The sequence below is a fragment of the Streptomyces spinoverrucosus genome (assembly GCF_006539505.1).
Classification (GTDB): Bacteria; Actinomycetota; Actinomycetes; order Streptomycetales; family Streptomycetaceae; genus Streptomyces; species Streptomyces spinoverrucosus.
The window spans coordinates 54708-110040 of the sequence record NZ_BJND01000005.1 but is presented as its reverse complement, the minus strand read 5'-3'; the positions used below and the strand labels follow the sequence as shown (position 1 = coordinate 110040).

Genomic DNA, 55333 nt, shown 5'->3' with positions numbered 1-55333 from the left:
CTGCTGCGTCACGGGGGCTCCCTCCCATCGGCCCCGTCGGCGCGGCTCGTCGACGGGCACGCCCCCGACCATACGACACGGATTCCTGCGGCAATGAGTTGTCCACAGGCCGTCACAGGGAGTTGGAGGAGTTGTCCACAGGCATTGCCCCGTAGGCTCCCCGCCCTTGATGATGTTGGTGCTTGAGCGGACCTGTCGGAATCTGTGAGGACTGAATGGTCGAGATCGCCGAAAACGGGCGTACGTGGTTGCTGTCCGGGCCCACGAGCAGTTACGCCGTGCACCTCACCGAGAACGACGAGCTGCTGCATCTGCACTGGGGCCCCAGGATCGCGCTGGCCGACGCCGAGGCCCTCGCGATGCGCCCGCTGCCGGACTACTGGCCCTTCGAGTCCCCGCTCGACGGACGGGAGGAGTACCCGATCGAAGGAGGCCCCCGCTTCGTCCGCCCCGCCCTGTCCGTACGCACCGACGAGCGACGCGGCAGCGAGTGGAGCTTCGAGGCGTACGAGACCGGTGACGACGAGCTGCGCCTGCGCTTCCGGGACGCCGGGCTGGCGATCACGCTGCACTACCGGATGCGTGACGACGTCGTCGAGCGCTGGGTGACGCTGCACAACGACGGGCCCGTGGTCGAGCTGCTGCGCGCCGACTCCGCCACCTGGACCCTGCCGGACCGCGACCAGTGGCGGCTGTCCCAGCTGCACGGCCGGTGGGCGGCCGAGTCCCGGCTGACCCGGTCGTATCTCACCTACGGCGAGCAGGTCATCGGCAGCCGTCGAGGTCACACCGGGCACCAGCACCTGCCGTGGGTGGCGCTGGACGCCGACGCGACCGAGGAGCGCGGCGAGGTGTACGGCTGCGCCCTCGGATGGTCGGGCTCGTGGCGGATCGCGGTGGCGCAACTGCCGGACGCGCGTGTGCAGATCACCGGCGGCGCCGGGTACGACGACTCGGGGCTGCTGCGGCTGGCCTCGGGGGAGTCCTTCACCACGCCCGTCTTCGCCGGCCTGTGGAGCGACGGCGGCTTCGGCGGGGCCAGCCGCACGTGGCACGCCTACCAGCGCGCGTACGTCGTCCCCGACGCCGAGCGGGACCGGCCGGTGCTGTTCAACTCGTGGGAGGCCACCGAGTTCGACATCTCCGAGGAGCAGCAGCGGGCGCTCGCGCGGCGGGCCGCGGCGATCGGCGTGGAGCTGTTCGTCGTCGACGACGGCTGGTTCGGGGCGCGCACCAGCGACCGCGCGGGACTCGGTGACTGGACGCCCAACCCCGACCGCTCCCCGGCCGGTCTCAAGCCGCTCGCCGACGACGTGCACGCCCTGGGGATGCAGTTCGGGATCTGGGTGGAGCCCGAGATGGTCAACCCGGACAGCGATCTCTACCGCGCCCACCCCGACTGGGTGCAGTTCCAGCCGGGGCGAAAGCGGACAGAGCTGCGCAATCAGCTCGTACTCAACCTCGCGCGGGAGGATGTCCAGGAGTACCTCTGGGAGCAGCTCCACGCACTCCTCTCCAGTGCCCCCATCGACTACGTCAAATGGGACTTCAACCGCTGCTTCACGGACGCCGGCTGGCCTGACGACCCCTACCCGCAGCGGCTGTGGGTCGACCATGTACGTGCCCTTTATGCCCTTTTGGACCGCCTACGGGCGGCTCACCCGGGCGTCGCCTTCGAGTCCTGCTCGGGTGGCGGCGGCCGGATCGACCTCGGGGTGCTGAGCCGCACCGACCAGGTGTGGACCTCCGACAACACCGACCCGCTGGACCGGCTCGCCATCCAGCACGGCTTCAGCCAGATCCATCCCGCGCGCGTGATGGCCGCCTGGGTCACCGACAGCCCCAATGCCCAGCTGAACGGCCGGATCAGCACGCTGCGCTTCCGCTTTGTCAGTGCCATGGCCGGGGTGCTCGGCGTCGGCGGTGACCTCACTCAGTGGACCGACGAGGAACTGGCCGAGGCTCGGGACTGGGTGGCCCTCTACAAGGAGATCCGGCCCCTCGTGCAGCAAGGCGACCTCTACCGGCTGCGGCCGCCGGCTGGTGGGCTCAGTGCCGTGCAGTACGTACGCGGTGACGAGTCCGTCGTCCTCGCCTGGCTTCAGGCGCAGAGCTACGGGGAACCTGTCCCGGCGCTGCGGTTGCGCGGGCTGGATCCGGCAGCGTCGTACGAATGCCGTGAAACGGGCGAAGTGCACCGAGGTGCCGTATTGCTGCATCACGGGCTGCGTACGGGATTGCGGGGCGACCTCGATGCGGCTGTTTTCCGACTGTGCCGCATCTGAGCCTTCTGCCCGAATTGGCCTTGAATTGGCCTCTTCATTCCAACTCGCTCTGGAATAAAGGAACCTGGAGCAGGGTCACGTGAGCAGCGTCATATCCGTGACCCAGCGTCGCTCGTCATGTTCACGTAATTCGCATGCTTATCAAGGGCGTTTACGGAAAAAGACGGCGCCGTAATGCACGGAGTGTGACCGGAATTCGGGTGAACGGATCACGAAAACGGCGTTCCTGTGCAACCTCTTGCTTGTCCCGTGCGTCTTGGTTCGCTTACGTTCCACACCGATCCGGGCGGAACGCCGAATCCTGCCGCCGCCCGGTGCCCGCGCAAACTCACCCGTGTTCGGCAGGAGCGGGGGACCCACAGGTAGAACCGCCTGTTCCGGTCTCCGGAACGGCTTTGGGGTAAAGCCGCGTTTCGGCGCGGCCGGACATCTCCAGTCCGCACCCGACAGCTCACCTCGCAGGCGCCGGAGAGGAATTCGCCATGCCCGCGAAGGGTAAGCACCGCCGTCCGAAGACCCAGCGCTTCACCCGCTCCATCGCCGTCGCCGGAACCGGTGGCGCCGCACTCGCCCTCCCGCTCATGGGGGCCGCCGGCGCCCACGCCGCCACTCCCCAGTCCGCCGCGGAAAAGGCCGTTCAGTCGGTCCCGACCCAGAAGACGGCCGTCCAGCAGAAGGCCGCCGAAAAGAAGTCCGCCGCCACGAAGGCGGGTGTGCGGACCTATTCGGTGAAGGTCGGCGACTACCTCTCGAAGATCGCCGACGAGCAGAACGTCAGCGGTGGCTGGCAGCGGCTCTACGAGGACAACCGTGAGGCCGTCGGCGAGAACCCGTCGCTCATCCACCCCGGTCTGAAGCTCACGATCGGCAAGAAGGCAGCGGCGAGCAGCGGCAAGCCGTCGTCCGCTTCCGCCACTTCGCCCAAGTCGGCGGCGTCGACGCAGACGGAGTCCTCCAAGACCTCCGAGTCCGCTGCGCAGTCGTCCGGGTCGTCCGAGTCCTCCTCCGAGGCCTCAACCCAGACCGCCGACACCAGCACCGCCAGCGGCTTCTCCGCCCCCGTGGACGGCGCCGCCGTCGGCACCGCCTACCGCGTGGCGGGCAGCATGTGGTCCAGCGGCTACCACACCGGCGTCGACTTCGCCGCCCCGAGCGGCACCCCGCTCAAGGCCGTCGGCGCGGGCACGGTCGTCTCCGCGGGCTGGGCCGGCGCGTACGGCAACCAGGTCGTCATCAAGCTGGCCGACGGCTACTACGCGCAGTACGCCCACCTGTCCGCGCTCTCCGTCTCCAGCGGCCAGACCGTGAGCGCGGGCCAGCAGATCGGTCTCTCCGGCTCGACCGGCAACTCGACCGGACCGCACCTGCACTTCGAGATCCGCACCACGCCGAACTACGGCTCGGACATCGACCCGGTCGCCTACCTTCGCTCGAAGGGCGTCTCCATCGGCTGACGCGCGCGCCGCTCACACCACCGAAGGCCGGACCCCGATCCCCGGGTCCGGCCTTCGGTGTCTTCCCTCCCCAGGCCTTATTCCGCAGTTGACCAATCCTTTGGCCGTGGCCTTTGTCACCGTCCGTCAACCCCTTCCTACGGTCGCGTAGGTCACATTGGAAGGGGAATGATGTCCCGACGTGGCAGACGATTCGAAGAATGACAGCAGATCAGTGATCGGGTCGTACGTGGCGGTGGGGGACAGCTTCACCGAGGGCGTCGGCGACCCCGGCCCCGACGGGGCGTTCGTCGGCTGGGCGGACCGGTTCGCCGTACTGCTCGCGGACCGCCGACCCGAAGGCGACTTCCAGTACACCAATCTCGCCGTGCGCGGGAAGCTGCTCGACCAGATCGTGGCGGACCAGGTTCCGCAGGCCATCGAACTCGCCCCGGACCTGGTCTCGTTCTGCGCGGGCGGCAACGACATTATCCGCCCGGGCACCGACCCGGACGACGTGGCCGAGCGCTTCGAGCGGGCGGTCGCCGCGCTGACCGACGCCGTCGGCACCGTGCTGGTGACCACCGGCTTCGACACCCGGGGCGTCCCCTTGCTCAGGCATCTGCGCGGCAAGATCGCCACCTACAACGGGCATGTGCGGGCCATCGCCGACCGGTACGGCTGCCCGGTGCTCGACCTGTGGTCGCTCAAGTCCGTTCAGGACCGCCGCGCCTGGGACGGCGACCGGCTGCACCTCTCGCCCGAGGGGCACACGCGCGTGGCGCTGCGCGCCGGTCAGGCCCTCGGCCTCGCCGTCCCCGCCGACCCCGAGCAGCCCTGGCCGCCGCTGCCGCCGCGCGGCACCCTCGATGTGCGGCGGGACGACGTCCACTGGGCGCGTGAGTACCTGGTGCCGTGGATCGGCCGACGGCTGCGCGGTGAGTCGTCGGGCGACCATGTCACCGCCAAGGGCACGTTGTCCCCGGACGACATCAAGATGCGGATCGAGTCGGTGGCCTGAGGCCGTTCCAACGGCGACCCCTTGGTGCCGGCGGCTCACTGCTGTTGAGTCGCCGGCACCTCTGCCAGTCCCAGTTCCCGGGCCAGCGCCTCGTCCACCCACTCCTGCGCACGCGCGCGTGACACCGCTCCCGCGTAGGACGTCATCTGCACGGCGAGCCCGTCGAGCAGGGCGGTCAGGCGCAGGGCCGCGCCCATGGGGTCGGGGCAGCGGAACTCACCGGCCGCCACCCCCTCGGCGATGACCTCGGCGATGGCCGCCTTCCACCGCTTGTCGAGGTCCCGGGTGACCGCCAGCAGCGCGGGCTCGCGCAGCGCCGCCGCCCACCCCTCGATCCACAGCCGCCAGCCCTTGGCCTGGCCCGTCGGCGCGTACCAGCGCACCGCCGACCGCAGCCGCCGCAGCGCCGTCGTGCGCCGGCCGAGCAGCTTGCCCAGATGGGCGAGATCGTCCTCGGCCGCGTACGCGAACGCGGCGGCGACCAGCTTCTCCTTCGTGGAGAAGTGGTACAGCACCAGCGCGTTGCTCACACCGAGCGCGGACGCCACATCGGCGATCCGCACCGCCGCCACGCCCCGCGCCTCGATCTGTTCCACGGCGGCGCGCAACAACTCCTCGCGCCGCTCCGCCACGCTCAACCGCACTCTCGCCACCCCGTCACCCTAACGGGCCACGTCCGGTCGGTGGCCGGGCGATGACGTCCCCCCTCAGCGGTACGACCCGAAGCGCTCCGCGAGCAGCGGGAGCCGGTCCTCGGCGACGGCGTGCGCGGCGGCACGCGGCGTGCTCCCGTCGGCCGCCGCACGCGCCAGCACCAGGTCGGTCAAGGCGCGCATCGAGCGCCGGGTGTACGCGAACGCCTCGTCCGCGTCCGCGCCGATGTCGCCGAACAGCGTCCACCACCACCAGGCGTTCGTCCCGGAGTTGACCACCACGTCGGGCAGGACCGTGACCCCGCGCGCGGTCAGCAGCGCCTCCGCCTCGGGTACGACGGGCATGTTGGCCGCCTCGACGATCCAGCGGGCGGTGATCCGGTCCTGGTTCGCGGTGTCGACCGCGTACGAGACGGCGGCGGGCACCAGCACCTCGGCGTCGACGGACAGCCAGGCCTCGCCGGGCAGTTCGCGATCGCCGGGCCGCAACGCCGCGCGGTCCACGGTGCCGTAGGCGTCCCGTGCGGCGAGCAGCGCGTCGATGTCGAGGCCCGCCGGGTTGGCGATCGTGCCCTTGACGTCGGCGACGGCCACGACCGTGAGACCCGCGCGCGTGAGGAAGCGTGCCGTGGCACCGCCCATGGTGCCCATGCCCTGCACCGCGACCCGCGTACCCGCGCGCGGGACGCCGGCCCGGTCCAGGGCCGCGAGCGCCGACTCCGCGACCCCGCAGCCGCCGACCAGCTCGCCGAGCCCGATGCCGTCGACCTCGACCGCGAAGGCGTCGGCGAGCCGCAGCCGGGCCGCCGCCTCGTCGTCCAGCAGCGGATACACCGCCTGGATCGACGAAACGAGTCCCACCTCCGCGGCGGCCCGGTCCACCAGGTCCTGGGTGAGCCCGAGGTCCTCGCCGGTGGTCCAGAAGGCCTCGATGTACGGCCGCATGGCCCGCAGATAGCGCACCAGCAGTCCGTACGCCGCCGGGTCCCGGGGGTCGCAGTCGATGCCGCCCTTGGCGCCGCCGAGCGGGACGTAACGGGCCTCGGGGTCGTAGTGCAGGGCCTCCTTCACGGTCATCCCGCGGGCGAGCCCGGCCACCTCGTCCGGCGTGCAGCCCCGGCGCATCCGCAGCCCGCCGCTGGCGACGCCGCGCACCAGCCGGTCGATGACCAGGAAGCCCTGGCGGCCCGTGATGTGGTCGGTCCAGGTGAGCGACAGAAGGGGGGCGGTCACGGAAGCTCCTTGCGGCCGAAGGCATGGACGAGCGATGAGCGAGCGGTCTCACGCGGGCGCACTTACTGAATCGTGAGTCAGTATCGGGCATGGGCGGCGGGTGGTGTCAGTGGGGCGGACCATAATGGAGGCCTCACTGACACCACTGGAGGTACCGTGGCCGGTTCCCGTTCCCTGAGCTCCGGGCTCCGCGCGCTGCAGCCCGCGGCCTTCGGCGCGGACCCGAGCGGTGAGCGCATGGCGCGCATCCGCAGATCGCCCCACTTCAGGGACGGTGTCTTCCAGAACCCCGGTGGCCCCTCGCGGATCCGGCCGTCGGGTGCGGCGCTCGACTTCGCGAAGACCTACTTCGACAAGGACGCGCGCAACCGCCGCACCCCGCACGGCGCCGTGCCCCTGCACACCGCAACGGCCGCCGACCTCGCCCGGCCGCCCGCCACCGGCCTCCGCCTCACCTGGCTGGGCCACTCCAGCGTCCTCGCGGAGATCGACGGACAGCGGGTGCTCTTCGACCCCGTCTGGGGCGAGCGCTGCTCCCCGTTCGCCTTCGCCGGGCCCAAGCGGCTGCATCCGGTGCCGCTGCCCCTGACGGCGCTCGGCCCGGTGGACGTCGTCGTCATCTCGCACGACCACTACGACCACCTGGACATGCCCACCATCAAGGCGCTGGCCGACACGGACACGCTGTTCGCCGTGCCGCTCGGCGTCGGCGCCCACCTCGAACACTGGGGCGTGTCCGCCGACCGGCTGCGCGAGCTGGACTGGCACGAGTCGGCCAAGGTCGGCGGGCTCACCCTGACCGCCACCCCGGCCCGCCACTTCTGCGGCCGCGGCCTGCGCAACACCCAGCACACGCTCTGGGCGTCCTGGGTGGTCGCGGGGGAGGAGCACCAAATATTCCACAGCGGTGACACCGGGTACTTCGAGGGCTTCCGGGACATCGGCGCCGACCACGGCCCGTTCGACGCCACGATGATCCAGATCGGCGCGTACAGCGAGTTCTGGCCGGACATCCACATGACCCCCGACGAGGGTGTCCGCGCGCATCTGGACCTCCAGTCCGGGGATGCCGCGTCGGGTGTGCTGCTGCCGATCCACTGGGGGACGTTCAATCTGGCTCCGCATGCGTGGGCGGAGCCGGGGGAGTGGATGAAGGATGCGGCTGGCGAGGTCGGGCAGGCGGTGGCGTTCCCCCGCCCCGGTGAGCCGTTCGAGCCGGCGGGTGATTTGCCCGGGGAGCCGTGGTGGCGTGCGGTGTCTCAGCCGATTGTGACGCCGTGGCGCCGCCCTGGGCGTGCTGAGGGTCCGGGCGAGACGCGCAGTGGCAATCTCGATCTCGCCGACGAGCGGTGATGTCGATTGGGGACGACCTTGCCGAGGTCGTGCGGATGCCGGAGCGTCTCCCGCCCGAAGGACGCGACTGTGTGGTGCGAGCGTCGGATGGGGCCCCATGAAGAGCGTGCGGCTGCGACTCAGCAGTTCAGGCCGTTGCCGACGGCGAAGGAATTGTTGCGAGTTGTGGTCACTAAGGGCTTGCAGATCATCATGATGTTGTTTCCCGTTCTGGAGCTCGTTGGTGTGGTACGCGCATCCCGGATGAGACTCGTCACCAACTCGCTGTGAAGTTCTCGGTGTTGTTCCCGCATCTGGACGATCGGCAGCGACGGCTGTTGATGGCTGCGGGGGTTCGGGGGCTGAGGCACGGCGGTGTCCGAGCCGTGGCACAGGCCGCTGCGGTGAGCGAGACGACGGTCCGCAAGGGCGTGTTCGAACTCGAGGCCGGTGAGGAGCCTCTGGGGCGGGAGCGGCCTCCGGGCGAGGGCCGCTATCGGCAGCGATCACCCTCATGACCCGCCGTCTCACCCGGCGGAGGCGGCTGACCCTCACGCACCCCTCCTTCGTACCGACAGTTTGATCACCCGTCAGGCGATACGACCCCGATACGGAGTGCGAACTGTGGACGGCACGGGCGACATGCCGCGCATGGCGTAATGAGCCGCTCGGTCGGGCTTGACAGGTCACGTTGTGCGCACGCGGTGACCAGGGCGGGCGGGCAGGAGGTGGCGAACCGGGCCATGGACGACGAGATCGCGGAGGACCGGTCGGAGGGTTTCGGTGAGCGGCTGCTCGGCCTGCTGCTGGATCGGGCGCGGCATTTGCCGCCGCAGCTGATCGCCCCGCTGATCGCGGAGGAGGTGGGCAGGGTCGGAGGCCGTGACGTCTCCATCCTGCTCCAGGACTACGCGCAGGAGTTGCTGGTGCCGCTGCCGGGCAGGAAGCTGCACGTCAGCCAGCCCGAGCCGGTGATCGACTCTCCCGCCGGCCGGGCTTTCCTGAGCGGGGATGTCGTCGAGGCGCCGCTGGCCCGCGGCGGCGTGAGGATGTACCTGCCGCTCCTGGACGGCAGCGACACGGTGGGCGTGATGGCCCTCACTCTGGACGCCGTCGGCGAGGACGACCGGCGCCTGCTGAGCAGGCTCGCCAGCCTGGTCGCCGACCTGCTGGTCACCAAGAACGCCTACACGGACCAGTTCTTCCAGGCCCGGCGCCGGGAGCCGATGAGCGTGTCCGCGGAGATCCAGTGGACCCTGCTTCCGCCGCTGTCGATGTCCGTGCCGCAGGTCGAGGTGGCCGGCATGCTGGAGCCCGCCTACCGCGTCGCCGGCGACAGCTTCGACTACGCCCTCAACGACAACATCCTGCATTCCGCCGTGATCGACGCGATGGGCCACGGCCTGGACGCCGCCACGATGGCGACGGTGGCCATCGGCGCCTACCGGCATGCCCGGCGCGTGTTCATCGGCCTGGCCGAGAAGTACGCGTTCATGGACGATGCCATCTCCCGGCAGTTCGGCCCCGACCACTTCGTCACGGCGCAGCTGATGCACATCAACATCGCCAGCGGTGAGATGGCGCTGGTCAACGCCGGGCACCCCGCACCGCTGCTGATCCGCGACGGCCGGGTCGTGCGGCAGCTGGAAAGCGCAACGACGCTGCCCGTCGGCATCGGCGGTGAGGAGCCCCGGATCAGAGAGCACACGCTCCAGCGAGGCGACCGGGTGCTGTGCTATACCGACGGCATCATCGAGGAGCACGTCGCCGGCGGGGAGCTGTTCGGCGAGGAACGCCTCATCGACTGCGTCAACCGCGTGGGGGAGGAACCGCCACAGGGGGTGCGGGCGGATCTGCGTCGGCTCTCCCACATGCTGAAGAGCGAACGGGGCGGGCGTACCAGCGACGACGCCACCCTTTTCATGATCGAGTGGCGCGGCGGGGCCGCCGACCACCTCGCGGTCCTTGACTGAGAGCCTCGATGCCCGGACCGCATTTACGGAAGGGCGGCAGTTACGGCGGCCTCGGCGCGTAGGTCTCCCGGACCGGCCGTACAGTGGTCGTCAGTCGGGCCGTTGGGTGCGGCTTTCGTGGGCGAGGCCGTCCGGGGCGAGCGGCCGTGCGCGGGCCGGTGGGGAGGACCAGGGCCCGCAGCAACACTGGGGACCGACGGCCGGAGGGCCGTGGGATCCGGTGGCCGGCGAATTCGACCCGATGTCCTGCCATCCCCACGACAGGAAGGCGTCGCGGACCGGGGCGTCGGTCTGGGCGACCAGCGTCGCCCCGAGCGAGGCGTGGTGGCCGGCGAGCAGCCGTTCCTGAAGTGTTCGGGCGAGGCCCTGGTCGTCCGTGTGGGGGTGTACCACGATCTCGGTGATCGCGAGGACATGTCCGGACGCGGTGAGCTGTTCGACGCTCTGCGGAAGGGGCTCGTCGAACCCCCTCCACCATGTTCCCTGGCGCGAACGGGGAAGCCGTAGGCCCACCCTGCAAGGGTCATGTCCTCCGCGATCAGCAGAGAGAGTCCGAGCCGCCGGATGTCGCTGGTGAGTCGCCGCAGAAACGCCGTCCGGCCCCGGTACTCCTGGCCTGGTTGTGCCCGAGTGGACTCCACGTACCGGTCGGCCAGGTCATCCCGCACAGTCTTGTTTGCCTCACGCCGTGGCGGCTCCGGGGAGAGCGGGGCCGTCACAGCGCACCGCCCGCGGCGGCGGGAACCCGATGTGATGGTGGTCGAGCGGCGTGGAGCTCGTGGAGCAGGGAGCCGGAGCCGGTGACCTCGATGATGCGGGCCATGGTCGGCGCCGGATAGTGCAGTTGGAGGGTCGTTCCGGCATCGGTGGCGTGCCGGGATGCCGCGAGGAAGGCGTTGAGTCCGACGGCGTCGCAGAAGGTGACGGCCGTGAGATCGACGTCGGCGGTGCGGATGCCGTCGCGCCCGCATGTGGCCAGTGCGGCGCTGACGAGCGGGGCGGTGGCCGTGTCGATCTCTCGGAGTGCGGCGTGGCGGGGCCGGGCCCCGGTCCTCGCGGCGTTCCGCCGATGCGGGGGTGTGGGTGGACGGCCGGTCCGGCAGCCTGAGTTCGCGAACGCGGTGGCGGATCAGTCGTCCGGGGATGCACCACGGGATCGACCGGAAGGTCTGCGCCCGGCGGGCATCGTGCCCTGGAGGGGTGCCGTCCGAGGCCCGGAGGGCACTGGTGAAAGCCTGGTCGGCGGACCGGGCCGGGGTGGGGCGCAGGTCAGCCGACGGTTCGGCGTTCAGCTGCGGGCGGACGGCTCAGCGGCATCCTTGACTCGATGCCGTCCCCGAGCGATTGGGGCACACGGCACGGGAAGATCCCGGCCTGTCCTGTGCGGTGCTGCGGCCGGGTGCCGGGCTGCGGGCTGTGCTGTCGGTTCGGCCCCTTCGATGACGGGTGGGAGAGCCTGTCGGAGCAATGGGGTCCACCCGGCTGCCTTACGGGTGCGGCGCCGGGGCGGAGCCGCCCGCGTCCGCGTCGCGATGGTCGCGGCGGCCGCCGGTGCCGCTCGCCCCCGCCCGGCCGCGGGCCTTCCGCGGAACCGGCGAGGCCGGTCCCGCGACGGGCATCCCGGAGCGGCCGTAGTGGAAGGCGGCGATGCGGTCGCTGTGCTGCGAGTTGAGCAGGTGGATGAGGAGCACCCCAAGAGCAATCATCGCCAGGATCACGACCACGGTCATGAACGTGTCCACGGTCCTCACCTTCCCCATCGGCTGCTGCGGCACAGTGGCGGTCACGGTTGAGATCCGTGGACGTGCGGCCGGATCGCGGGCCTCATGTCCTCCTTCGGAATCCCAGACCGCCTCCACGGCCCGGTCGGCCTCATACACCGTCCGCAGGCGCGCCGCCTCCTCCATCAGCCGGCTCGCGGTCGACGTGCCCAGTGGGTCGCTCGCGGCGGCCATGAGCCACGCGGCCGATACAGGAGTGGTCTGCGGCGGGACCACCAGGAGGTTCCAGCGGCCCACGTGGTACGAGAGCAGCAGCAGTTCGTGCGGGTCCTGCTCGGGCAGGAACCAGCCCACCTTCACCACGTGGCCGGCGACAGGCACTTTGCGCGGGACGACCGGCCAGTGGGTGGGATTCACCGTGATTCGGGTGATCCGCCCCCACAACGGGTCCAGTACGGCGGTCAGGGAGGGGAGTTCCACCCCGAGATCGCGGCAGCGGGGCCACCATGCGCCGTCCAGCAGAGCCGGTGCGGAACCGACGGGAACCAGTGCGAGACGAAGCGAGGACGAAGAGGACCGTTCATCGGCTTCGAGTGTCGGCGAGGAGGAGATGGTCGCAGTCATGACGCGGACCCTGCCCCGGGCCGGCCGCAACCGGCCCGGCATATTCGATCGCCGAAAACGACACGGGCATGGAAGCCGGTGCGCGAAATATCCTCGGTAGTTTCAGCGTACTCCCCGGGCAGGCCGAACGGACCGTACAGCCAACGGAAAAACAACGCCATGCGTCCCTGCCTGAAACCGCCGTCCCTAAGACAACCATGCACACCCGTCAACTGCGCCGGTCGGACCTCGCCACGCGGATCATCTCAGGCGACTTCGACACCACCCTGGGCTACTCACCGCGGGCCTGCAGGCCTTCCATGGTGCAAGAGTCCGCTCGCTCGCTGCCGGTGTCGATGAGGATCTGTTCGGCGTGCCTTACGCTGCCGGCGCGGACGGCCTCGGCCATCGCGGCGCGCGCGGCGTCGGGCGTCGCGTGCGGTGGGACCACGAGGAGGGAGAAGAGATCCTGCTCGCCCCGCGTGACGAGGACCGTGTCGTCGCCGACCGGGAAGGAGTCGATGTGGACGAGACGGTCATCGATGGTCATCCGCATCGGCAGCCTTTCCCAGGCGTCGGCGTCCAGGCCGACTCGCGTGATGGGCCCGAGGTACTCGGTCAGTGCGGTGATCAGTTGGGGGAGCTCGGCGGCGATGTCGCGGGAGCGAGGCCACCACGCCCCGTCGAGCACGCCCTGCCGGTCATGTGTCGTCTCCAGCCGTACGACAGCCGTCCCGGGCCGCACGGCCTGGTTCACGGCGTCCGGCAGGAGCCTGGTCAGCCGCGGGGAGCCTGGGTCGGACATCGCACTCGCCTACCTGCCGGGAATGAGGAAACCGAGTGGCTTCCTGGTTTCACGGTACTCCGCGGGCCGCGGCGGCCGGGAAGCCCGCCGGTCATCCGCGGTGTGTGCGGTGCGCGCCGCAGTAGAGTGAGTGATCCGACCCGTCTCTTACGGGGACATCGAACTCCGAGGTCGCCATGCAGTCCACGGAAGCACCCTCGGACGGGCACGCCGAGGTACATATCGTCGCCGCCTCGCCCGAGGTCGCCCGTCGGGTCGCGGAGGTTCTCCGTCGTTGCTTCGCCACCACCGAGCAGCGCAGCTATCCCGCGGGCTCCGATGGCGGGACCCGCCTCGACCTCATCGTGGACACCACCCGCGCGGCAGAACCCGCACGGTCCTGGCTGGAGACCAGCGGTCCGCGCAGGACAACCGCCGACGGAAGTGAGACGGCGTCCGGGAACGGTCCGCCCGGCCCCTTCGGGGAGTAGCGTGAACTCATCGGGAGCACTTGGCACACCGGCCCCGATGCCGGTGTCGTTCCCGGTGAGCGACGACACCGGGCGGCTGCGCTCGCAGCAGTCCGGAGACAGGTTTGCGTGATGCCCCCGACCACCTCTCATTCCCGCTACGGGCCGTTCCCTAGGGCCCCCGCCGTGCGCCTCGCGCTGAAATCCCAAAGCCCTGCCGACGGGCGTGCCGAGCTGGACGGCGCCTGGTGGCCTCGTTCACGTGACCTGGAGAGCGAGCTCTCCACTGGCCGATCCTCCCACCCAGGATCTTCGTCAACGACCATGTAGTGAAGGTCGGTTGGTTCACCTCGGAGCTTGATCCGCACTAGATCCTTTTGCTGTCCTGCACGGCGGGCCGCCGGGACCTCCTGGTGATCCGCCCGGAGACCGGCGCCCCGTCGGCTGCTCGGCTGATGACCGCCGCGAGTGCGGACACCGGCCCGCCGATGACTGCGACCGCACTCATGACGGCGGAACGGGCCAACCACGGAAGCCCGGAGGCCGGGAAGGACGGGAGCGGCGATGCTGTCTCGTCACATGACCCGGATCAGCAGCGCGCCGTGGGGATGTGACCGCCGTGGTCACCGCCCTGGCCGTCAGTGCCCTGCTGATCCTGGTCGTTGCCGCGACACGCCTGGTTCACCGGTTCGAGGCGCAGCACCCTTCAGGCCTGACCGTCCGCCGCAGCCGCCATGAGCGGTTCCGCGGCCTCCTCGGTCGTATCCGGCGGCACGACCAGCAGGTCCCAGCGCCCCTGGCCGGGCGCTAGCAGGAGGATGGTCTGCGCTGCGGATGCCGTGAGGGTCCTGTGCAGTCGTACGACCTGGTTGGAGACGAGCATCCGGCCGGGCACCGCGGACCATGCCGCCCCGTTGACCGTGACGCTGGTGACGTGGCCCCACGCGCGCGGCAACCCGGCGAGCAGCCGGGGGAGTTCGGCGAGCAGGTCGTACGAACGGGGCCACCACGCTCCGTCGATGGGCCGGGGCATACCGCCGTGAGGAGCCAGACGCAGACGCAGGAGGGGATGGGAGGGAAGCGCGGGTTGCAGTGCGGTGGTCATGGAGGCTCCTGCCAACTGCCGTACGGAGGTGGATGGTCGGTGTCAGGCGCGGCGGGCGGCGACGCGGGCCGCGCTCGGCCAGCGCACGTCGTGCACCCAGCCGAGGCGTTCGAGGAGGCGGATGACGGCGGCCGACGGATCGAGCTGGCCGCGGTCGACGCCGTGGCGGGCGCTGGTGGGGTCGGCGTGGTGGAGGTTGTGCCAGCTCTCGCCGAACGACAGCAGGGCGAGGGGCCACAGATTGGTTGCCCGGTCGTGGCGCCGGGTGCGGAACGGACGCTCACCGATCATGTGGCAGAGGGAGTTCACGCTCCACGTGACGTGGTGGAGCAGGGCGATGCGGACAAGTCCCGCCCACAGCAGGGCGGTCAGCGCGTGCACCCAGGTCCCGCCGATGAGCCACCCCGCCCCGAACGGCAGGGCAAGCGTGAGGACGCACAGCGCCGGGAAAGCGCGGGCGACGGCCCGGATGTCGCGGTCGGCCAGCAGGTCGGGAGCGTACCGGTCGGCGGGTGTGCGGTCGTTGCGGAACAGCCAGCCGACGTGCGCGTGCAGCAGCCCGCGCAACTGGCCGCGCAGATGCGTGCCGTAGCGGTACGGCGAGTGCGGGTCGCCGGGCCGGTCGGTGAAGGCGTGGTGGCGGCGGTGGGTGGCGACCCAGCCGATGACGTCGCCCTGGAAACTCATCGAACCGGCCACCGCGAGCGCGATCCGCACGGGGCGGACGGCCCGGTAGCCGCCGTGGGTGAGGCCGCGGTGGAAGCCGACCGTGACGCCGAGCCCCGTGATCGTGTAGAGGACGAGCGCGAGGACGATGTCGGCGGGATGGACGAGGCTGCCCCACAGCAGCCAGCCGACCAGGCCGAGCGCCACGAACGGCAGGACGACGATCACAGCCGTCACCGTGACGTACAGCCGCTCACCGCCGTCGCGCGCGGGCGCCGGGCCGTCCGGCGGGAAGGGGGACGTGCCGTCGTAGCCCTGGGGCGGCGGGGCGGGGTCCGACGGTGCGACCGTCGTGGAGGGGGTCGGGATGAGCGGCATACGGGACTCCTCGGCCTTGATGCGGATGGCGCGGCCGGAGTCAGGGGCTGCCCATAGGACGGTGTCGTGCTGTAGACGGTGGCGCGCTGTAGAAGGAATGTGGTCTGGTGGACCCACTGGAGCACGAGGGCTGGAACACGAGTGGACGGTCCGGAGCCAGCCGGAGTTCCGGCATACGAAAGGGCCTCGTTCTCTCCACCGTACTCCCGGCTGTGTAACAACCGCGTCTGCTTCGCAAGCGGCAATGCGTTGACACGGGCCGACGCCGGACATTGACTGGCGGCACGGCTCAGAGCCACGCCGCTCCGGAAATCCGCCACGACGCACAGGAAAGCGGCACTTGATGATGTACGACCAGACACGCGCTCAACAGCCCGCCGACGAGCCCCGCGGCGTCGCGGGACGCAGCGCCCCCGGCCCGGCACCGCTGTTCCCGTCGGACGAGCGGGACAAGATCGTCCGACGCCTCGGACAGGCCGTCAACACGTTCCCCGACACTCCGCGTGAGTCACTGGAGGAAGCCGAAGGCGCCTTCGACGAGACCACCGCCCAGCTCATGAAGGCCCTCGCCGAACAGCGGCGTACCCTCCGCGCCGGCTGGCAGGACCAGGAACCCGAAACCCAGTCCACCGAACTCCACCTCGCGCTGAGGCAGTACCGGGAGATCACTCAACGCCTGCTCCGCCTCTAGACCAGTGCTGGATTCCTCAAAGGGTGTACACATACCGGCGTCGTAGTTGGCGGGTGGGGCAGGGCCGGAGGACCCCAGATCCAGGGCCTGGCCCGGGCGTTGAGCTGCCGGGTGGCCACCGCTGTGGCCTGGGCAATGTCGTCGGGGTTGGCGAAGGACCGTCCGGCCGGGGGCGGTCTTGCGGAAGATCCGCCACCAGCCTTCCTGCATGTTCAGCCAGCATGCACCGACCGGGATGAACGTGTGGTGGATCCGGTGCCCGTCCGGCGACCAGCTCGGTGCGGGCGCGAAAACGCGCGGGATCACCGGGGGAGCAGATGGGCACCGAACTCCCCGGCCACCGCTTCCAGCAGTGACCGTTCCGCCTCGGCGCCGCGTCGGTGAAGGTGGCGGATTCCCCGCCACCCAGGGCGGCGTCGATCTCGCGGGCGACCGGTAGCGGGCTGCTCTACCCGTCCGCGCGCCGTCGCCGCCCGGGCGGTTGCCCACGTGTGACTGGTTCTGAGCAGGTCGGATCGATCTCTTACGACGTCTGCGTCATCGTCCCGACGCGCTTATCGGTCTGTCGTACGAGGCCTCATACCAGAGCGGGACGCTCCCCGTGGGAGTTTGTCAACTGCCCACCGCACATGTTGCGTTGGCGACTACTGTGAGTGTCCGTCGGGCGACGCAGGGCCGATTTCTTCGGCGTCGACCGGCACGCGCCGCCGCATGCCCGAGTCGCACAGACCGGGCCCGCCCCGGCCTCCGACCGATGGACCAGTACGAGGACGCCCGATGTCACACCTCCGCGCACCGGCCGCACGCGCAGACCGCCGCGAGGGCGGACGGCACGGACGGCCGGTCGCTCACACCGCTCCCTCGCTGCCCGAGGCCCACATACGGCCCCAGCTGCTGCGTCTCGCCGTACTGCCCCCGGTCGCGGTCGCCCTCAGCGCCTGCGCGGCCGTGCTGTTCACCGTCCGCTCCACCGGCGCCCGCACCAGCCTCACCCTGTGGGCCGTACTCGCCGGCGCGGTCTGCGTGACGCTCGTCGGCATCGGGATCGCCGTGGTCGCCGCCGGCCGGACCGCCCAGGGCGTGCACGAACGGGTCGGCGCGCTGCGCCGCAGCAGCGCCCGCCGCGAGGCCGATCTCCGCGCCCTCGTCGAGGCGTTGCGCCGCGGCGAGGTACCGCCACCGCGCAAGCCGCGCGGCGGTCCACCCGAGGACGCCGACGACTTCGAGCTGCTCGCCGCCGACCTGGCCCGGGCGCACGACGGCGCCGTCACCGCCGTCGTGCAGGCCGCCCAGCTCTCCAGCCAGGCCGGCAGCGAACAGAAGCTGGAAGTCTTCGTCAACCTCGCCCGGCGCCTTCAGTCGCTGGTGCACCGCGAGATCGCGATCCTCGACGAGATGGAGAACGAGATCGAGGACCCCGACCTGCTCAAGGGCCTCTTCCACGTCGACCACCTCGCCACCCGCATCCGCCGCCACGCCGAGAACCTCGCCGTGCTCGGCGGCGCCGTCTCCCGCCGCCAGTGGAGCAACCCGGTCTCCATGACCGAGGTGCTGCGCTCGGCCATCGCCGAGGTCGAGCAGTACTCGCGCGTCCGCCTGGTGCCGCCGATCGACGGCACCCTGCGCGGCCACGCCGTCGCCGACGTGATCCATCTGCTGGCCGAACTCGTCGAGAACGCCACGGTGTTCTCCTCCCCGCACACCCAGGTGCTGCTGCGCGCCAACCTCGTCACCTCCGGCCTCGCCGTCGAGGTCGAGGACCGCGGCCTCGGTCTGCCCGTCGCCGAGCAGAACAAGATGAACGCCCTGCTCACCGACCCCGACCAGGTCAATGTCGCCCGGCTGCTCGCGGACGGCCGCATCGGGCTGTTCGTCGTGTCCCAACTCGCCCGGCGACACGGCATCACCGTCCGTCTGCAGACCAACATCTACGGCGGTGTCCAGGCCGTCCTCGTCGTGCCGCAGGCGCTGCTCGGCAACCAGCCCGACGCCGCCCGCCCCGCCCCGCCCCCACAGCACCACCGGCCCGCGCCCGACGCCGTTACGCCACCGGCGCCCACCGGCACCGCACCCGACGCCGTTATGCCACCGGCGCCCACCGGCACCGGGCCCTCGCCCCTGCCGGTCCGCGGCAACCACGAGGGGCGGCCCAACTCGGTCGGGGCCGTTCCAGGCGTCCGGTCCGAAGGCCGTCCGGTCGTCGAGGACCACACCGGCGCTCCGCCGACGCCGCCTACCGGCACCGTCCGCGGCACCATGGGCAAGCCCCAACTGCCCCGGCGCCGCGCCCAGCAGCACATCGCTCCCCAACTGCGCGGTGGCCCCGCACCCCGCCAGGACGCCGAGCACCTCGTCGGCCACGACCCCGGCCTGATGGCGGCGTTCCAGCGCGGCATCGGCCTCGCCGAGGCCCAGCAGCAGGCGCGGTCCGTCAATTCGGCGTCCGGCCAGTCGGCGTCCGGCCACTCGGGGGCCGGGCACCAGGAGCCGCCGCACATGGAGCCTCCGCACAGGGAGCCGCCGCACATCGAGCGTCCGCACCTGGAGCCCTCGCATGTGGAGCGCCCGCACATCGAGCGTCCGCACCTGGAGCCCCCCCACATGGAGCGCCTCCAGACGCCCCCGACCTCCCCACCGGACGCCCGCCCCACAGACGTGACCTCCATGCCGACGCAACTCCCCATAGCCGTACCGCACATGGACGTACGACACACGGGCGGACGGCACATGGACGGGCCGCGCACGGGGGCCACCCCGCCCATGGACGGGACGCATACAGGCGTGCCCTCACCCATGGATGGGCGGCACATGGAGCCAACGCACGCGGACGCGCCCCCGCACATGGAGGCCGCCCGTATGACCCCTGACCACCCCGCCCGGCACGACGGGAGCGGGCCAGCCGGATGACCACCGCAGCTGCCTCCGCCGTCGCCACCCCCACCGCAATGACCGTCGGCGCACCCACGGGCGCGCCCGCAGACCTTCGTATCCCAAGGAGTCGATCCACCATGGCGACCGATGCCCCCACCGGCCATGTATCCGATCTCGACTGGCTGATGAGCGGCCTCGTGCAGCGCGTACCGCACACCACGAGCGCGGTGCTCCTCTCCAGCGACGGGCTCGTGAAGTCGGTGCACGGCCTCGACCCCGACAGCGCCGACCACATGGCCGCCCTGGCCTCCGGGCTGTACTCCCTCGGCCGCAGCGCCGGGGTCCGGTTCGGCGACGGCGGTGAGGTCCGTCAGGTCGTCGTCGAACTCGACTCGACCCTGCTGTTCGTCACCACCGCGGGCTCCGGCACCTGCCTCGCCGTGCTGGCCGGCCGCGAGGCCGACGCCGCGGTGCTCGGCTACGAGATGGCGATGCTGGTCAAGAGCGTCCGCCCCTACCTGGTGACCGCTCCCCGGCAGCAGTCCGTCGAACCCACGGCGATGAGGCCTTGAGCGTGACGGCGGCCGGCGACGGGCCCTGGCTCGACGACGCGGCCGGACGGCTGGTGCGCCCGTTCACGGTGAGCAACGGCCGCACCCGCCCCACCGTCGCGCTCGACCTCATCTCGCAGGTGAGGGTTACCGGGGCCACCCCCCTCGGCTACCTCGGCCCCGAACACGCCCAGGCACTCGACCTGTGCCGGGCACCCGTCTCGGTCGCCGAGGTCGCCGCCCACCTCAAGTTGCCGGCGGTGGTCACCAAGGTGCTGCTGTCGGACCTCGTCGACTGCGGGGCGCTCACCACCAAACCCCCGGAGTTCCACCACAACCCCACGGACCGGGCCCTTCTGGAGGCAGTGCTCGATGGACTACGACGACAGCTCTGACCACGACTACGACTCCGACTACGACGACGGCGCCGACCCGTTCCCCACCGCGCTCAAGATCCTGGTCGCGGGCGGGTTCGGGGTCGGCAAGACGACCTTTGTCGGTGCCGTCAGCGAGATCGCGCCGCTCAGCACGGAGGAGTTGCTCACCACGGTCAGCGCCGCCACCGACAACCTCGACGGGATCGAGAACAAGGTCGAGACGACGGTGGCCATGGACTTCGGCCGCATCACCCTCGACGCGGACCACGTCCTGTACCTCTTCGGCACGCCGGGACAGGAGCGCTTCTGGTTCATGTGGGACGAGTTGTGCGAGGGCGCCCTCGGCGCGGTGATCCTCGCCGACACCCGGCGCCTGGAGGACTGCTTCGCGGCCGTCGACTTCTTCGAGGAGCGCGGCCTCGGATTCATCGTCGCCGTCAACGAGTTCGACGGCGGCCACCGCTACGACCCCGAGGAGGTGCGCGCCGCCATCGACCTCGACCCGGAGATCCCCGTCGTGTGCTGCGACGCCCGGATCTCCGCCTCCGGCGTCCAGACCCTGCTCACCCTCGTACGCCATCTCATCGCCCACGCACCCGTCACCCCCACGCCGAGCCACGGCGCCCACATGTGACACCCGCACACACCGCAACGGAGCCGCATATGACGTACGCCCACAGCGACGGGACCCGGCCATGAGGTACGACCCGCCGCGCCCGGCCGGTCGGCTGCTGCTCACCCCCGAGGACAAGGAGGCGCCCGAGCGAACGCGGCGGCTGCGGCTACTGGGCCTGGGGGAGCGTCCGGAGCCCGCCCTCGACGCCTTCGCGAGCCATCTGGCGTCGCTGACCGGTGCGCCGTACGCCATGGTCAACTTCCTCCACGTCAGCGGCCAGTTCTTCGCCGGCCTGCACGCGCCCGACGTCGGACTCGTCGTCAAACAGGACGGGACCCGGCCGGTGATGGGCCGCTTCATGCCCCGCGACCACGGGTTCTGCCCCCATGTGGTGGTCCGGCGCAAGGCGCTGGTGCTGGAGGACGTCCGCGACTATCCGCGCTTCGCGGGCAACCCGGTCGTCGACGAGTACGGCATCCACTCCTACCTCGGCGCGCCGCTGATCGACACCACGGGCATGGTGCTCGGCACCGTCTGCGTCGCCGATGTCTCACCCCGGCCCTGGGGGCGCTCCGGTCTGGAGACCATCAAGGCGACGGCCGCGGATCTCGTCGTACGGCTCGAAGCCCCCGAGACCGGCGGACTCCCGCTCTGACCACGGTGAACGCCAGGCCGGGGGCGTGAAGGAAAGCTGCGGCGGCGGTTAAGAAATCCTCGATGGACCAGGGCGGCGGCGTACGGCAGATTGCTGTGCGATTCCACTTCTCTCCCCGTCCGGGGGCTTCTTCGGCATGCCCGCGGACGGGACCTCACCGTCAGGAGCCGTAGCGTTGAAGGCGCTGGTCAAGGACAAGGCGGAGCCCGGGCTCCGGCTCATGGACGTCCCGGAGCCCGAGGTCGGACCCGGCGACGTACTGATCAAGGTGCTGCGCACCGGCATCTGCGGCACCGACCTGCACATCCACGCCTGGGACGGCTGGGCGCAGCAGGCGATCCGCACCCCGCTGGTCCTCGGGCACGAGTTCGTCGGCGAGGTCGTCGACACCGGCCGCGATGTCACGGACATCAACCTCGGCGACCGGGTGAGCGGCGAGGGCCACCTGGTGTGCGGCAAGTGCCGCAATTGCCTGGCCGGGCGGCGTCACTTGTGCCGGGCCACGGTCGGACTCGGGGTCGGTCGGGACGGGGCCTTCGCGGAGTACGTCGTACTGCTCGCGACCAACGTGTGGGTGCACCGCGTGCCGGTGGACCTCGATGTGGCGGCCATCTTCGACCCGTTCGGCAACGCCGTGCACACCGCCCTGTCGTTCCCGCTCGTCGGCGAGGACGTGCTGATCACCGGCGCCGGCCCGATCGGGCTGATGGCGGCGGCGGTGGCCCGGCACGCGGGCGCTCGCAACGTCGTCATCACGGACGTCAGTGAGGAGCGGCTCGACCTCGCCCGCAAGGTGGGTGTCAGCCTCGCCCTCAATGTGCGCGACGCACGGATCTCGGACGGGCAGCGGGCCCTCGGTCTGCGGGAGGGCTTCGACGTAGGCCTGGAGATGTCCGGCCGTGCGGAGGCGCTCCAGGACATGATCGCGAACATGACGCACGGCGGGCGGATCGCGATGCTCGGCCTGCCCGCGCAGGAGTTCCCGGTCGACTGGGCCCGGATCGTCACCTCGATGATCACCCTCAAGGGCATCTACGGCCGGGAGATGTTCGAGACCTGGTACGCCATGTCGGTGCTGCTGGAGGGCGGCCTCGACCTCGCGCCCGTGATCACCGGCCGGTACGGCTACCGCGACTTCGAGACGGCGTTCGCCGACGCGGCGAGCGGCCGCGGCGGCAAGGTCATCCTCGACTGGACCGCGTAAGTCATCTGCATTCATAGGAGCTTCTTCATGTTCGACTCCGTGCGCGACGACCTGCGCGCCACCCTCGACGAGATCCGCGCCGCCGGTCTGCACAAGCCCGAACGCGTCATCGACACCCCGCAGTCCGCGACCGTGAACGTCTCGGCGGGCGGCCGCCCCGGCGAGGTGCTCAACTTCTGCGCCAACAACTACCTCGGCCTCGCCGACCACCCCGAGGTGATCGCCGCCGCCCATGAGGCCCTGGACCGCTGGGGCTACGGCATGGCCTCCGTCCGCTTCATCTGCGGCACCCAGGAGGTGCACAAGGAGCTGGAGGCGCGGCTGTCGGCGTTCCTCGGGCAGGAGGACACGATCCTGTACTCCTCCTGCTTCGACGCCAACGGCGGGGTGTTCGAAACGCTGCTGGGCGCGGAGGACGCGGTGATCTCGGACGCCCTGAACCACGCCTCGATCATCGACGGCATCCGGCTGTCCAAGGCCCGCCGCTTCCGGTACGCCAACCGTGATCTGGCGGACCTGGAGCAGCAGTTGAAGGAGGCGCAGTCGGCGAGGCGGCGGCTGATCGTCACCGACGGCGTCTTCTCCATGGACGGTTATGTGGCGCCCCTGCGCGAGATCTGCGACCTCGCCGACCGGTACGACGCCATGGTCATGGTCGACGACTCGCACGCCGTCGGCTTCGTCGGCCCCGGCGGCCGCGGCACGCCCGAACTGCACGGTGTGATGGACCGGGTCGACATCATCACCGGCACGCTGGGCAAGGCGCTCGGCGGCGCGTCGGGCGGTTACGTCGCCGCCCGCGCCGAGATCGTCGCGCTGCTGCGGCAGCGCTCCCGGCCGTACCTCTTCTCGAACACCCTCGCCCCGGTGATCGCAGCCGCCTCGCTGAAGGTGCTCGACCTGCTGGAGTCGGCCGGCGACCTGCGCGAGCGGCTCGCCGAGAACACCGCGCTGTTCCGGCGCCGGATGACGGAGGAGGGCTTCGACATCCTGCCCGGCGACCACGCGATCGCGCCGGTGATGATCGGCGACGCGGCGCGGGCCGGCCGGATGGCGGAGCTGCTGCTGGAGCGGGGCGTGTACGTGATCGGCTTCTCGTACCCGGTCGTGCCGCAGGGGCAGGCGCGGATCAGGGTCCAGCTGTCCGCGGCGCACTCGACGAAGGACGTCAACCGCGCGGTGGACGCGTTCGTGGCGGCGCGGGCGGAGCTGGCGGGCTGACCTGAGAGAATCGATCCCGTGATCGAAGCGCGGCGGCTCCACATCCTCCGTGCGGTGGCCGACCACCGCACCGTGACGGCGGCTGCCGCCGCGCTGTATCTCACGCCCTCCGCCGTGTCCCAGCAGCTCACGGCCCTGGAGCAGGAGACGGGGCACCGGCTGGTGGAGCGCGGCGCCAAGGGCGTACGGCTCACCCCGGCCGGCGAGATCCTGCTCAGCCACACCAACGCCGTCCTGGCCCAGCTGGAGCGGGCGGAGGCGGAGCTCGCCGCGTACAGCTCGGGCGCCGCCGGCACGGTCACCGTCGCGTCCTTCGCGACCGGCATCGCCCAGGTCGTCGCACCGGCCGTCGCCCGCCTCGCACAGACCGCCCCCGGTATCCGCATCCGCGTCCGGGACGCCGAGGGGGACGCCAGTCTGCCGATGGTCCTTGACCGGCAGGTCGATGTCGCGGTCGCCGTCGAGTACCGCGGGGCTCCGCCCGCCGACGATCCGCGGCTGGCGCATGTTCCGCTGTACGCCGAGCCGTTCGACGCGGTGGTGCCCGTCCGTCACCGGCTGGCGGAGGTGGGCGAGGTGCCGCTGGCGGAGCTGGCCAAGGATCCGTGGATCGGACCGTACCCCGGCAATCCCTGCCATGACGTGGTGGTGCTGGCCTGCGAGAGCGCCGGGTTCCAGCCCCGCCTCGAACACTCCTCGGACGACTTCCGGGCGGTCGTGGCCCTGGCTTCGGCGGACGCGGGAGTCGCCCTCGTACCGCGCTCCGCGCTGCGCGGGATGGACCTCACGGGTGTCGTCGTACGGCCCGTGGACGGGGTGGCGCCCACGCGCCGGGTCTTCGCCGCCGTGCGCCGGGGCGCGGAGGGGCATCCGCTGATCCAGCCGGTGCTGGGGGCGCTGGAGGAGGCGGCACAGGCGTGAGCCTTCCGTAACCCTGCCGTCTCATATTCGGGATAGCATCCCGAATATGAGACACGAAGAACCCGACGCCTCGCACGACGTCGACGCCCGGCTCGGCGCGCGGCTGGCCGAACTGCGGGCCGAACGCGGCTGGTCCCTGGGGGAGTTGGCGGAGCGCAGCGGGGTGAGCCGGTCGACGCTGTCCCGTGCGGAGCGGGCGGAGATCAGTCCCACGGCCTCGCTGCTGAACCGGCTGTGCGCCGTGTTCGGGCGCACGATGTCCCAGCTGCTGAGCGAGGTGGAGGGGGAGTCCGCGCTGTTGGTACGGGCGGCCGACCAGCCGGTGTGGGAGGACCGGGCCTCCGGATTCGTACGACGGTCCGTGTCGCCGCCGCACACCGGGATGCGCGGCGAACTCGTCGAGGGGCGGCTCACGGTGGGCGCGGACATCGCGTACGACCGGCCGACGGTGCCCGGTCTGGAGCAGCACATCTGGGTGCTGGAGGGGGCCCTCGCGGTGACCGTGCAGGACGTCGAGCACCGGCTCGACGCCGGGGACTGTCTGCGGTTGCGGGTGTGGGGGACGACGCGGTTCCGGTGCGCCGGTGACGAGGATGTGCGGTACGTGCTGGCGGTGGTGTTGCCGTGACCGTGGTAGCGCTGGACGCCGGTCAAGTGCTGGACCGTGCGGGGGAGTTGGCCGAGCTGCTGGTCGACACGGTCGACGGCGGGGCGTCGGTGGGCTTCCTCGCGCCGCTCGATCGTGCCGAGGCCCTGGCGTGGTGGCAGGGGCGGGTTGCCGGGGTGGCCGCCGGTGAGCTGGCCGTCTGGGCGGCGTACGAGGGGGCGCGGCTGGTCGGCACCGTGAGCCTGGCCTTTCCCGACAAGCCCAACAGTCGGCACCGGGCGGAACTGGTGAAGCTGATGGTGCACCGCGAGGCGCGCGGGCGGGGCCTGGGGCGGCTGCTCCTGGACACCGCCGAGCGGGCGGCCGTCGCGGCCGGTGTCACGCTCCTGCATCTGGACACCGAGACCGACAGTCCGGCCGAGCACCTGTACCGGACGGCGGGCTGGACCCGGCTCGGCGCGATACCCGACTACGCGGCGAGCCCGGCGGGGGTGCTGCGGCCGACGACCATCTACTACAAGCAGGTCGGGGTGGCGGCTGTCGTGGGGGGACTGGCAGGGGGGTGACTGTCAGTGGGACGGGACTGTCAGTGGGACGGGACTGTCAGCGGGACGGCTGACTGTCAGTGGGAGGCGCTACCTTGCGTCTCATGCCGGATGCCGAAGACGTACGCCGAATCGCCCTGTCCCTGCCGGACACGACGGAGAAGATCGCCTGGAGCATGCCCACCTTCCGGGTCGCGGGCAAGATGTTCGCCACGCTGCCGGAGGACGAGACCTCCATCGCCGTGCGCTGCCCCAAGGAGGAGCGCGACGAACTGGTCCTGGCCGAGCCGGAGAAGTTCTGGGTGGCCGATCACGAGGCGCAGTTCGCGTGGGTGCGGGCGCGGCTGGCCGCGCTGGAGGACGAGGACGAGCTGCGGGACATCCTCGCCGACTCGTGGCGGCAGGCCGCGCCGCCCCGATTGCTGGAGGCGCATCCGGAGTTGGGGCTGCCTACCGGGGGGTGAAATTCGCTCCGGGGTTGTCAGTGGGGGGTGGCATGATCCGAACCGGTGGGGCCGTGGCTGCCGGGACGGGGGCCGGTGGGCCTTTGCATGATCGTGGGGGAGGGGAGCGCTGGGGGATGGGCGGGACGTCGGACAACGTTGCCGCGGCGCGTGCGGCGGGCAGGGAGAGCGGGGGCACCACGGGACCCGGACGGCGCGCGCGGGCGGTCTGGTCGCGGGACTTCGGATTGTTCTTCGTCGGACGGGCAGTGGCCCGGCTCGGCGACACCATGCTCCCGGTGGCTCTCGCCGCCGGCCTGCTCCAGCATGGGTACGGCGCCGGGGCGGTCGGCCTCGCCATGGCGGCGACGGCCGGTGCGTTCGCCGGGCTGGTGGTCTTCGGCGGGGTCGTCGCCGACCGGTTCAGCACCCGCAAGCTGATGATCTGGGCCGACCTGGTCCGGCTGGTCACGCAGGCGCTCACAGCCGTCCTGTTCTTCGCGGACCGCGTCGTCCTGTGGGAGATCTGCGCGATCGGCGTCGTCAACGGCGTCGCGAGCGCCGTGTTCCAGCCCGGCGTCGCCAGCATGGTGCCCCGGCTGGCGTCCGACATCCAGGGCGCCAACGGCGCCATACGCATCGCGGAGTCCGCGGCCCAGCTGGCGGGTCCCGCGGTCGCGGGCATGCTGGTCGGCCTCGCGTCGGCGGGCGGCGTCTTCGCGGCGCACGCCGCCACCTACGCAGTCAGCGCCCTGTGTCTGCTGCTGCTCCGGCTGCCGCCGGCGGCCCCGGGCAGCCGTGCCGCCGGACGTGGGGCGAGCGCCTTCAAGGCCGACCTGGTCGAGGGCTGGCGAGAGTTCAGGGCACGCACCTGGCTGTGGGGAGTCATCGCCGTCTGGTGCCTGTACATGATCGCCGTCTTCGGCCCGACCGTGCCGCTGGTGGCGACGGAGGTGGTCCAGGAACACGGCCCGCGCGCCTACGGCCTGATCAACTCCGCCCTCGGCGCCGGCACCGTCGTCGGCGGACTCCTCGCCCTGCGGCTGCGCCCGCGCCGGATGCTGCGGGCCGGGGCGATCGCCCTGTTCGGCTTCGCCGGGTTCCCGGCGACCGTCGGGCTCGGCCTCGATGTGCCGGCGATGGCGGCCGGGGCGGCCGTGGCCGGGGCCGGGATGTCGTTCTGGGGTGTCATGTGGGCGACCAGCGTGCAGACCCAGGTCGAGCCCGGCGTCCTCAACCGCATCCACGCCTACGACGTGGCCGGCTCCCTCGCGATGCTGCCGGTCGGCCAGGCCCTCGCGGGCCCCGCCGCCGCAGCCCTCGGAGCGGACCGTGTGCTCCTCGTCTCCGGCGCGATGAGCTTCGTCGTCGTGATCGCCCTGCTCGCAGTGCCCGCGATACGTGATCTGGTGCGCGTCGACACCCACCTCACGCGCGCACCGGCATCCGTGTCCCCGTCATGAACCCCGAGATCCGCTCCCGCAGCGACCGCGCGTCGAGCCCGTGCGCGGCGACGTGCTCCTCGACCGTGCCGTACCGGCGCAGCTCACGGCGCCCCACACCCAGCCCCAGCACCCGGTGGGGTACGTCGGCGAGGGCGTCGTTCGCGACGGCCGTCGAGGTGCCCGCCAGGTAGGGCTCGACGAGGACGATGTCCGCACCGGCCGTCGCCGTGGCCCGGCGCAGGGCGGCCGCGTCGAAGGGCCGTACGGTCGCCGCGTACAGCACGGTGACGTCGAGGCCGGTCGTGGCGTCGAGCACCGCGTCGAGCATGGGCCCCACAGCGACGACCACGCCGGAGCGCCCCTCGCGGACGGTGTGGAAGCGCGCTCCGTCGACGGGGAGGGCCTGGGCGTTCGACTGCACGGACAGCCGGACGTACACCTTGTCGTCGCCCGCGGCCACCGCGTGCCGCAGCAGCGTCTCGGCTTCATCCGGGTGGCCGGGCACGTGCACGGTCCAGCCGTCGAGAGTGTCGAGCAGCGCCACGTCGCCGGGAGCCATGTGCGTGTAACCGCCCGCCGGCCAGTCGAAGGACGCGGCGGCGCTCACCAGCACCGCGCCCACGCCCTGGTGTCCGAGGTCGAGCTTGACCTGCTCGAAGGGCCGCTCCACCAGGAAGCTGGCGAAGGTGTGCACGATGGGCCGCATGCCGGTCAGCGCCAGCCCCGAAGCCGCCCCGATCAGGAGCTGCTCGCGGATGCCGACATTGATCACCCGGTCGGGATGGCGGCGCCGGGCCTCGACGAAGCCGGCCGCGCCGATCTCGGCGAGGACGACGGCGACGCGGGGATCCTCGTCGAGCAGCCGCAGGGCGACGGGGGCGAAGCGGTCACGCATGGTGTCCATGACGGTGGGTTTCCTTGCTTCAGACTTGGATGGCACTCGGGCTTGGTTGCCACTCGGATTGGATGTCACTCGGACTTGGGTTCGACCTGGGCGACGACCGCGTGCGGGCGGCCCGGATGCGGCGCGGTGAAGGCGGCGTACAGGGCCTCGTGATCGCGGCCGTCGACCGTCACGGTGGACCAGCCCGCCGCCTCGAACCGGGCGGCGATGCCACCGGGCCGGGCATGGCTGGCGGATGCGTTGTCGATGACGACGGTGTGCAGCCGCTCCAGCCCGGCGGGCCCGGCGAAGGCGATGGCCTCGTGATTGCTGCCCTCGTCCAGCTCGGCGTCCCCGATCAGCACCCACACCCGCGGCTCGTGCAGCCCCTGGGCGCGCAGCCCCAGCGCCGTACCGACGCCGATCGGCAGCCCGTGCCCCAGCGAACCGCTGCCGATCTCCACGCCCGGCACCAGCATTCGGTCGGGGTGGTGGCCGAGCGGCGAGTCGTAGGCGCCGAAGCCCGGCAGCCAGTCCACGGGCACGAAGCCCTTGGCGGCCAGGACGGCGTAGTACGCCATCGGACCGTGCCCCTTGGACAGCAGGAACCGGTCCCGCTCGGGATCCTCCAGCCGCTCCGGGCCGATCCGCAGCACCCGGTCGTGGAGCACCCACAGCACGTCGAGCGTGGATGTCGCCGCGGGGCTGTGCTTCTCGTCGCCGGTCATGAGCGCCATCAGGCGCGGCAGGTCGGCGTATCCGTACGTGCGCTCGTGTTGCTCGGTGATCGTCATGCAGACGATCATTCAACCTCAATCAAACTTGAGGTCAAGTGTCGCTGGCCCAGGTACGGCCACAAACCGGTGCGCGACCACCGACCCGAGTGCGGTATTGTTTCCATGCGCGTTCGCCCGGGGGAAACCCCAGGTCAGCCCGCACCGGGACGTGGCGCAGCTTGGTAGCGCACTTGACTGGGGGTCAAGGGGTCGCAGGTTCAAATCCTGTCGTCCCGACTACTACAGGACTACGTAGTCGCAGGTCAGGGCCTTGGATCACATGATGTGAGACGAGGCCCTTGATCATTTCTGAGCGCGTGTCTCACAATTTCTCACGGTCACAGACGGACGACGACGAGGGCGATGTCGTCCTGGCTGCCGCCGGCGACGCCTAGGTGGACCAGCAGTCCGTCGGCGAGTTCTTCCACTGGGAGGGTGCCGTACTGGGCAAGGGCATCGGTCAGCCGGGCCAGCCCCATGTCGATGTCTTCGCCGCGCCGTTCAATGAGCCCGTCAGTGTAAAGCACGAGGGTGTCCCCCGGGGTATAGGACAGTCCGGCCTGAGGGCGCGGAACATGCTCGGGACGGGCGCCCAACGGCGGGTCGGTGGCCAGGTCCAGCAGCTGCCAACTGCCGTCTGGACGAACCAACACCGGCGGAGGGTGACCGGCGTTGCTGTAGATGATCAGTCGGCTACGCGGGTCGATAAGCACCTTGACCACGGTGGTACCCAGCGCGCCATCGACCGCCCTGGCATACAGACCCAGTACCTCCAAGGCCTGCGCGGGGCTTGGAACGGCCCGAATGGCTGCGCTCAGAGCACTGCGCAGCATGCCCATAATGGCGGCGGCCTCAAGGCCGTGGCCGACAACGTCCCCGACGGCGATGGAGCAGCGGTCGGGCGGCAGATCGACGACGTCGTACCAGTCGCCGCACACGTTGAGTGACCCAAAGGCAGGCAAATAGCGCACAGCGATGTCCCGATGCCGGTCCAAGTCGGGCGAGCGGAGCATGACCTCCTGCAAGGCGACGGCGATTTCACGTTCGCGGGCATGCGCTTGACGTAGCTGCTCGTTCAGTTGCTCCAGATCGTGCGACCGGGCATACACCAGGGCGGCGATTCCTGTTGCCTGCGTGCTCAGCGGCGGAGTGAGCTCACGAATGGCGGGAGAATGCATGAACTCGGTGACATCGTCGGCCCGCGCAATGATCCACTTCACCGTGCCATCCGGCCCCAGGACAGGGCTGGCCATCCCGCACCACCACCGCTCCTCGAGTTCACCTGAGCAGTCGGCAACGGGAATGTCGAATCGCTTCGGTGCCACCACATCGGGCTCACGGGACTCCAGCACGCGCTGGAGTGAGGCGCCGAAGTCACGCGCCGCGGCTGGCGCGGCAGGAGTGTCCGGGAACGCGGCCAAGATGTGTTGCCCAACCAGTTCTTCGCGGGTCCCGCCGGTGACCTGGAGGTATGCCCGATTGGCATAGCGGATCACCAGGTCGGCGTCCAGCACCAGATACGGGTTCGGCGCGGCGTCGAACAGCTCCTCGAAATCGATCTCCGCTGTCGTCACGCGCGTGCCCTGCCGATCTCTACGAGCGCGACCGCTTTCATCTCCAACCTACGAGCTATCCACCAGGTGCGCCCACCGAGACGACTACCGGTGACCGGCGAGCTTGCTCACGTCCTCTTCCGAGCAGCTCGCTCAGCTTCTCCGAGCCGGCCTTCAGACACTCGAGACGACCGTGTCGGGGACGCCGTTGTTGGCCATCCAGGACAGGCAAGCATGCCGTGCGTCGTGGAGACGGACTCGACATACGCCTGCTGCCTCCATCAGCTTCTGCGCCTCACGCCGAAGCTTGTCTGTCTTGAACGGGTGGCCGAGCTCGTCAAGGACGACGTAGCCAGAGTCCTCATAGACCGCGTTTGAGATCTGACATGGGACGATCGGTTGGTGACTCGACTCGTGAACCGTGACCGCTCCCTTGAGGAACTTGAGCGCGAAGTGGCGATCCCTTCAGCAGTGCGGACGAGGCGGGAAAAGTGGTGTGTGGGACACGCTGATGCACTGGCATGGCCTTCTGGCATGTCACCACGGCCGACGGTCGGCGCCTGTCCCTGCGTGAACTGCGCAATCAGGCCCAACAGCACGGACGACTCCCAGCATTCCCTGGACCTCAGAAGTCGAGGCGTGTTCCTACGGGTTCCGCCCGAATCGTCGAGCCCATGACGCCGTTGCCGAGACGTGGTACCGAACGGATCGGCGAGGGCAGGGGGCACGGCGTCCCCGTAACGGAAGCCCCGTGTGATCGCGCTGTCCTCGTCGGGGGCGGGGATCGCGACGACCCCGCGCGCGGCGCCCGGGTCGAATGTGAGCCCTGTCGGTCTCAGGTCCGCCCAGGTCTGGTTGCGCGGCCACCGTTCCTCGTGCACCGGGGCAGCCTGCCCACCAGAGCCGCGCTTGCGGGACCGGCACTTGCTTTGGCGGACCAGGTGGGGGCGGCGCGGCCCCCACCTGTCGCCGTGGCCGGTTACCGCGCGCTACCGGCCTTGCGCACCAGCCCGTCGTACGCCTTGTCGAGTCTGTCGGTGATCTGCTCGACGCCGATGGTGTCGAGTCCCTTCTGCCCGGACACCGCGGCCTTGGCGGCCGAGAATGCGGGGGCGAACAGGGCCCAGGAGTCGGGCGTGTAGTCGTCCCGTGCCGGACTTCCGATCTCGTCGAGGGCGGTGCGGATCGGCGTCGTGTCGACGGTACCGTCCACGTCACCGGAGATGGCGTTGAACGCGTCGAGAACGATCTTGCCTGATTTGAGCACGAACCTGGCCGTGTGCTTGCCCTCGGGCAGGCCACGCAGCGCGTACGTCGCGAGACGCTTGTCGGTGGTGGCCGTCTTCGCGTCCTTCACCATCAACTTGCCGTCGATGTAGACGTCGAGAACGGCGCTGCCGTCGTTGCCGCCGATGACGTCGATGCCGGTGCCGGTGAAGGGGACGGTGAAGGAGGCGCCGGCGGTCGTGCTCGTCGACGTCGAGCGGTACCAGTCCATCGCGTCGCCGAGTGAGGCCCTCCTGCTCCAGGTGCCCTCGTAGGCGATCGAGCTGTCCATGCTGTCGAGTTGCGCGCTCGCGTAGGGCGTGTACCCGTCGATCTTCTCGACCTTCAGGTTGTCGAACGCGACCTTGTGGAAGTCGCTGCCGAGCTTGACGCGGCCTTCGGTCTGCGGAGTCGGGTCCTGGTACGTGGAGACGGCTTCACCGTCGATGTACGTCGTGATCGTCGCGCCCTTCGCCTCGATGGCGAGGCGGTAGGTGTCGGACGCTGCGACCGTTCCAGCGCTGACGGCCTTGCCGTACTCGTAGAAGGTCCATGCGCCGTTCGGGCCGATGCGCACGTTGTAGGCGGCGTCGCTGATCGCCATGCCCTTCTGCTGGCGGACGCCGAGGGCGGCGAGTCCGCCGTCCGGGTCCGGGAACGAGACATCGACCGTGGCCTTGTAGTTCTCCCAGCGGAAGTCGCCGACCGTCGTGTTCGGGGTGTTGCGGTTCCAGGCGCCGGTCTCCTTCATGGATTGGTCCATGTACTGGTACAGCACGTTGTCGCCGCTCGCGTCCTTGCCGACTTCCCAGGCGCCGGTCTGGTCGACCATGTAGCGGGGCTGGTTGCCGCGCGAGGCCAGGTAGGGCAGGGACACCTTGCGCGTGCCATTGCCCGTGCCGACCCGGACTTTGCCCTCCTCCTCGTACCCGAAGTCGTCGGCGTACAGGATCTTGTCGCGGGTGTTGTGCTTCTTGCCGGACGCGTCGGTGTCCAGCACCGTACGGTTCCCGGACTCGGGCAGGCGCTGCCGCGTCGCCTTGTCGTGGCTCCTGTCGAGCGTGGTGAAGGTGACGATCGAGCGCGGCTTGACCGTGTAGACGTAGTAACCGTCGCCGTCGGGGCGGATCTGGGCTGCGAGGTGCTTGAAGTTGGCGTCGTAGGCCTGTCCGGCGTCCGCCGCGCGGGTCTCCCAGACCTCCATGGTGGGATCGCCGCCCAGGTTCATGTTCTCGGCCTTGATCCGGTAGGTCTTGGACTGGTCGCTGTCGTTGACGGCGATGGTGGAGAAGTCCTTCTTGGCCGGGTCGGCGAGGGTCATGTAACTGGGTGCGCCGTTCGAGCCGTCGACGTTCTCGGTGCCGCTCACGCCGCTGTAGCTCGCCTCGGGCACGGTGCGCCAGATGCCGGCCGTGTTGGTGTCGTTCTCCCAGCCGGTCTTCGCGAACTGGGTGAAGTGCTGCATCACATACACCGCGGCGTCGTAGTGGAGCTGCCCCGACCACGGGTCGCGGGCGCTGACCAGCTCCTTGTGGCTGTACTGAGCGCCCTCGTAGAAGGACCCGAGCGCCGGCTGGAAGATGTAGTGCGTCCGCTTGGAGTTGGCGTAGCTCTTCACGGAGCGGTTGGCGAGGTCGAGGGCGCTCTGCACGCCACCGATGCCGGTGCTCGCGCCGCCTGGGCCCTCGGTGTTGTTGACCCGGTAGTCCGTCCAGCCGAAGGAGCCGACGCCCTCGCTGTACCAGACCTCCTTGTCCTGGCCGTACACGTTGTCACCCGTCGCCAGCTTCGTGTACGGCCGGTACGTGGCACTGTCGGGAGTGCCGTCCAGCCGGTCGTCGGTGGTGTAGTGGTAGCCCACCGCGTCGACCATGCCGAAGAGTTCGGCGTCCGTGAGCAGGGCGGGGCCGATGTTCTTCGTGGTGTTCTCGTCCGAGGCGGTGATCCTGATGTCGTGGTACGCCTTCGCGGCCGCCTTCTGCTGACGAGGCGTCAGTCCGTAGCGTGGGTCGGCGAAGTCCGTGTCGTTCACCAGCGCGTTCTTGTACCACTTGACGAAGGAGATGTCGGGGTTGCGCGTCTCGTTGGTGTCCGGATTGACGTAGTCGACCATATAGCCGTACTTCTCGTAGGCGTCGAGGATCGTCTCCTTGTACCACTTGTACATCTCGTCGGTGCCGGTGCCCTTGTTCCACTCGGTCTGGACCCACTGGGGCATCACCCAGCGGAGAATCGAGACCTTGAGCCTCGGGTTGACCGTCTTGGCGTCGGCGGCCAGCTGGAAACCGGGAGAACGGGAGGCGTCGGCGAGTTCGTCCGCCGTGCGCATGGTCGCCGGATCGGAACCGGTCGACGTGTTCGTGTCCGAACCCATCTCGATCTTGACGTGGTTGATCAGCGGGTTCTTTCCGCCGAACAGGGTCCTGATGAGCTGCCAGTACCGGGCGGGATGCTCCGCCTTGTAGTCCATCAGCAGGTTGCTCGTGCTGTTGCAGCTGAGCACTCCGAGGCCCTTGTAGGTCAAGCCGTTCACGTTGTCGGCGCGGACGTCGTCCCCGTTGACCACGACCTCCACGGGATCGTCCGCGGTGTGGGCGGCGGGGGCGGCGATCACACCCGCCGTCAGCGCGAGGGTGGTCGCCGCGGCAAGCGACACCCATCCGGGTCTTCTCCGTGTCCCCATCCGGCCTCGACTCCTTCGCTGTTCGGTATGCCGAAAGCTGTTCGCGAATCCGGAGGGGACCGTAGGTGGTAAGCGTTTTCTACGTCAATCCCCTTGCAGTCCTTATGTATTGGCGACCGGAGGAGCACCGCCGGTCGGGGCGGTGGCTACGCCGGAGCAGGTGTCCGGAGCGCCTCAGCAGGACGCGTCGCGGGCTGCCTCGCACGCCGCTCGGGGGCTCCGCAACTGGGGGTCAAGGGGTCGCAGGTTCACATCCTGTCGTCCCGACACGGTGATGGGGCTGACTGCCCAGGTCACCTTTAATGGCATTCTGCTTCAGATTAAGCCGCACAATTACGAGACGTCTGGGGAACGGCATGACGTCTCTTCAAGACATTCCTGATGGCCTAACCCATCCAGCGCACCACTGCTAGCAATGGTCGCCTAGCCTCGGACACCATGAGTTCATGGTGTCTGACGAAGCCGGCACTCGTCCTCCGTCGCGCGAGCGTCCTCGAAAGCGATTTGATGTCGCCCATTCATGGACGAACACGATCGCGGGGCTCGCCGCTCTCTCGCTGTCGGTCTTCAACTTCATTCTGCTTGAGCAGGATCCCGACGTCGACCCGCGCTGTCCACGAGGCTGGAGACGCAAAGAGTCGAGGTAATCACGCAAGCCAAGCTCAAGATGGAACGCGTGGATGGTAACGGTACAAAACCTGTTTTCTTCTGGGATGACCGGCTCATTCTCATATGACGCGAGAACAAAAGATCTGACCTACCAGCGAGTCGCCGACCCAAGCCCGCTAGGCCAGTGGACGTGAGCCCCTCACGAACCGCTTCTGTGTCGTGATCTCAAAGGAAGCTGCGGCTGTTTTCTAGCGCGTCCAAGGAGGCTGCTGCGACCAAGCGGTGTTACATCCTGTCCCCGGTCTGAGGCATTGCGGAATCCGAAGACAGAGGCCGTCCAAGCCAGCCTCTTTCGGGGCTGGCTTGGACGGCCTCAGGTCAGTCTCAGACCAGGTCGAACCGGTCGAGGTTCATGACCTTGTCCCATGCGGCGACGAAGTCCTTCACGAACTTCTCCTTCGCGTCGTCGCTCGCGTACACCTCCGCCAGCGCGCGCAGCTCGGAGTTCGAGCCGAAGACGAGGTCGGCGCGGGTGCCGGTCCACTTGACCTCGCCCGTGGCGGCGTCGAGGCCCTCGAACGTGGTCTGGTCCTCGGACGTCGACTTCCACGTCGTACCCAGGTCGAGGAGGTTGACGAAGAAGTCGTTCGTCAGCTTGCCGGGGTTCTCGGTGAGGACGCCGTGCTTCGACTGCTGCTGGTTGGCGCCCAGGACGCGCAGGCCACCGACGAGCACCGTCATCTCGGGGGCGCTCAGCGTCAGCAGGTTCGCCCGGTCCAGCAGCAGGTACTCGGCGGGAAGGCGGTTGCCCTTGCCGAGGTAGTTGCGGAAGCCGTCCGCGGTCGGCTCAAGCGCGGCGAACGACTCGACGTCGGTGTGCTCCTCCGTCGCGTCGACCCGGCCCGGGGTGAAGGGCACCTCGATGTCGTAGCCGGCGTCCTTGGCGGCCTTCTCCACGCCCACGCAGCCGCCGAGCACGATCAGGTCGGCCAGGGAGACCTTCTTGGCGGAGCCCGCGTTGAACTCCTGCTGGATGTTCTCCAGGGTGCGCAGGACCGTGGCGAGCTGGTCGGGGTCGTTGACCTCCCAGCCGCGCTGCGGCTCCAGGCGGATCCTGGCGCCGTTGGCGCCGCCGCGCTTGTCGCTGCCGCGGAACGTCGAGGCCGACGCCCACGCCGTGCCGACCAGCTGCGAGACGGTCAGGTCCGAGTCGAGCAGCTTGGCCTTGAGGGCCGCGATCTCCTCGGCGCCGATGACCTCGCCCTCCGCCTCGGGCAGCGGGTCCTGCCACAGCAGGGTCTCCTCCGGGACCTCCGGGCCGAGGTAGTGCGACTTCGGGCCCATGTCACGGTGGGTCAGCTTGTACCAGGCCCGGGCGAAGGCGTCCGCGAATTCCTCCGGGTTCTCGTAGAACCGGCGGGAGATCGGCTCGTAGATCGGGTCGAAGCGCAGCGACAGGTCGGTGGTGAGCATCATCGGGCGGTGCTTCTTCGACGGGTCGTGCGCGTCCGGGACGATCTCCGGGGCGTCCTTGGCCACCCACTGGTGGGCGCCGGCCGGGCTCTGGGTGAGCTCGTACTCGTACTCGAAGAGGTTCTTGAAGAACCCGTTGCTCCACTGGGTTGGGGTCGTGGTCCAGGTGACCTCCAGACCCGAGGTGATGGCGTCCGCGCCCTTGCCGGTGCCGAAGGTGCTCTTCCAGCCCAGGCCCTGCTCCTCCATGGAGGCGGCCTCGGGGTCGTTGCCGACGTGGTCCGCCGGGCCGGCGCCGTGGGTCTTGCCGAAGGTGTGGCCACCGGCGATGAGGGCGACGGTCTCCTCGTCGTTCATCGCCATCCGGCGGAACGTCTCACGGATGTCGCGGGCCGCGGCCAGCGGGTCCGGGTTGCCGTTCGGGCCCTCCGGGTTGACGTAGATGAGGCCCATCTGGACCGCGCCGAGGGGGTTCTCCAGCTCGCGGTCGCCGCTGTAGCGCTGGTCGTCCAGCCAGGTGGTCTCGGGGCCCCAGTAGACGTCCTCCTCCGGCTCCCAGACGTCCTCGCGGCCACCGCCGAAGCCGAAGGTCTGGAAGCCCATCTGCTCCAGGGCGACGTTGCCGGTGAGGATCATCAGGTCGGCCCAGGAGATGCTCTGGCCGTACTTCTTCTTGACCGGCCACAGCAGACGGCGGGCCTTGTCGAGGTTGCCGTTGTCCGGCCAGCTGTTGAGCGGGGCGAAGCGCTGCTGGCCGGCGCCGGCACCGCCGCGGCCGTCGCTGATGCGGTAGGTGCCCGCGCTGTGCCAGGCCATACGGATCATCAGCGGGCCGTAGTTGCCGAAGTCGGCGGGCCACCAGTCCTGCGAGGTCGTGAGCACCTCGGCGATGTCCCGTTTCACGGCCGCGAGGTCCAGTGCCTTGAACGCCTCGGCGTAGTCGAACTCCTCACCGAGCGGGTTGGTCACAGGAGGGTTCTTGGCGAGGATCTTCAGGTTGAGGCGCTCCGGCCACCACTGGCGGTTGCCACCGCCCTGCGTGGGGTGCGGGGCGCGCCCGTGCGCGACCGGGCAGCCTCCTGTGCCCTCCGTCTTGGGGTCAGTGACGATTGCATCAGGGTTCTCAGCCATGCCAATCCTTCTTCCGGACGGTGTGGATCACGGTGCTCAGGAACTGCGGGTGGAACAGTCGGGGCACAGGCCCCAGTAGATGACCTCGGCCTCGTCGATCGAGAAGCCGTGGTCGTCGGACGCGGTCAGACAGGGAGCCTCGCCGGCGGCGCAGTCGACGTCGGTGACCGTGCCGCAGGACCGGCACACCAGGTGGTGGTGGTTGTCGCCGACACGCCCCTCGTAGCGGGCGGGGCTGCCGGCCGGTTCGATCCGGCGGACGAGTCCCGCCGCGGTCAGGGCGTGCAGGGCCTCGTACACCGCTTGCAGGGAAATGTGGCCCACGCGATCGCGCACCCCGGAGGCGATCGCCTCGACGCCCAGGTGGTCACCCTCCCGGACGGTTTCGAGCAGTGCGACGCGGGCGGCCGTCACCCGCAGGCCGGCACCGCGCAGCTCATCGGCGGTGGTCGGGTTCTGGGATGCGGTCATGGCGGAGAACCTATCGCGATAAACACGAACGGTTCAAGAAAACGAAGGGTTAAATCGGGAGCCGTGTCAGACGACGTCCGAGAAGAAGGCGCTCACCCGGGTACGCGACCGGGTCAACGCCCAACGGTGGGGCTGCCGACGGTCCACGTCGACAAGCCGTACACACGCGTTCCTCCGGGTCGGCGACGAGGACGACCTCACCGCGCTCGGCCGTCAGGAGGCCTGGGAGGAGTCGAAGGGGCGCGCGGAACCGCTCGGCCCACACGTCGGCGGCCCCGCGCTACGGCTCCCCGACGAGTACGACACCACGGCCGGCGTCACCCCGCCGCGAGGGACACCTCCGTCGCCTTGATCAGGGCGACGACGGGGGCGCCGGGGGCGAGTCCCAGGTCGTCGACGGCGTCCTTGGTGATCGCGGACGTCAGCTCGCCGCCCTCCACCGCGACCTTGACGGAGGCCATCGCGCCGCCCGTCCCGACCCCCAGCACCGTGCCGGGCAGCCTGTTGCGGATGGACAGTCCGTCCACCGTGCCGGTGGTGAGGGCGACCTCCGTGGACTTGATGAGGGCGCGTACGGCGGACCCCTCCGCCAGCCCCAGCTCCCGTACCGCGTCCACGGTGATCGCCGCGGTGATGTCCTGCCCGCCGTCGAGACGGACCGCGACGGTAGCCATGACCTCGCCGGGGGTGATGGCGGTGACGGTGCCGGGCAGCTGGTTGCGGATGCTCAGGGCCATGGTGAAACACCTCAAAGGGGGAGAAATGGTGCTCGCTGCGCGCCCTACCGTAGCCGGGCCGCCCCGCAGTGTGATCGGCCCCACACCGGCGGCGCGGAACTCCGCCCGTCCCGCATCCGACTCCTGGACCGGCACGGCGCGAACCGAGTGACGCCGTGCGACGCGATCAGGAGACCGGTGATGGACGACTCCCGACCACCCGCCCCCGGCGCCACCAGGGCGCTCCGGGACCTGCTGCCCCCACCTGCCCTCGGCGGATTCCTCTTGCTGCTCGCTGTCGTCTTCGGGGTGTCGTACGCCGTCGGATCCGCCGTCGGCCCGGACACCCCGGGCGTACAGCGCACCGACCCCGGCACGAGCGACGCGGAAACCGCCACCAGCACCGGCACTCACGGCGACCATCCCGAAGGCCACGCCCCATGACCACCCAGTCGGCGCCCGTCCTAGCCCTGCCGACGCGCAGGGCGGCCGAAGCGCACCGCCACCCCCGGTGAGTACAGGACACTCGCCGGTTCGCCGACAGGTGCGGGCAGGCCTGCCGCGGCGATCAGGTTCTCTTCGCACTTGAGGAGTTCGGCGCGATGCAGGGGCCAGCGCGAGTGGGTGTTCGGGAGGTGGACGGGGCGGCCGAGGGCGGTGGTGGGCATGCCCCAGCGGGCGGTCAGGAAGTGTTCGAGCTCGGTGGGCTCGGCGATGCGCTCGCCGACCCGCAGGGTGATCCTGCTGTACGCGCCCCGGGGGCCGGGCAGCCGCCGGGTGCTGGTGTAGGTGAGGACGGTGTCCGCGCGGGTCACGGCCATCTTCGACCAGGCGTAGGGGAGCCGGAACGCCGACCGGCCGATCGCCACCGGCAGCAGACGGGAGGCGTCCATCGAGCGGAAGACCACGCCGCGCCGGCCGTGGCTGTCGACCGAGTAGAGCCGGACGTTGGTCTCCGGAAAGCTCCCCAGATACGGCACGCCGGGCAGCCGCAACCAGCCGACCCGGTGCATCCGGAACGCCACCAGACCGACGTACGTCACCCCGCCCAAGGTGTCCGGCACGCACCCGGACGGCAGCAGCGGCGCCACGTCCTCGGGATCGGCGGCCCAGTGCAGGAAGGCCAGATCGAGCCACGACTGGGTGAGCAGGGGGCGCGGCGTGGAACCGGGCGGATCGACCGTTATCGGCTCCGGGTCGGGGGCGGGCACGGGGAGGGGCACGAGTCGAGCATGCCAGAGGGGGAGCGGGGCCAGGGAGTACGTCTTCGCCATCAGTGGTCGGCCCACAGGCCGTGCGGGTTCCGGCATATGCGTGTGGTCTGTATCACAGGTCGCGGATTGAGTCACCGGCACCACCCATTTTCGTACCCACCGTTGACGACCGGGCGCCGGATGCAAGGATGAGGGCCGTCATGACTGTTGGGTGGTGCTCTCGCACGGTTCGGGCCGCGGTGTTCGCGGCCGTCTGTGTGCTGCTCGCCGCCCTGGGACACGTACTGATGTCCGGCCATCATGTGCCCTGGTGGGCACTCGCCACCGGCGCCGCCGTGACCGGTGCCGCGGGCTGGGGACTGGCCGGCCGGGAACGCGGGCTGCCGTTGATCGTGACCGTCGTGGTCACCGCCCAGACGGCACTGCACTCCGCCTTCTCCGTCGCCCAGTCGGCGACCGCGGGGCAGGACGCGGTCCACACGCACACGGGTGCTATGGGCCACGACATGTCGGCGATGCCCATGGGTGCCGCGCACATGTCGTCGATGCCCATGGGCTCGACGCACACGCATTCCATGGACGCCATGGATCTCGGCCCCACAGGGGGCATGAGCTCAGTCATGGACGGCTCGTCCTCGTTCGGCATGCTCGCCGCCCACTTGCTGGCCGCGCTGCTGTGCGGCCTGTGGCTGGCACACGGCGAGCGCGCCGCGTTCCGCATTCTGCGGGCCGTGGCCGGATGGCTGGCGGCACCGCTGCGACTGCCGCTCACCGTGCCCGCCCCGCCGCACCGCCCGCGCCCGCGCCCACGGCGCCGCGAGTCGGCGCGGTCACCGCGACGGCTCCTCCTCGTCCACGCGATCACCTCTCGGGGTCCGCCCCTGGGGAGCGCTGTCTGACGACAGCCGGTAACCCGAGGCAGCCGTACGCGCCTCGGGCCACGGTCGTACGCCCGCGCAGGCATCCGACGCCGCGCAGGACGCCGTACGGCCGACTCCCCCACGCACCGGATCACGGACCGCACGCGCGCCCGCGCGCCACCGGTCGGGATCCCGGATGACCGAGAAGGACACCAGGTGATCACTCCTGCCCTGCCCGCCCCACGCGAGAGAACCGAGGACCACGAGAAAGCCGAGGAGCACGAGAACGCCGACGACTCGATCACGGCCTGGGCGCTGGCCGCCCGCGGCGGTGACCCGGACGCCGTCGACCACTTCGTCCGCGCCCTGCACCGCGATGTCCTGCGCTACGTCGCTCATCTGTGCGCCGACCCGCAGGCCGTCGACGACCTGGCGCAGGACACGTTCCTGCGGGCGCTCGGCAGCCTGCACCGGTTCGAGGGCCGTTCCTCCGCGCGGGCCTGGCTGCTGTCGATCGCGCGGCGCGCGGTGATCGACAGCTATCGGTACGCCGCCACCCGGCCGCGCCTGAGCGACGTACCGGACTGGCGGCTGGCCGTGGAACTGGCCCAGCCGCGCGACCTGCCCGGTTTCGACGACGGGATCGCCCTGCTCGACCTGCTGGCCGCCCTGCCCGAGGAGCGCCGGGAGGCTTTCATCCTCACCCAGCTGCTCGGGCTGCCGTACGCGGAGGCCGCCGCACTGAGCGACTGCCCGGTCGGCACGGTCCGGTCCCGGGTGAACCGGGCCCGCGCCACGCTCGTCGACCTGCTCGCGGCGGCGGACGAGCCGGCGGTGCTGGTCGCCTGACCGACGGGAGGGTGCCGGTTCCGACCGGCACCCTCGGGTCTCAGATCCCCGCCGCCGTGGGGAGTTCGTGCGCGCAGGTGTCGTCGATGCCGTAGGTGTCCCAGGCCGGGAACGGGTCGTCGGACGATAGTGCCTCGCCCTCGCGCAGCAGACAGGCGGCCAGCGCGGCGTGCAGGGCGTTGGGCTTCAGCTCCGTGCCGATGAAGACCAGTTCCTGGGCGTACGGGGCGTCGTGGTCGCGGGCGGCGGACGGTTCGAAGCGGGCGACGGAGCCCGCCTGCGACCACAGGCCCGTCACCTGCGGGCGGCTGGCCAGCGTGAAGAAGCCCTTGGAGCGCAGCACGCGCCCGTGGTCGCCACCGTCCAGCTCCTTGGTCACGAAGGTCCACAACCGGCCGGGGTGGAAGGGCAGTTCCGAGCGGAAGACGGTGGAGGAGATGCCGTACTCCTCGGTCTCCGGAACATGGTCGCCGTTCAGTTCCCGGACCCAGCCCGGCGCCTGCTGGGCGCGGTCCAGGTCGAACAGGCCGGTGTCCAGGACCTCGTGCAGGTCCACGCGGGCGTGTGTGGCGGGGACGACGCGGGCGGCCGGGTTGAGCCGCGTCAGGGTCGCCCGCAGCCGGTCGGCGGTGGCGGCGTCGACGAGGTCGAGCTTGTTCAGCACGATGACGTCCGCGAACTCGACCTGGTCGATCAGCAGATCGCTGACGGTGCGTTCGTCGTCCTCGTACTGGTCGAGGCCGCGCTCCACCAGTTCGTCGCCACTGTCCAGCTCGGCCTGGAAGTTGGCGGCGTCGACCACGGTGACCATGGTGTCGAGGCGGGCGAGGTCGCCGAGCGTGGCGCCGTCGTCGCGGGCGAAGGCGAAGGTGGCGGCCACGGGCATCGGCTCCCAGATACCTTGCCTAAGCCCACAACTATGCTGTGAACTCAGCTCGTGACACATCAGCCGAATGGCGGGCGCCTGGTCGCGCGCGAGTATCGCCGCCTGTCCGACGCCAAGGGCGGCACGAGTATCGAAGACCAGGGCAGCGACAACACCACAGCGGCCGACGAGAACGACTGGGATCTCCACGGCGAGCCGTACATCGACGAAGGCCTGAGTGCATCTCGCTACGCGCGGAAGCGACGAGACGACTTCGACCAGTTGGTGGCCGACCTGAGCAGCGGACCGACGGGGCGTGAGAGCCGGTTCGGAGCGGACATCCTGATGCTTTGGGAGAGCTCGCGTGGCTCTCGCCGAGTGGGTGAGTGGGTCTCCTTCATCGAGCTCTGCGAGGAGAAGAGCGTCAAGATCTGGGTCACGACGCACGAGCGGCTGTACAACCCCGCCAACGGCCGTGACCGCAAGGCACTGATCGACGACGCCAACGACTCGGAGTACGAGTCGTACAAGACCCACAAGCGCGTCAGCCGTACCGCAGCCAACCAGGCCAGGAAGGGCAGGCCGTACGGCGAGGCGCCGTACGGGCTCATGCCGGTCTACGACGCGGCCACGGGCAAGCTCGTGAACTGGACTGAGGATCCGCTGCGGTCGATCGTGCCGAGGGAGCTGTTCCGGCTGCTGGAGCGGCGGATACCCATGGCCGAGATCGAGCGAAGATTCGAAAGGCGTGGATACCGGAACCGGTCGGGACGGCCTTTCACCCATGCCCATCTTGCGGACATGGCGCGGCGCCACTCGTACACCGGCCTGCGCTACTACAAAGGCGTAGCCTACGAGGCCATTTGGGACGGAATCGTGCCGAGGAAGCGCTTTTGGAACGTGCAGCGCTTCCTCGACACCCCAGGGCGGGCCACATACAAGGGCGGAGGCACCCAGTACGAGCTGACCGCCGGCCTGCGGTGCAGTCGCTGCGGCGCCCACTTCCGCGTCGAGAAACACGAAGGCCCTAAGGCCAGGGCCAATAGGAAGCCTGGCTACAAGTGCACTAACAACTGCCTGAACATCGAAAAGAAGCCCGTCGACGAGCTGATCATCGGCAAGCCCGGAGATCTGGGCGTGCTGTTGTCGTACCTCGCTCGCGACGACATATACGAGGTGCTGCGGGCGCCCGGCAGCGACGACGCCACCGTACGGCAGGTGCAGGCCCAGCTGGCGACGGCCCGGGCTGAGCGGGACGAGATGAGGCAGGCCAAGGGCTCCAACATGGCCCAGGTCCTGGTGCTGGCGAATTCCCTCGCGGCCAAAGAGCAGGAGGTTGCCGAGTTGGAGGCGCGGGAGCGGGAACTGACCCTGCCGTCTTCCATCCTCAGCGTCATCAAGCCCGGGGCCGACGTCTGGACGTCCTGGCACGAAGCGTCGATCCCCGCTCGCCGCGACGCCGTACGACTCATCCTCGCTCCGCGGTATCTCGGCTACCCCTACATCCTTCCCAGCCCTCGTACTGGGCCCAACCAGCCCATCGCCGAACGCATCGTGTGGCGACACGTTGAGGGGCCCATCCCCGCGCTCGCCAAGGTCCCGCCAAAGGGAGTCGAAGACGCCGGCGCCCACGGCGAGTAGCAGCGGCACGCCGGCCCGAGCCCGGCTCCCAGCTGACGGCCAGGAGCCGGGCGGAACGTTACGCCAGCACCAGCGGTGCACCGGGCGCCGTGAGGAGCGGCGCCGGGCTGGCGACGGCCGGCAGAGGTCGGCGGCCAAACCAGCACTGGATCCACAGCCCGTCGCCGACGAGGCGCAACAGCAGATCGTTCATGTTGTTCTGCGCCTGCCTCGTGCACTCGTCCTCGTCGACGAGCCAGACGATGCTGCCGTCCTCCTCGACGCCGACGACGACACGGCCGGACGGCAGCATGCAGCCCGGCACACGCTCCCAGCGGGAGACGGCCAGCATGAGGCCCTGGGCCGAGCGTCTCCTCATGTCATCAGTGGTCCATCTCTGCCGCCAGGAGCCGTGCACGATCTGATGCATGGACATGCGAGTGAACCCGTCGGCGAGCCGTCGACTGCAGTGACCGGGTGCGAAGAGGACTGCAGCCTGCCCCCCTGGCTGGTCCTGGATATCAACGGTGCGGCCGTCCGGGATCTCGCCGCGTGCTGCGATCCGGTACTGCACCTGTATGTGTGGCCTGTAGGACAATTCGTCCCCCCTGTACAGCGCGCCACCACTGTTACAGAAGTGGCTGCGCGGACCTGTGATGCCTTCCGCCGCCACGCGGGGCACCATCTTGCACAGGACAACCACTTTTCGCCACACAATCTTCACAGTCTGTTATGGCCAGCCTCTCAACTGCGGTTATGTTGTGCTGAGTTGAGATTTAGGAAGTTTTCAGCCATCACGCCGTTGTGGCGACTTGCGGTACAGGCGCATCAGTTCCTGCATCTTCGCGGCGTCCTCGGTGTTCAGTTCGCCCTCCGCCAGGCCGCGGACCTGATCGTCATCGCTCCATACCGTATGGACGTTCGTGAACTGGGCGCCGGCCGCGTCCTGTACCTCGGCGGGATCCAGATGCAGAACGGCAACCAGTGCATCCAGCTGCGGGTACTCCGGATACTCGCTCGGGTCCAGCGCTGCCCGCTCCAGGCGGTCCAGCCAGTCGGCCTCGACCAGGCGCTCCCCGCTACCGGGGTCGACCGTGGCGGCCGCCACCGCCTCCAAACTCATCCCCATCTCGGCGCGACGCACGCGCACCAGGTCGGAGAGGTCCGTAGACCGGGTCTCGGAGGGTGCCGTCTCCTCGAGGTCCCGACGCACGAGCCGCATCACCTCATCGACGCCTTCAGGGGTCACGCCGAGTTCCTTCGCCGACGAGCGCACGACGCGCCGCAGAGCCTCACGCGCAAGGAAGATTGACTCCGACGGCTTGGCATCCCACGTGCCACCGGCGGTGGGTGAAAGATTCGGAGCGTCCTGCGCTGGCGTATCGAGAGGATCGGGCTCCTTTTCGGCGGCGATCGCCTCACGGGCGCCGGGACCCCAAAGCAACGCGCGCTCGAGGGATCGCTCTGTCAGTGGCGCGACGGGATGTCCATGCCGCCAGCGATTCAGGGTCTGATGTGTCACCCCTGCCTCTTTGAAGACCTGCATCCACTTCTTGCCGAGCTCGACGCGCCGCGCCTCTGTGGCGGCAAGAAGGCGATCAGCAGCCTCGCGCATGTCCATGTCCTCAGGTTAGCCGTCCTGTGAATCAGAGTGAACCTAACTGATCTTGAGTGCCGAACTGTGCAGCGGTCTGAATCCTCTCCTGTTGACTAGAGTGAAAAACACTGAACCAATCCCCTTGACTGTGAAGAACTGTTGACTAAAGTGAAGGCATGAAGTCAGCACTCTTCAATGCGGACGAGGTGAAGCGCCGCCTCTACCTGCAGGGGATGCATGGGCAGCAGCTCGCCGAGGCCGTAGGCGTCAGCAAGACGTCGATCTCGTACTACCTGAGCGGCCAGCGCAAGCCGTCTGCCCCGGTGTTCCTGCGGATCTGCAGGGCGCTCGGGGCTGAGCCCGAGGAGCTCTACGTCAGCGCCGACGCTCCCGACTCGAAGCTCACCCCACGTTCGGGGAGCGCGGCGTGACGCGTGAGGAGCGGCGGATCTACATCAGCAAGATCGTCGATGCCGCCCCGCCGCTTTCCGCAGAGGACGCTGACCTGCTGCGCGCTCTCATCCCGATGGGCGGCCGCCTTGCCGCCGAGCGCGCTGGCGCACGTCCACAACCGGCCACCGCCCGTAGGGCAGCCGCCTGATCGCACAAAGCGGGGCCGCGCCCGGCTCGACCCCGGTGCACGACCCCTCGGCACATCCACACCCAAACCTCTCACCAGGAGTGGAGACCGTGAACGCATCATCCCAGACCCCGCCTGGGGCACTCCCCACGGAGACCTCGTCGCCGCCGCTGCAGGCCGCGTTCGCCACCTTCGGCGTCGCGCTTCCCGTCCCCGCGGGCTCCCCGGCCGCGCCGGCGCCGGTGAGTCCGGACGCCAGCCCGGCCGAGGCCGTCACCGCGGTCGTCGCCGCGGAGATGGCGAAAGACAAGCCCGTCACCCCCCGCGACATTGCGACCGCCGAGATGGAAGCCGGGATCGTGTTCGACCCGGCCCGCTTCAAGATGGCGGTGGACGCGGCCCGAGAGCAGGCCCGCGCCGAATACTCCGCCGAACTCGCCGAGCGCGGTGACCAGCTGGCGGTCATGACCGACTTCAAGCACCGCCTCGACCGCGTCATGCGCGCGATCGAGGGGCGGCCGGACAACGACACCATGCTCGTCCGCGAGATCCTCGCCGCCGTCCACGGCACTGCCCCGTACGCCGACGTCCCCATGACGCTGGCCTGGACCCGCAGCGTCGATGTCCCCGAGCAGGGTGCGGAGGATCAGCGGGCCGTGGTGGACTGCGTGACCGCGCACGGCGGCCGCGCCCACCTCGTCCTCACCCGCGACGAGCGACAGGCCCTCGCCTCTCTCCTCGACGCGGAGATCGTCCGGGACATCCACGCCCCGTGCCCCCACTCGAAGGCCTGCGGCCTGACGGACGACGAGATCGACGCCGCCTACCCGAAGCTGTTCGGCTGGTCCCGCGTCTTCATCGTCGGTCTCGACGAGCCCGGCCGCTGGTACTGCACCCCGGCCTGCGTCTCCCGTGCGCTCGCCCGCGCCGGCGAGAAGCTCGCCGAGGCCGACAACCGCGCCGAACTGGACGGTGGACTGTGACGACTGTTCAGGACACCTACCTCGGCTGGGAGCAGCCGGAGCATCTCCCGACCTGCGAGCGCGCCCAGTGGCTGGTCGACTTCCGCACCGGCGAGGGCGAGTTCCGCGAGCGGTTCAGCGGCGACGCGCACAAGTGCCCGAACGACGTGTGCGGGCACGGCGACTGGTACGAGCGCACCACGGTGCGGATCGTGTGCCCGTCGTGCCAGGTCGCGTTCGTCTTCCGCGGTGAGGGCGACATCAACAGCGGCACGCTGGCGAATACCACGCACGGCTACGGCCTGCCGCCCCGGCGGGTGGCCGGGCTGCTGCTGTGGCCCGGCGAGCCCTTCCTGAACTTCGGCCGCATGTCCAGTGACGAGCCGTACGACTTCCTCGTCACCCGCCCCGGCGTACAGCGCGTCACCCGCGCGGACGTCGTCGGCGCGATCATGCAGACGCGTGGTCGGCGCGGCGGCATCACGTGGACCGCCGCCGTCGAGCCGCGCGACTCCAAGTACTCGCCGGGCCAGATCGACTGGGCCCGCGACAGCGGCGACACGGCGCTGCGGTCGGTGACGGCGGCCGCGAAGTGGATCGGCGCCCAGCTCCCGCCGACCGCGTCGGGTGGTGAGTGCCGGTGAGCGCCCGAGAGTCGAACCTGCGCGAGGCTGGCGGGCTCGGTCCGCGGTCTGGGAAGTGCACCCGCGACGGCAGCCAGCCGTCCGTGGGCGAAGCCACCCAGCCCACCCCGGTCTTCCCGCACCTGCGGTACGGCGATGCCGTCCACGCCGCGCTCACTGCGTCCGGCCTCTCCCCGGATGTCATGGATGCCGGGGTGCGCACCGAGGAGCAGGGCGCCCAGCGGGAGCTGTTCCTCACGGTGTCCTGGCTGAGGGAGAACCCGGACCTGCAGGACCCGGTCGGGCTGGACCTGTTCTGGTCTCACCTGACGGGCTGGGGCGCCCGGATCGGCGACGACGTCGTCCTCCTGGACGTCCACGAGCTCGCCACGCCGGAGCTCCTGGTCGACGCCGCCCGGCACCTGACCGAGCACCGCATGGCCCGCGACTGGCTGCCTCCGTTCCACGCCCTGTGGGAGGGCGCTGGGCCTCTCAACACCGCCCTGGACCACTTCGACGAGCAGGGGGTGACGTGGTGACCGCGGCCCTCACCGACAAGGCCATCGCGCAGATCCGCCGGGCGGCCCTGGTCCGTCCCCGGCCGCCGTACCCCGGGCAGGAGTGGCGGCCGCGCACGGAGGCCGAGCAGCACCTGCTGCGCGAGGGCTACCGCCTGGACCGCGTGCGGCAGGTACTGCTGGAGGAAATCGGACGGCTGCGCCAGGCGGCCTCGCTGACCCCGCGTGCCGAGGTCATTGCGGCCGCGGCCCGCAAGGCCGAGCGGCTGCGGGACTGTCCGCTGACACAGGGCCAGCTCGGCGTCATCGCCGCTGCCGCCGCCGGTGAGTCCGCGGAAGAGACAGCGCAGCGGTTGTGCCTGTCGTACGACACGATCCGCTCGCAGCGCCAGCGCGCGGTGTCACGGCTCGACGCCCGCAACATCGCGCACGCCGTAGCCCTGTGCACCGCCGCCGGATGGATCACCGCCGCGCAGATCACGGGAGGTGTCGCCCCGTGACGTGGTTACTGGCTCTCGGCATTGCCATGGCGGTCGTGTTTGCGGCCGCGGTGATCGCCGACCGCGTCAGCCGCCGACCGCTGCCGCCGATCGGCCAGCCCGTCCGCGCGAGCGCGCCGCCGCTGCCGGCGTCCCGGCTGCCTGCCCGCATCCACTTCGACCTGTCCCGCGCCCGCCAGGCCCGTGCCGAGCGCGGCCGCCACCGCCGACCGGAGGTGTAGCAATGCCGTCCCGCAGCGACGCAATCGCCGCCGTGCTGCGCCGTCCCCTGCTGAACCGCCCTGTCCTCGCGCACGAGTTGCGTGAGCGGCTGGTGCAGGGGCTCGGCCCCGCGTCCATCGGTCGCGGAGTGGACGGCGACCGTGCCGCAGCTCGCCGAGGCCATCGACACCGCCCTCACCAAATGGGACGCGGCCACCGCCGGTGCCCTGGCCGGAAGCGAAGCGGCAGGCCATGCCCTGATCGTCTCGCACGAGGGCAGCGACCTGGTCGGCACCTGTCAGTGCGGCCGACGCCTGGGACGCATCACCCCCGGCAGACCGCTCGACGCGCTCGCCGTGCCCTGGGTGCGGCACACCAGCACCGACCTCACCGCCGCCGCCATCCGCGCGACCGCCTGACCCACCCCTCTGATCCCCGGGCGGGACGTGGTCCTGTCCGTCCCGCCCGGGCACCAACCGCGAAGGACACCCTTATGCGTCGCGATGTGCGACTTGAGATCATCACCGAGGCCATCCACCGACTCATCCCCGGTGCGACGCCAGCGTTCCTCACCGTCGAGGTCACCGAGACACTGCCCGGCACCGGCGAGAAGAAGAACACGTGGTCCGGGCGGCCGGCCGGACTCGCCGAGCACATCTTCACCCGCCTGTACGGCCGCCCCCGCAGCCCCCGCTGGGCGAGCCCGCTGCAGCAGGCCGAGGACGCCAAGCGGCGCCGGGACCTCGTCGGCGAGCTCGACGCCCTCACGTCCGCCGGCACCGAGCTGGAGTCGGCGCCGTGGTACCCGGTCCGCTCCGGGGACCTGGTGCACGTCCACTACGAGGCCACGCCCACGCTGCCGGTGTTCGGCGAGACGTACGTCATCGGCGACGTCGGCGGCGGCCTGAAGAGCATGCAGCTGGTCGGTCACACCTGGCAGGGCGAGGAGCCCGACGGCATGGTCGGCGGCTGCGCCGTCGACGCCGCGGACGACCCGCTGTACGAGCTGTGGTTCGAGGCCGGCCCGCAGCGGCTGACGATCGTCCGTGACGGCCTGGTCGTGCACCACGGCGCCTCCCGCAACCTGAGTGGCGCGGTCGTCGCGGGCACCCTGACAGCGGCGAGGGCCCTCGCCAGTGCCGTGCGTGAGGCGAAGCGCTACCTCGAGCGCGGTGAGCCGGAACTCGCGCTCGCCCGGCTGCGGTCGGACAAGCCGCTGCCCCCGTGCGGCGTGCCTGGCCCGATGCCCGAGCACGCCGACTGCGCGCGGCCGCGCGGCCACCACGGCGCCCACAGCCCCGACGCCGACTACACCGAGCCGCCGCACAAGTGCCCCGCACTGCCCGAGCAGCTGCACGCGGTGGTCACCGTCGGCGCGAAGGTCAACGACGTCCACTTCGCAGGCCTGTACGAGGACCTCGACGCGGCCGTCGACCATGCGTCCGGGTTCACCGGCTACCGCGACAGCCTCGACGAGCGGTACGTGGGGCCCGCGCCCGGTGCGCCCGGCGAAATGGTTCTCAAGCTGCCGCAGGAGAACGAACTTGCGGCGTTCGGCGTGCAGCTGGCGGTCGTCGTCACGCTGCCGGTTCTGCCGGACCCGCGCGCCGAAGACGAGTGGGCGGCCGAGGGCATGGCCACCGCCCTGGGTCCGGAGGACTACGCCGACGACTTCCGGGACGTGGACGAGTGAGGGCCGTCGACCCGCACGCCGAGGCCCACCGCCTGCGGGCCGAGCTCGGCTACGGCGCGCGCCGGATCGCCCGCGAGCTGGGCATCACCCGGTACGCGGCCGAGCAGCTGCTGGACCGGCCGCTGCCTCAGCCGGTGGCCGAGGCAGCCGACGAGGTGGCCGACATCGTGCGGCCGGCGGCCGAGCCGCCCAGGCCCGTGGCCGACCGGGTGGCTGGCCACCTGGCCGCGCTGGTCGGTGACGGCCCGGCCGGTGGCCGACGCCTGGTAATCGACCTCGACCAGTTCCCCGGGCTCGCCGAGGACCTGGCCCTGCTGGAGCACACCCGGGCGACGGCCGAGGAGATCGTGAACTTCGCGGTCGACCGGCTGGCCGGCGTCTACCGCCGCGCCCGGGCCAGCGGCCTGCTGCGTGACGGCCAGTCCTTCGACGTGGTCGACATGCGGCTGCGCCCCGGTTCGCTGCGGCGGGCCGCCTGATGACCGGGCCGTCCGCCCCGCCACGCCCCCGCTGCGGGGCGGGCGCCCCACCCCTCGCACGACCGAATCTCCTTGGAGGTGGCTGGTGTTGATCCGCGTATGGGCCGTGCTGGCTGCGGCTGCGGCCGCCGCGGTGCTGGCCGTGGCCGGCTGCGACGGCCCGCCGTCGGCCGCCACCCCGCAGCCCAGCCCCAACCCGCCCCCGCGCCCGGCCACGTCGGCTGTCGGGGACGGCAGGTAGCGGCCGTGGCTGGCTGGTGGGCGCCCGCCGAGCTGTACGGCCTGTGGGTCGACTGCGGCGTCTGGCACTACCACCGCCGGGTGTGGCTGCGCCTGCCCTGGGCGCGGTTCACCTGCCAACACGGCTGCGTGAGCGAGGCCTTCGGGCCCACCGACGTCGCGCACCTCACCGCCCGCATCGATCACGACCACGCCCGGGCATGCCCGGGCCCGAGAGAGGAGCCCACCCGTGGCTGACGCACTCACCAGACCGATACCCACGCCGGGCGACCTGGCTGCGGCCGCGCACCGCCGGGCGGCCGCCGAGGCGCCCGGGCAGCGCTACGACCGCCGTGTGTGGGAGCAGGCCGTGATGGCTGGCGATCTGCACGCGAACGCGCGTCTGGTCGCGCTGATCCTGGCGCACCACGCCGGGGACAGCGGCTACCTGCCCGCCGGGAACGTCCAGGACGCCCGGAACTTGACCGTCGAGGCGGGGCTGCGCGGCCGTTACGTCCGCCTGTCCCTGACCCAGCTGGAACACGACGGCTACATTGCCCGCCCGTCCATCCACGGCTGGGACGAGCCGCGGCCGCGGCCGGTCACCCTCACCCTGCCGCCCGCCGGCGTTCGCCGCGAGCCTCCCAGTACCGGCGGCGCCGGTGAGTAGCCACCAGCAGCAGTTATCGCTGCTGCCCGCTGACCCGCCGCGCTGGGGCGGTCCGGCCGCCGTGCCCGCGGACCCGATCGTGACGTCGGGCCGCACCGAGTACACGGTGCGCTGCGACGGCCCCGGCGGCTGCGGACACCTCCACCGCCACACCGGCCCCGGCATCCGGACCGCGCCCTGCGGCGCCACCTACACCGTCCCCGCCGGCGACGACGAGCTCGCCGACGACACCAGTTAGGACCTCGTGAACCGTCTGCCCGCCAGCGCTGCTGAGCCCCGCCACCGTCGTGGCGGGGCCGGTGGTGCTGGCCGGGCAGAAACGGTCCTGCCGCCGTGGTGGGGGCAGAAGGTCAAGGTCGCGAAGCGGGTGTGGGGCAGCGGGCACTACTCGCACGGCGCGGTCCGCTACGCCGCCCAGGTCGCCGCCCTGGCCCAGCGCGGCCGCCGCTGCCGCGCCACGGTCGCCACGCTCGCCGCCTACATGGGCGACGGCAAACGCACCGCCGAGCGGCGCCTGGCCGAGCTCGCCGCGCCCGGCCCGGACGGTGTTCCCGAGATGGAGGTGACCCGCCACACCGCCGCCGGCGGCAAGGGCGAGAGCGCCGAGCGCCGCATGCGGCCCGTCGCACCGGGCGAGCACTTCGCGTACGTGCCCGTGGGCGCGGCGAAGACACTGCGCCCGGCCCTGTTCACCGCGTACTGCGCCCTCACCTACGCCGAGGCCACGAACACGCCTGTGACGGCTGCCGAGCTCGCCTCACTCCTGGCCGTCTCCGAGCGGTCCGCGCGGCGCCTGGTCGACGAGCTGGAAGCGCTGGGCTGGATCACCGTCCACCGCCGCGCGGGCCGTCAGGGACGCCACCACATCACCGTCCACGACGCCCCCCTCCACCCGGTCCCCGCCCCGGCGGGTCCGGACACAGATGGCGGATCCGGTCCGGACCCGGATGGCGGATCCCTCGCGATCAAGGAAGACACTGGACTGACTGACGCGAGGAGCACGCAGGAGCGTGGTTCTTTCCGCCGTAGGCGAGGTACCGGTAGTAAGCCCGCCAATCCTGTGGATACCGCCGGTAACCATGCTGGGGGTAACTCTCCAGTAGCCCCCGCCGCGTTCCGGCCGCCCGTGCCGCCGTCACGCCGCCCGTACGACGGACCGGCGCTGACCCTCAGCCCGCGCGTGTGGGCCGTCCTCGAGCCCGTACGCGACCTGCTGCCCGGCATCAGCCCATACCTGGTCCGCCGGATCGCCCGCGAGATCGGCCGCCAGCTCGACACCGGGATCCTCGCCGAGGACATCCGCGACCAGCTGCAGCGGCTGCGCGACTGGACCCCGCCCGACGAACTGACCGACCCGGGCCGGTGGATCCTCGGCGCCGCCCTGCCCGTACGCCCCGGCAAGTGCGGCACCGCCGACTGCCACTACGGCTTCCAGCGCTACACCGGCGCCCCCTGCAAGGCCTGCGCCGAACTCGCCGCCGCCCGCATCCGCGCCGCCCATCCACCCCATGCCTTCTGGCACGAATGCGCCCACTGCTACGCGCCCTCACGCCAGCCCCTTCCGAACAGGCTCTGCGCCACCTGCCGACCAGCCCAACCCACCGGCACGTGAAAGGAACTTCACCTGCGATGCCCTACCCGACACCGCGCCCGCCCGCCCCCAACGGCCCCGGCCACTGCCCCAGATGCCTGCGCCCGGTCATCTGGTGCGTCACCTCCCACCAGAACACCCAGGCCGTCGACCGCGACCGCAACGAGGACGGCAACCAGGCCGTACGCCAGGACCACACCGGCCGCTGGCTGGTGCGGCAGCTCACCCGTGAGCGGCCCACCCCCGAGGCCGGCGAGAACCTGCACATGCCCCACGTCGCGACCTGCCCCGTCCCCGCACCCCGCCGTGCCCCCGCGCCGCGCGTCCCGCGCGGGCGGCTCGGCGTACGCCCCATCCGCAGGTGGGGCCGATGAACAACCGCCCCGCACTCTTCGGAGAGACGCCATGACCCCGACCCAGATCTTCACCATCGCCGCGCTCGGCGGCCTGTGCTCCACCATCGGCCTGGCCCTCGTCGCCCTCCTCGGGGCCGCCCTGTACGCCGCCATCGGCCACGCGCTCGAACGGCAGCAGCAGTGGCGCGAGCGCCGCCGCGACTTGCGGACATGCCGCGCCATCAACGCGCTGCCCACCACCGAGCGAAGCAATCCGACGCGATGACCAACTGCCCACCCACCGCCTTCTGCCCCGACCACCCCGAGGTCGTCGGCGCCGCAGGCCTCGCCGCCGGCATCTTCGCCGCCCTCGCCCTGGTCCTCGCCGCCGCCCTCGTCACCCGCTGCACGCTCGGCCTCCTCGCGCGCGTACGCGCGCGCCTGCGATCGCGCGCGCGAAACGCAGGTACGCGCGCGAGGCTCAACCCCCAGCCGCCAGGAGGACGACCGTGAGCAACTGCACCATCGCCACCTGCGGCCGCCCGCTGCGCCCCGACGAGGCCCACCGCGTGACGTGCGGGCGCTGCGAGCA

Annotated in this window: 62 protein-coding genes, 1 tRNA gene, 3 pseudogenes and 1 riboswitch (2 of these 67 only partly in view); of the genes and pseudogenes, 45 read left to right on the top strand and 21 right to left on the bottom strand. The window is 70.5% G+C overall.

Features of this window, described 5'->3' with window-relative positions; genetic code table 11:
- A protein-coding gene (locus SSP24_RS03455) for a tyrosine-protein phosphatase (protein WP_141307241.1) crosses the window boundary here: on the bottom strand, nucleotides 1-12 show its 5' portion. It extends 786 nt beyond the left edge of the window; only the first 12 of its 798 coding nucleotides appear in the window; it begins with the start codon at nucleotides 10-12; its stop codon lies beyond the left edge, outside the window.
- 203 nt (nucleotides 13-215) lie between these two features.
- Between SSP24_RS03455 and SSP24_RS03450 the strand changes: the two genes are divergently transcribed.
- The 3 genes from SSP24_RS03450 to SSP24_RS03440 all read left to right on the top strand — a co-directional run bounded on the left by SSP24_RS03450 (nucleotide 216) and on the right by SSP24_RS03440 (nucleotide 4739).
- Nucleotides 216-2285 (top strand): alpha-galactosidase, encoded by a 2070-nt coding sequence (locus SSP24_RS03450; RefSeq protein ID WP_141307240.1) that lies wholly within the window; start codon nucleotides 216-218, stop codon nucleotides 2283-2285.
- A gap of 319 nt (nucleotides 2286-2604) precedes the next feature.
- Nucleotides 2605-2765: riboswitch (cyclic di-AMP (ydaO/yuaA leader) on the top strand.
- Between the two features lie 2 nt (nucleotides 2766-2767).
- Complete coding sequence (locus SSP24_RS03445) at nucleotides 2768-3739, top strand: M23 family metallopeptidase (protein WP_141307239.1); 972 nt, start codon at nucleotides 2768-2770, stop codon at nucleotides 3737-3739.
- Nucleotides 3740-3953: 214 nt separating this feature from the next.
- Nucleotides 3954-4739, top strand: coding sequence for an SGNH/GDSL hydrolase family protein (locus tag SSP24_RS03440; protein WP_141307376.1), 786 nt, complete (start codon nucleotides 3954-3956; stop codon nucleotides 4737-4739).
- A gap of 35 nt (nucleotides 4740-4774) precedes the next feature.
- Here SSP24_RS03440 and SSP24_RS03435 read toward each other — a convergent pair whose 3' ends face one another.
- Both SSP24_RS03435 and SSP24_RS03430 read right to left on the bottom strand, forming a co-directional pair.
- Entirely contained in the window at nucleotides 4775-5392 is a 618-nt protein-coding gene (locus SSP24_RS03435) for a TetR/AcrR family transcriptional regulator (RefSeq protein WP_280527076.1), read from the bottom strand.
- A 54-nt stretch (nucleotides 5393-5446) separates the two neighbouring features.
- Complete coding sequence (locus SSP24_RS03430; protein ID WP_141307238.1) at nucleotides 5447-6625, bottom strand: glutamate dehydrogenase; 1179 nt, start codon at nucleotides 6623-6625, stop codon at nucleotides 5447-5449.
- 156 nt (nucleotides 6626-6781) lie between these two features.
- Between SSP24_RS03430 and SSP24_RS03425 the strand changes: the two genes are divergently transcribed.
- The 3 genes and pseudogenes from SSP24_RS03425 (at nucleotide 6782) to SSP24_RS03415 (ending at nucleotide 9930) form a co-directional block, all read left to right on the top strand.
- Complete coding sequence (locus SSP24_RS03425; RefSeq protein ID WP_141307237.1) at nucleotides 6782-7978, top strand: MBL fold metallo-hydrolase; 1197 nt, start codon at nucleotides 6782-6784, stop codon at nucleotides 7976-7978.
- A 236-nt stretch (nucleotides 7979-8214) separates the two neighbouring features.
- Nucleotides 8215-8451: pseudogene (locus tag SSP24_RS45545) on the top strand (ISAzo13 family transposase); the annotation flags it as partial.
- Between the two features lie 249 nt (nucleotides 8452-8700).
- Nucleotides 8701-9930, top strand: a complete 1230-nt coding sequence (locus tag SSP24_RS03415; RefSeq protein WP_174864579.1) for a PP2C family protein-serine/threonine phosphatase — start codon at nucleotides 8701-8703, stop codon at nucleotides 9928-9930.
- Nucleotides 9931-10020: 90 nt separating this feature from the next.
- On the opposite strand, the gene SSP24_RS43345 is transcribed toward SSP24_RS03415, so the two are convergent.
- The 4 genes and pseudogenes from SSP24_RS43345 to SSP24_RS03395 form a co-directional block, all read right to left on the bottom strand.
- Nucleotides 10021-10323, bottom strand: coding sequence for a hypothetical protein (locus SSP24_RS43345; RefSeq protein ID WP_174864578.1), 303 nt, complete (start codon nucleotides 10321-10323; stop codon nucleotides 10021-10023).
- A gap of 322 nt (nucleotides 10324-10645) precedes the next feature.
- On the bottom strand, nucleotides 10646-10945 hold the full coding sequence (locus SSP24_RS03405; RefSeq protein ID WP_141307374.1) for an STAS domain-containing protein: 300 nt from the start codon (nucleotides 10943-10945) through the stop codon (nucleotides 10646-10648).
- A gap of 745 nt (nucleotides 10946-11690) precedes the next feature.
- A pseudogene (locus tag SSP24_RS03400) lies at nucleotides 11691-12275 on the bottom strand (DUF5994 family protein); the annotation flags it as partial.
- A 271-nt stretch (nucleotides 12276-12546) separates the two neighbouring features.
- The gene (locus SSP24_RS03395) at nucleotides 12547-13059 is read right to left on the bottom strand and encodes a DUF5994 family protein (RefSeq protein WP_141307234.1); all 513 of its coding nucleotides are present in this window, start codon (nucleotides 13057-13059) and stop codon (nucleotides 12547-12549) included.
- A 176-nt stretch (nucleotides 13060-13235) separates the two neighbouring features.
- On the opposite strand from SSP24_RS03395, the gene SSP24_RS03390 reads away from it, so the two are divergent.
- Nucleotides 13236-13529 carry a hypothetical protein gene (locus SSP24_RS03390; protein WP_141307233.1) on the top strand — a complete coding sequence of 98 codons (294 nt, stop codon included), beginning with the start codon at nucleotides 13236-13238 and terminating at the stop codon, nucleotides 13527-13529.
- A 111-nt stretch (nucleotides 13530-13640) separates the two neighbouring features.
- Nucleotides 13641-13838, top strand: a complete 198-nt coding sequence (locus tag SSP24_RS45240; RefSeq protein WP_373306644.1) for a DUF5994 family protein — start codon at nucleotides 13641-13643, stop codon at nucleotides 13836-13838.
- Between the two features lie 376 nt (nucleotides 13839-14214).
- Here SSP24_RS45240 and SSP24_RS03380 read toward each other — a convergent pair whose 3' ends face one another.
- The gene (locus SSP24_RS03380) at nucleotides 14215-14613 is read right to left on the bottom strand and encodes a DUF5994 family protein (RefSeq protein WP_141307232.1); all 399 of its coding nucleotides are present in this window, start codon (nucleotides 14611-14613) and stop codon (nucleotides 14215-14217) included.
- Nucleotides 14614-14655: 42 nt separating this feature from the next.
- Nucleotides 14656-15657, bottom strand: a complete 1002-nt coding sequence (locus tag SSP24_RS03375; RefSeq protein WP_141307231.1) for an acyl-CoA desaturase — start codon at nucleotides 15655-15657, stop codon at nucleotides 14656-14658.
- A gap of 343 nt (nucleotides 15658-16000) precedes the next feature.
- On the opposite strand from SSP24_RS03375, the gene SSP24_RS03370 reads away from it, so the two are divergent.
- The 13 genes from SSP24_RS03370 (at nucleotide 16001) to SSP24_RS03305 (ending at nucleotide 27822) form a co-directional block, all read left to right on the top strand.
- Entirely contained in the window at nucleotides 16001-16348 is a 348-nt protein-coding gene (locus SSP24_RS03370; RefSeq protein ID WP_141307230.1) for a hypothetical protein, read from the top strand.
- A gap of 777 nt (nucleotides 16349-17125) precedes the next feature.
- Entirely contained in the window at nucleotides 17126-19255 is a 2130-nt protein-coding gene (locus SSP24_RS03360) for an ATP-binding protein (RefSeq protein ID WP_141307229.1), read from the top strand.
- Nucleotides 19256-19356: 101 nt separating this feature from the next.
- On the top strand, nucleotides 19357-19791 hold the full coding sequence (locus tag SSP24_RS03355; RefSeq protein WP_141307228.1) for a roadblock/LC7 domain-containing protein: 435 nt from the start codon (nucleotides 19357-19359) through the stop codon (nucleotides 19789-19791).
- Between the two features lie 2 nt (nucleotides 19792-19793).
- Entirely contained in the window at nucleotides 19794-20165 is a 372-nt protein-coding gene (locus SSP24_RS03350; RefSeq protein ID WP_141307373.1) for a DUF742 domain-containing protein, read from the top strand.
- The gene (locus SSP24_RS03345; RefSeq protein ID WP_141307227.1) at nucleotides 20143-20781 is read left to right on the top strand and encodes a GTP-binding protein; all 639 of its coding nucleotides are present in this window, start codon (nucleotides 20143-20145) and stop codon (nucleotides 20779-20781) included. The genes SSP24_RS03350 and SSP24_RS03345 overlap by 23 nt, the downstream gene beginning before the upstream one ends.
- 61 nt (nucleotides 20782-20842) lie before the next feature.
- Complete coding sequence (locus SSP24_RS03340) at nucleotides 20843-21418, top strand: GAF domain-containing protein (protein ID WP_141307226.1); 576 nt, start codon at nucleotides 20843-20845, stop codon at nucleotides 21416-21418.
- A gap of 175 nt (nucleotides 21419-21593) precedes the next feature.
- Nucleotides 21594-22622: an L-threonine 3-dehydrogenase gene (gene tdh / locus SSP24_RS03335; protein WP_141307225.1), complete on the top strand. Its 1029-nt coding sequence runs from the start codon at nucleotides 21594-21596 to the stop codon at nucleotides 22620-22622.
- Between the two features lie 27 nt (nucleotides 22623-22649).
- Complete coding sequence (locus SSP24_RS03330) at nucleotides 22650-23843, top strand: glycine C-acetyltransferase (RefSeq protein WP_141307224.1); 1194 nt, start codon at nucleotides 22650-22652, stop codon at nucleotides 23841-23843.
- Nucleotides 23844-23861: 18 nt separating this feature from the next.
- A complete protein-coding gene (locus tag SSP24_RS03325; RefSeq protein WP_141307223.1) occupies nucleotides 23862-24764 on the top strand; it encodes a LysR family transcriptional regulator in 903 nt (300 codons plus the stop codon).
- A 46-nt stretch (nucleotides 24765-24810) separates the two neighbouring features.
- Entirely contained in the window at nucleotides 24811-25392 is a 582-nt protein-coding gene (locus SSP24_RS03320) for a helix-turn-helix domain-containing protein (RefSeq protein WP_141307222.1), read from the top strand.
- A complete protein-coding gene (locus tag SSP24_RS03315; protein ID WP_141307221.1) occupies nucleotides 25389-25937 on the top strand; it encodes a GNAT family N-acetyltransferase in 549 nt (182 codons plus the stop codon). The genes SSP24_RS03320 and SSP24_RS03315 overlap by 4 nt, the downstream gene beginning before the upstream one ends.
- An 83-nt stretch (nucleotides 25938-26020) precedes the next feature.
- The gene (locus SSP24_RS03310) at nucleotides 26021-26380 is read left to right on the top strand and encodes an MmcQ/YjbR family DNA-binding protein (RefSeq protein WP_167529498.1); all 360 of its coding nucleotides are present in this window, start codon (nucleotides 26021-26023) and stop codon (nucleotides 26378-26380) included.
- Between the two features lie 116 nt (nucleotides 26381-26496).
- The gene (locus SSP24_RS03305) at nucleotides 26497-27822 is read left to right on the top strand and encodes an MFS transporter (RefSeq protein WP_141307219.1); all 1326 of its coding nucleotides are present in this window, start codon (nucleotides 26497-26499) and stop codon (nucleotides 27820-27822) included.
- On the opposite strand, the gene SSP24_RS03300 is transcribed toward SSP24_RS03305, so the two are convergent.
- A complete protein-coding gene (locus tag SSP24_RS03300) occupies nucleotides 27788-28708 on the bottom strand; it encodes a transketolase family protein (RefSeq protein ID WP_141307218.1) in 921 nt (306 codons plus the stop codon). The genes SSP24_RS03305 and SSP24_RS03300 overlap by 35 nt on opposite strands.
- A 65-nt stretch (nucleotides 28709-28773) precedes the next feature.
- Nucleotides 28774-29481 (bottom strand): thiamine pyrophosphate-binding protein, encoded by a 708-nt coding sequence (locus SSP24_RS03295; RefSeq protein WP_141307217.1) that lies wholly within the window; start codon nucleotides 29479-29481, stop codon nucleotides 28774-28776.
- Between the two features lie 145 nt (nucleotides 29482-29626).
- Between SSP24_RS03295 and SSP24_RS03290 the strand changes: the two genes are divergently transcribed.
- Nucleotides 29627-29700: transfer RNA gene (locus tag SSP24_RS03290), tRNA-Pro, on the top strand.
- Nucleotides 29701-29801: 101 nt separating this feature from the next.
- Here SSP24_RS03290 and SSP24_RS03285 read toward each other — a convergent pair.
- The 6 genes from SSP24_RS03285 to SSP24_RS03255 form a co-directional block, all read right to left on the bottom strand.
- Complete coding sequence (locus SSP24_RS03285; RefSeq protein ID WP_141307216.1) at nucleotides 29802-31037, bottom strand: PP2C family protein-serine/threonine phosphatase; 1236 nt, start codon at nucleotides 31035-31037, stop codon at nucleotides 29802-29804.
- 153 nt (nucleotides 31038-31190) lie between these two features.
- Complete coding sequence (locus SSP24_RS03280) at nucleotides 31191-31397, bottom strand: tyrosine-type recombinase/integrase (RefSeq protein ID WP_229864836.1); 207 nt, start codon at nucleotides 31395-31397, stop codon at nucleotides 31191-31193.
- A 598-nt stretch (nucleotides 31398-31995) separates the two neighbouring features.
- The gene (locus SSP24_RS03275) at nucleotides 31996-34938 is read right to left on the bottom strand and encodes a GH59 galactosidase (RefSeq protein ID WP_229864779.1); all 2943 of its coding nucleotides are present in this window, start codon (nucleotides 34936-34938) and stop codon (nucleotides 31996-31998) included.
- 1020 nt (nucleotides 34939-35958) lie between these two features.
- The gene (katG, locus tag SSP24_RS03270) at nucleotides 35959-38178 is read right to left on the bottom strand and encodes a catalase/peroxidase HPI (protein ID WP_141307214.1); all 2220 of its coding nucleotides are present in this window, start codon (nucleotides 38176-38178) and stop codon (nucleotides 35959-35961) included.
- Between the two features lie 36 nt (nucleotides 38179-38214).
- Entirely contained in the window at nucleotides 38215-38649 is a 435-nt protein-coding gene (locus SSP24_RS03265) for a Fur family transcriptional regulator (protein ID WP_141307213.1), read from the bottom strand.
- A gap of 317 nt (nucleotides 38650-38966) precedes the next feature.
- On the bottom strand, nucleotides 38967-39386 hold the full coding sequence (locus SSP24_RS03255) for a TOBE domain-containing protein (protein WP_141307212.1): 420 nt from the start codon (nucleotides 39384-39386) through the stop codon (nucleotides 38967-38969).
- A gap of 180 nt (nucleotides 39387-39566) precedes the next feature.
- Between SSP24_RS03255 and SSP24_RS03250 the strand changes: the two genes are divergently transcribed.
- A complete protein-coding gene (locus SSP24_RS03250) occupies nucleotides 39567-39809 on the top strand; it encodes a hypothetical protein (protein ID WP_141307211.1) in 243 nt (80 codons plus the stop codon).
- A 20-nt stretch (nucleotides 39810-39829) separates the two neighbouring features.
- On the opposite strand, the gene SSP24_RS03245 is transcribed toward SSP24_RS03250, so the two are convergent.
- Nucleotides 39830-40588 carry a YqjF family protein gene (locus SSP24_RS03245; protein WP_229864780.1) on the bottom strand — a complete coding sequence of 253 codons (759 nt, stop codon included), beginning with the start codon at nucleotides 40586-40588 and terminating at the stop codon, nucleotides 39830-39832.
- A 191-nt stretch (nucleotides 40589-40779) separates the two neighbouring features.
- On the opposite strand from SSP24_RS03245, the gene SSP24_RS03240 reads away from it, so the two are divergent.
- Nucleotides 40780-41478, top strand: coding sequence for a hypothetical protein (locus SSP24_RS03240; RefSeq protein ID WP_141307210.1), 699 nt, complete (start codon nucleotides 40780-40782; stop codon nucleotides 41476-41478).
- A 177-nt stretch (nucleotides 41479-41655) separates the two neighbouring features.
- On the top strand, nucleotides 41656-42288 hold the full coding sequence (locus SSP24_RS03235; protein WP_141307209.1) for a sigma-70 family RNA polymerase sigma factor: 633 nt from the start codon (nucleotides 41656-41658) through the stop codon (nucleotides 42286-42288).
- Between the two features lie 40 nt (nucleotides 42289-42328).
- On the opposite strand, the pseudogene SSP24_RS03230 reads toward SSP24_RS03235, so the two are convergent.
- Nucleotides 42329-43189: pseudogene (locus SSP24_RS03230) on the bottom strand (GTP-binding protein); the annotation flags it as partial.
- A gap of 36 nt (nucleotides 43190-43225) precedes the next feature.
- Here SSP24_RS03230 and SSP24_RS03225 point away from each other — a divergent pair.
- On the top strand, nucleotides 43226-44794 hold the full coding sequence (locus SSP24_RS03225) for a recombinase family protein (RefSeq protein ID WP_229864781.1): 1569 nt from the start codon (nucleotides 43226-43228) through the stop codon (nucleotides 44792-44794).
- Nucleotides 44795-44852: 58 nt separating this feature from the next.
- On the opposite strand, the gene SSP24_RS03220 is transcribed toward SSP24_RS03225, so the two are convergent.
- Together SSP24_RS03220 and SSP24_RS03215 are read right to left on the bottom strand one after the other, a co-directional pair.
- Entirely contained in the window at nucleotides 44853-45152 is a 300-nt protein-coding gene (locus SSP24_RS03220) for a hypothetical protein (protein WP_141307206.1), read from the bottom strand.
- A 408-nt stretch (nucleotides 45153-45560) separates the two neighbouring features.
- Entirely contained in the window at nucleotides 45561-46394 is an 834-nt protein-coding gene (locus SSP24_RS03215; protein WP_141307205.1) for a helix-turn-helix domain-containing protein, read from the bottom strand.
- A 152-nt stretch (nucleotides 46395-46546) separates the two neighbouring features.
- Between SSP24_RS03215 and SSP24_RS03210 the strand changes: the two genes are divergently transcribed.
- The 19 genes from SSP24_RS03210 to SSP24_RS43825 all read left to right on the top strand — a co-directional run.
- Complete coding sequence (locus SSP24_RS03210) at nucleotides 46547-46801, top strand: helix-turn-helix domain-containing protein (protein ID WP_141307204.1); 255 nt, start codon at nucleotides 46547-46549, stop codon at nucleotides 46799-46801.
- A complete protein-coding gene (locus tag SSP24_RS42665; RefSeq protein ID WP_167529497.1) occupies nucleotides 46798-46971 on the top strand; it encodes a hypothetical protein in 174 nt (57 codons plus the stop codon). The genes SSP24_RS03210 and SSP24_RS42665 overlap by 4 nt, the downstream gene beginning before the upstream one ends.
- 89 nt (nucleotides 46972-47060) lie before the next feature.
- Complete coding sequence (locus SSP24_RS03205) at nucleotides 47061-47933, top strand: hypothetical protein (RefSeq protein WP_141307203.1); 873 nt, start codon at nucleotides 47061-47063, stop codon at nucleotides 47931-47933.
- Nucleotides 47930-48556, top strand: a complete 627-nt coding sequence (locus tag SSP24_RS03200; protein ID WP_141307202.1) for a hypothetical protein — start codon at nucleotides 47930-47932, stop codon at nucleotides 48554-48556. Before SSP24_RS03205 ends, SSP24_RS03200 begins: the two co-directional genes overlap by 4 nt.
- An 83-nt stretch (nucleotides 48557-48639) precedes the next feature.
- The gene (locus SSP24_RS42660) at nucleotides 48640-49074 is read left to right on the top strand and encodes a hypothetical protein (protein WP_167529496.1); all 435 of its coding nucleotides are present in this window, start codon (nucleotides 48640-48642) and stop codon (nucleotides 49072-49074) included.
- Nucleotides 49071-49553 carry a LuxR C-terminal-related transcriptional regulator gene (locus tag SSP24_RS42655; protein ID WP_167529495.1) on the top strand — a complete coding sequence of 161 codons (483 nt, stop codon included), beginning with the start codon at nucleotides 49071-49073 and terminating at the stop codon, nucleotides 49551-49553. The genes SSP24_RS42660 and SSP24_RS42655 overlap by 4 nt, the downstream gene beginning before the upstream one ends.
- Entirely contained in the window at nucleotides 49550-49774 is a 225-nt protein-coding gene (locus SSP24_RS03190) for a hypothetical protein (RefSeq protein WP_141307200.1), read from the top strand. The genes SSP24_RS42655 and SSP24_RS03190 overlap by 4 nt, the downstream gene beginning before the upstream one ends.
- A gap of 141 nt (nucleotides 49775-49915) precedes the next feature.
- Nucleotides 49916-50173: a hypothetical protein gene (locus tag SSP24_RS03185; RefSeq protein WP_141307199.1), complete on the top strand. Its 258-nt coding sequence runs from the start codon at nucleotides 49916-49918 to the stop codon at nucleotides 50171-50173.
- A gap of 74 nt (nucleotides 50174-50247) precedes the next feature.
- Nucleotides 50248-51447, top strand: a complete 1200-nt coding sequence (locus SSP24_RS03180) for a hypothetical protein (RefSeq protein WP_141307198.1) — start codon at nucleotides 50248-50250, stop codon at nucleotides 51445-51447.
- Nucleotides 51444-51926, top strand: a complete 483-nt coding sequence (locus SSP24_RS03175; protein WP_141307197.1) for a hypothetical protein — start codon at nucleotides 51444-51446, stop codon at nucleotides 51924-51926. The genes SSP24_RS03180 and SSP24_RS03175 overlap by 4 nt, the downstream gene beginning before the upstream one ends.
- Nucleotides 51927-52014: 88 nt before the next feature.
- Entirely contained in the window at nucleotides 52015-52167 is a 153-nt protein-coding gene (locus tag SSP24_RS42650; RefSeq protein WP_167529494.1) for a hypothetical protein, read from the top strand.
- 5 nt (nucleotides 52168-52172) lie between these two features.
- Nucleotides 52173-52403 carry a hypothetical protein gene (locus SSP24_RS03170; protein ID WP_141307196.1) on the top strand — a complete coding sequence of 77 codons (231 nt, stop codon included), beginning with the start codon at nucleotides 52173-52175 and terminating at the stop codon, nucleotides 52401-52403.
- Nucleotides 52396-52815, top strand: coding sequence for a hypothetical protein (locus SSP24_RS03165; RefSeq protein WP_141307195.1), 420 nt, complete (start codon nucleotides 52396-52398; stop codon nucleotides 52813-52815). Before SSP24_RS03170 ends, SSP24_RS03165 begins: the two co-directional genes overlap by 8 nt.
- The gene (locus SSP24_RS03160; RefSeq protein ID WP_141307194.1) at nucleotides 52808-53053 is read left to right on the top strand and encodes a hypothetical protein; all 246 of its coding nucleotides are present in this window, start codon (nucleotides 52808-52810) and stop codon (nucleotides 53051-53053) included. Before SSP24_RS03165 ends, SSP24_RS03160 begins: the two co-directional genes overlap by 8 nt.
- Before the next feature lie 6 nt (nucleotides 53054-53059).
- On the top strand, nucleotides 53060-54427 hold the full coding sequence (locus tag SSP24_RS03155; protein WP_141307193.1) for an SgrR family transcriptional regulator: 1368 nt from the start codon (nucleotides 53060-53062) through the stop codon (nucleotides 54425-54427).
- Nucleotides 54428-54444: 17 nt separating this feature from the next.
- Nucleotides 54445-54780: a hypothetical protein gene (locus SSP24_RS03150; RefSeq protein WP_141307192.1), complete on the top strand. Its 336-nt coding sequence runs from the start codon at nucleotides 54445-54447 to the stop codon at nucleotides 54778-54780.
- Between the two features lie 31 nt (nucleotides 54781-54811).
- Nucleotides 54812-55027, top strand: coding sequence for a hypothetical protein (locus SSP24_RS03145; protein ID WP_141307191.1), 216 nt, complete (start codon nucleotides 54812-54814; stop codon nucleotides 55025-55027).
- On the top strand, nucleotides 55024-55254 hold the full coding sequence (locus tag SSP24_RS03140) for a hypothetical protein (RefSeq protein WP_141307190.1): 231 nt from the start codon (nucleotides 55024-55026) through the stop codon (nucleotides 55252-55254). The genes SSP24_RS03145 and SSP24_RS03140 overlap by 4 nt, the downstream gene beginning before the upstream one ends.
- On the top strand, nucleotides 55251-55333 hold the 5' end (the start) of the coding sequence (locus tag SSP24_RS43825; protein ID WP_229864782.1) for a hypothetical protein. It continues 832 nt past the right edge of the window; only the first 83 of its 915 coding nucleotides appear in the window; its start codon is at nucleotides 55251-55253; its stop codon lies beyond the right edge, outside the window. Before SSP24_RS03140 ends, SSP24_RS43825 begins: the two co-directional genes overlap by 4 nt.

Excerpts from the sequence above, each read along its gene's own strand:
- SSP24_RS03305 (WP_141307219.1), top strand. The coding sequence starts at position 26,497 with ATGGGCGGGACGTCGGACAACGTTGCCGCGGCGCGTGCGGCGGGCAGG.
- SSP24_RS03215 (WP_141307205.1), bottom strand. The coding sequence starts at position 46,394 with ATGGACATGCGCGAGGCTGCTGATCGCCTTCTTGCCGCCACAGAGGCG.
- SSP24_RS03445 (WP_141307239.1), top strand. The coding sequence starts at position 2,768 with ATGCCCGCGAAGGGTAAGCACCGCCGTCCGAAGACCCAGCGCTTCACC.
- katG (WP_141307214.1), bottom strand. The coding sequence starts at position 38,178 with ATGGCTGAGAACCCTGATGCAATCGTCACTGACCCCAAGACGGAGGGC.
- SSP24_RS03295 (WP_141307217.1), bottom strand. The coding sequence starts at position 29,481 with ATGACGATCACCGAGCAACACGAGCGCACGTACGGATACGCCGACCTG.
- SSP24_RS03450 (WP_141307240.1), top strand. The coding sequence starts at position 216 with ATGGTCGAGATCGCCGAAAACGGGCGTACGTGGTTGCTGTCCGGGCCC.
- SSP24_RS03150 (WP_141307192.1), top strand. The coding sequence starts at position 54,445 with ATGCCCTACCCGACACCGCGCCCGCCCGCCCCCAACGGCCCCGGCCAC.
- SSP24_RS03145 (WP_141307191.1), top strand. The coding sequence starts at position 54,812 with ATGACCCCGACCCAGATCTTCACCATCGCCGCGCTCGGCGGCCTGTGC.
- SSP24_RS03300 (WP_141307218.1), bottom strand. The coding sequence starts at position 28,708 with ATGGACACCATGCGTGACCGCTTCGCCCCCGTCGCCCTGCGGCTGCTC.
- SSP24_RS03390 (WP_141307233.1), top strand. The coding sequence starts at position 13,236 with ATGCAGTCCACGGAAGCACCCTCGGACGGGCACGCCGAGGTACATATC.
- SSP24_RS03320 (WP_141307222.1), top strand. The coding sequence starts at position 24,811 with ATGAGACACGAAGAACCCGACGCCTCGCACGACGTCGACGCCCGGCTC.
- SSP24_RS45240 (WP_373306644.1), top strand. The coding sequence starts at position 13,641 with ATGCCCCCGACCACCTCTCATTCCCGCTACGGGCCGTTCCCTAGGGCC.
- SSP24_RS03250 (WP_141307211.1), top strand. The coding sequence starts at position 39,567 with ATGGACGACTCCCGACCACCCGCCCCCGGCGCCACCAGGGCGCTCCGG.
- SSP24_RS03265 (WP_141307213.1), bottom strand. The coding sequence starts at position 38,649 with ATGACCGCATCCCAGAACCCGACCACCGCCGATGAGCTGCGCGGTGCC.
- SSP24_RS03345 (WP_141307227.1), top strand. The coding sequence starts at position 20,143 with ATGGACTACGACGACAGCTCTGACCACGACTACGACTCCGACTACGAC.
- SSP24_RS03330 (WP_141307224.1), top strand. The coding sequence starts at position 22,650 with ATGTTCGACTCCGTGCGCGACGACCTGCGCGCCACCCTCGACGAGATC.
- SSP24_RS03140 (WP_141307190.1), top strand. The coding sequence starts at position 55,024 with ATGACCAACTGCCCACCCACCGCCTTCTGCCCCGACCACCCCGAGGTC.
- SSP24_RS03370 (WP_141307230.1), top strand. The coding sequence starts at position 16,001 with ATGATGTACGACCAGACACGCGCTCAACAGCCCGCCGACGAGCCCCGC.
- SSP24_RS03310 (WP_167529498.1), top strand. The coding sequence starts at position 26,021 with ATGCCGGATGCCGAAGACGTACGCCGAATCGCCCTGTCCCTGCCGGAC.
- SSP24_RS03380 (WP_141307232.1), bottom strand. The coding sequence starts at position 14,613 with ATGACCACCGCACTGCAACCCGCGCTTCCCTCCCATCCCCTCCTGCGT.
- SSP24_RS03240 (WP_141307210.1), top strand. The coding sequence starts at position 40,780 with ATGACTGTTGGGTGGTGCTCTCGCACGGTTCGGGCCGCGGTGTTCGCG.
- SSP24_RS03255 (WP_141307212.1), bottom strand. The coding sequence starts at position 39,386 with ATGGCCCTGAGCATCCGCAACCAGCTGCCCGGCACCGTCACCGCCATC.
- SSP24_RS03415 (WP_174864579.1), top strand. The coding sequence starts at position 8,701 with ATGGACGACGAGATCGCGGAGGACCGGTCGGAGGGTTTCGGTGAGCGG.
- SSP24_RS03355 (WP_141307228.1), top strand. The coding sequence starts at position 19,357 with ATGGCGACCGATGCCCCCACCGGCCATGTATCCGATCTCGACTGGCTG.
- SSP24_RS03180 (WP_141307198.1), top strand. The coding sequence starts at position 50,248 with ATGCGTCGCGATGTGCGACTTGAGATCATCACCGAGGCCATCCACCGA.
- SSP24_RS03220 (WP_141307206.1), bottom strand. The coding sequence starts at position 45,152 with ATGAGGAGACGCTCGGCCCAGGGCCTCATGCTGGCCGTCTCCCGCTGG.
- SSP24_RS03210 (WP_141307204.1), top strand. The coding sequence starts at position 46,547 with ATGAAGTCAGCACTCTTCAATGCGGACGAGGTGAAGCGCCGCCTCTAC.
- SSP24_RS03395 (WP_141307234.1), bottom strand. The coding sequence starts at position 13,059 with ATGTCCGACCCAGGCTCCCCGCGGCTGACCAGGCTCCTGCCGGACGCC.
- SSP24_RS03340 (WP_141307226.1), top strand. The coding sequence starts at position 20,843 with ATGAGGTACGACCCGCCGCGCCCGGCCGGTCGGCTGCTGCTCACCCCC.
- SSP24_RS03375 (WP_141307231.1), bottom strand. The coding sequence starts at position 15,657 with ATGCCGCTCATCCCGACCCCCTCCACGACGGTCGCACCGTCGGACCCC.
- SSP24_RS03360 (WP_141307229.1), top strand. The coding sequence starts at position 17,126 with ATGTCACACCTCCGCGCACCGGCCGCACGCGCAGACCGCCGCGAGGGC.